Source organism: Peribacillus sp. YIM B13482 (genome assembly GCF_042787975.1).
Lineage (GTDB): Bacteria > Bacillota > Bacilli > Bacillales > DSM-1321 > Peribacillus > Peribacillus simplex_A.
Genome location: NZ_JBHZPF010000049.1, coordinates 1 through 41,967 on the forward strand (window position 1 = coordinate 1; position 41,967 = coordinate 41,967).

Consider the following 41,967-nt stretch of genomic DNA (forward strand, 5'->3'; position numbering starts at 1 on the left):
CCCTCCAATAAAAAACCTGCATAGAATAAATTCTATACAGGTTTCAAAAATCCTTTTAGATTGTCAACAGCCCCATACAGGTCCCCTTTTTACCCAGCTCATTTTTTTACCATTACCGTTCCGCAATCATATCGTGAAGTGCCTGTTTCTTCGACGTAAACGCTGCCATGATATAACCAATATAAAAGATCATACCTGATAGGATCGTCGCAAAATAACGCCCTGCAGCCCTTCCAAACCCGATTCGTTCTCCATATAAATCCGTCACTTTAATATTCTGGAGTATTTTACCGACACTCCCTTTCCATTTAGAGGAATGCAACAAACTATAATAAAGAAAGCTAAGCATGGATAAAAATAAAGGATCCATTGTCTTTTCCTCTAATTCCATCGGCTCCACTCAAAAAAATACTCATAAAAACCGATAAGATTCCAGTAGGGATTCCTATTATAATTCCATCAATGATATTCGCGCCAAAGCGTAACCAAAATCCAGCATACAGCCCGCTTTTCTCTGGACTGTCAACAGCCGAAACTTCCATTTCAACACCTAGCACTCATAAATTCGGTATTTTTCCCATCATATAACTAACAGGTCAGTTGGGTATTTTCAGCTCTTTCGTGACCTTTTCCTTGGATTGAGCCAACCTTTTTTAACAAAGAATAAAAACATCATCAAGGCAATTCCGCCCATCATTCCAAGGATGAGGAAATAGCCATAGTGCCAATTCAATTCCGGCATATACTTAAAATTCATCCCATATACGCCTACTATGAAGGTCAGCGGCATGAAAATGGTAGTGATTACAGTCAATGTCATCATCGTTGAATTCATATTATTAGAGTTCACCGACAAATAACTATCCCGGATATCGGAGGAGAAATCCCTATAGGATTCCAGCATTTCAGTTAATTTAAGAAGATGATCATACACATCATTAAAATATAGGTGCTGGTCTTTTAAGTAATTCAGGCGCTCTGATGAAATCATCCTGTACAATAAATCACGCATCGGTAATATGGTACGACGGAGCCTGGACATATCCGTACGTAAATCGAATAGCTGATCCATCAAATCGTTTATCGTTTCATTTTCAGTATTGTCCTCAATGCTACCCAACTCGCCTTCTATTTTATAGACGGGAGGGAAAAATTCATCAACAATCCTGTCAATTATCCTGTGCATCAAGAAAAAGGGACCATGCTTCAACATTTTATTGTCAGAAATCTCTTCCCAGACCTTTTCAAGTTCAAGCATTTCTTCCTTATGAAAAGTGACTATCCATTTTTCTCCAACGAACATATCCAATTCAACCGCTCTAAAGATCTTTTGCCTGAGAGCATGTATTACAAGAAATTGGTAGTCCTCATAAAAATCCATTTTGGGACGTTGGTTAAAATCATCCAGGCAGTCTTCAATTGCCAGCGGATGAAAGTGAAAATGACTGGATAAAAGTTTGATTTCATTGTTTGTGGGATTGGAAAAATCCACCCAATACCACTCGATATCCGGATTATTCATTTCTGATAGAGGTAAACCGAAACTGATTTCTTGGTTAGTAGTAATTGCACAAGTCCTTATCATATGTATCAACCCTCAAAATTTTCTTATCATTCATTATACCTTTAATTCAATAATCTCAAAAAGTATTTCTCCCCCATCCAAACTAAATGATAAAATAGAATGAATCCGTCAAACATAGTACATAATCTCATGAAGTATGAAAAGGGAGGATATTCATCATGGAACATTTAATAAACCCTTTAGTAAAAGACGTTCAAATATCAGGGATCCGTAAATTCTACAATATGGTCGCTGATATCGAAGGCACCATTTCCTTAACGATAGGACAGCCTGACTTTCCCACTCCAATGCATATAAAAGAAGCGGCAAAAAAAGCCGTCGATAATGATTATACTGTTTATACTCACAATGCCGGTTATCTGGAATTAAGGGAAGCTGCCTCTGAATATGTAAAGGATAAATACAAGCTTGATTATGATCCAGCGAATGAAGTCATCGTGACCTCAGGTGCCAGCGAGGGCATTGACATTACCTTTCGAACGATTCTCATTCCAGGGAACGAAGTCATATTACCAGGGCCGGTATATCCAGGATACGAACCTATCATCAAAATGTGCGGTGCAACACCCATTTACGCCGATACAACAAAAAATGGATTTCGTTTGACTGCAGATATAATTGAAAAGTACATAACTGATCAAACTCGTTGCATCGTTCTTCCATATCCATCGAATCCGACTGGGGTAACATTGTCTGCCGAAGAATTATTGGACATTGCCGAACTTGTAAAGGGCAAGGACATCTTCATATTGGCTGATGAGATATACAGTGAACTTGTATTCGATCAGGAACATGTATCGATTGCCACTTTCTTAAAAGAACAAACCATCGTCCTGAACGGTTTATCCAAGTCCCATTCCATGACCGGGTGGAGAATTGGCCTTCTGTTTGCGCCAGTAGCCATCTCTCAGCATATTCTGAAGGTCCATCAATACAATGTGACTTGTGCCTCCTCCATATCGCAGAGAGCTGCCTTGGCTGCATTGACGGCAGGTAAGGATGATGCCATTCCCATGAAGACCGAGTATGCACGGAGACGGGAATACGTATACAGTCGATTACAAGCGATGAAACTGGAAATAGTCAAACCAAATGGTGCCTTTTACTTCTTTATAAAGCTGCCTGAGGGCTATACCTCTTCCATTGACTTTTGCCTCAATCTTGTCAAACAGGAAAGAGTGGCGGTAGTCCCTGGTGACGCTTTCTCTCCACTTGGGGAAGGGTACTTTAGGATTTCCTATGCCTATTCCATGGAAACACTGGAAAAGGCTTTGGACCGTATAGAAGCATTTTTATCTTGAGCGACTCGGACAAAAAAAGTGGCCTTCAATGGAATGATTGAGGGCCACTTTCCTATTCTCAAAGATTTCAGGCTACTGATGGTTTTTCACCAGGCGGGACAACTAATACAATCTCCGTAAAAAACGAATTTCCCGATATCCTTCTTCTTTATTTGTCGTGGTAAGGCTCACTTCAACGATGGAACCGAGTAAGTCAGCCATCACTTCTTCAAATTCCTTTGCGGAGCGCGGCTTAGAAAGACCTAAACTTTTCAATTCGCGCATCAGGATCTGGAAACCGGCATTCGTTTCAATATGACTGAATTTCACCGGCAAGATTAGCGGACTTTCATTCATTAATTTCAGATCCCAACGAATGGGCTTTGTTTGGTGAATGGTTTTTTCGCGTTTATAACCTTCAATCCTGACAATATATCGACCATCTTCTAATTCCTGGAATTTCATGTTGATATCATCGAATTCGCCCATATCGATCGCTCCTTTTTATAAAGGCTGTCGCTATCAGCTTATTCATGAAAAAGAAATACTAGCACTTAATTATAGTGTTTATATAATGCCTGGGTACCGCTATTTTCCTCGCCAGCTTCTGCCAGCCCCTCATATAGGGATTTGCTCAGGCTTAATCCAGGGGCCTCCATTCCCATTCTTTCCGCTTCGTCAAGTGCAATCTTCATATCCTTAATAAAATGCTTGATATAAAAACCTGGTTCAAAATCCCCTTTGACCATTCGCGGCACAAGGTTGGACAGTGACCAGCTACCGGCAGAACCCGATGATATGCTTCTTAGAACCCGGTCTGGATCCAATCCCGCCTTTTTGGCATAAGAAATCGCTTCAGTTACTCCGATCATATTAGATGCAATGGCGATTTGATTGCACATTTTCGTATGCTGTCCTGACCCAGCTGGGCCTTGATGTACAACATTGCTGCCAATAATATCAAAAATGGGCCGCACCGCTTCAAATGCCTCACTATCCCCGCCCACCATGATCGTAAGCTTCGCATCACGAGCACCGATGTCTCCTCCGGAAACCGGTGCATCCAATGATTGCATTCCTCTTTTCTTGGCTTCCTCTGATATTCTCATGGCCAAGGATGGAGTGGAGGTCGTCATATCGATTAAATGGGTTCCTTTTTTCCCATTCTCGATAAGCCCATTTTCTCCAAAATAAATTTCTTCCACATCGCTAGGGTATCCTACCATGGAAATGATCACATTAGCTAACTGTGCTATTTCCTTAGGTGAAGATGCCCACTTCGCGCCCTGTGAAAGCAATTCACTTGCCTTCTCTTTCGTCCTGGTATAAACAAATACCTCAAACCCTGCCTTTAGTAGATTTACGGCCATGCTATTTCCCATAACTCCTAAACCTATGAATCCGATAACTTCGTTTGATTTCGTCACTGCAAATTCCTCCCAATCATTTTGTTTCAAAAAACCTTAAATGGACTTTATCATTCCCCCGTCAACCAAATAGGACTGGCCGGTTAAATATGTATTCGCACCTGAAACAAGGAAAGTAACGAACTTAGCAAATTCCTCGGGTTCCCCGTAACGGGCAAGAGGGATTTTATTTATGGATTGTTCAGTTACTTTCTCGGGAGTGACACCTTGTTTCTCTGCATTCATTTTATCAAGGTGCTGAATGCGGTCTGTTGCAATTCTTCCAGGACCAACTGTATTGATCAAAATCCCGTCTGGAGCTAACTCGGAAGCAAGCGTCTTTGACAATCCCACGATTGCGGTGCGGAATGTATTCGATAATATCAATCCTGGAATAGGCTCCTTAATGGATGAAGATGCAATATTAACAATTTTTCCGCCCTGTTTTTTTAGATGCGGCAAGCTCTCACGGATCGTCCTGATGAAGCTTAATAAATTAAGTTCAAAGGATTGTTGCCATTCTTCATCATTGAAATCTGAAAATGAACCACCGGGAGGACCTCCGGCGTTATTAATAAGAATGTCGATACCGCCGAACTCCTCAGCTGTTCGCTCAACCAGGCTTTTAATATCTTCAGCTTTTGTTATATCCGTTGCCATATAAGCCACTTTACCCGCCCCAAGCTGTGATAATTCCCTTTGGACGGCGGCAAGCTTTTCTCCATCACGGCTGGCTATCATGACATTTGCTCCTTCTTTAACCAGTTCAGCTGCCATCGCCTTCCCCAAACCTTGGCTTGAAGCTAAAATCAAAGCATTTTTCTTTTTCAAATGTAGTTCCATATACTATCAATCCTCCATTTTCAATAAATAAATTATAATTCCATTATATCGTCATAATCGAAAAGTGAAAAATTTGAATAATCATTCCCGTGTTTTTTTATTTCCCTTGGAAAAACTCAAAAAAACTGCCGGTTGGATTAACCAACCGGCGACAAAGGGGGAAATGAGAATGTCAGCTGCCCTAATAGAGCCAAACAACTGTGCTTGCTTCTTATTTACCCCCATTTTGTTGCAATAAACATTCTTTCTAAAAAGATTTAAGAAAAATTACAGGACAGCACCCCAACCGAAGGGGATGGGGTGCCGTTTGTCATTATTTATTGCTTCAAAGCGTTAATTACCGCTTCTTTCACATTATCATTCGTATCCAGCACTAAAACTTCTTGAGATAGTTTTTTCATCTCTTCAAGTGAAAGTTGGCTGATTAAAGAACGTGCTTTTAAAATAGAAGTGGCACTCATTGAGAATTCATCAAGGCCCATTCCGATCAAGACCGGGATGGCCACTTCATCTCCAGCCATCTCACCGCACATTCCGGCCCATTTCCCTTCTTTATGAGCTGCATCTATAACCATTTTAACCAGGCGTAAAATCGCTGGATTATATGGTTGGTATAAATAAGATACTCTCTCATTCATTCGGTCAGCGGCCATCGTATACTGAATCAAGTCATTGGTACCTATGCTGAAGAAATCGACTTCCTTAGCAAATATATCAGCCATTACTGCAGTTGAAGGGATTTCAACCATAATTCCGACTTCAATTTTTTCAGCAACTTGAACACCATTATCAAGCAATTCCTGTCTAACTTCAGCCAAGACGGCTTTTGCTTCGCGGAATTCGCCTAGTGTCGCAATCATTGGGAACATGATTTTCAAATTTCCGTAGATGCTTGCACGAAGCAGGGCACGGAGCTGTGTCCGGAAAATCTCCTGCTCATTTAAGCAGAGGCGAATCGCTCGGTATCCAAGGAAAGGATTCATTTCCTTAGGAAGCTCTAAATACGGCAACTCCTTGTCTCCGCCTATGTCAAGCGTTCTGACGACTACAGACTTTCCTGTCATTCCTTCCAGCACCGCTTTGTATGCTTCGAACTGTTCTTCTTCACTTGGAAAGTCATTTCTGCCCATATAAAGAAATTCCGTACGGTATAACCCGATGCCTTCACCGCCATTTTGATGAACGCCTTCTAGATCTTTCGGCGTACCAATATTTGCAGCCAATTCCACATGATGTCCATCTTTTGTAACCGTTTGTTCATGGACCAGTTTCGCCCACTCAGCCTTTTGCAAAGCATAGGCTTCCTGGTCCTCTTCGTAGCGTTTTACAAGTTCAGGAGTAGGGTTGATGTGCACTTCACCTTTTAACCCGTCAATAATGACCAAGTCACCATTTTCGATGGACGAGGTTACTGACTTTGTCCCAACGACTGCTGGAATTTCCAATGAACGCGCCATTATGGCTGAATGGGATGTACGTCCACCGATATCGGTCGTAAAACCTTTGACGTAAGCCGGATTCAACTGTGCTGTATCGGATGGAGTCAAATCCTCCGCAATGATGATCACTTCTTCAGCAATCATGCTTGGATTTGGAATATGAACACCTAAAAGATGTGACAATACCCGTTTGGTGACGTCTCGGATATCTGCTGCACGTTCCTTCATGTATTCATTATCCATTTGTTCAAACATCGTAATGAACATGCTTGCGGTTTCATTTAAGGAGAACTCAGCGTTGACGTTTTCTGATTGTATTTTATCCTGAATTGGAGTTATAAGTTCCGGATCAGCCAAAACAAGCAGGTGCGCGTCAAAAATAGCGGCCTTATCGGCCCCTAAGTCCTTTTCGGCTTTATCCCTGATTATCTCCAATTCAACTGTTGACTTTTGAATAGCATCCTTAAAACGGGATATTTCGGCCCCGACATCTTCTATGCTTCTTTTTTCAATCGATAGATCTGGCTCAGTCAGCCGGTAGGCTTTAGCGATGGCTATTCCGTTTGAAGCTGCTATTCCACTAATCAAAGTGGACATTATTCTGCTAATCCTTCTCTGTTCAATGTTTCAGCAAGTGTGTTCAGTGCATCATTTTCATCGCTTCCTTCAGCAGAAATCGTAATCTCTGCCCCTTTGCCAATTCCTAGTGACATTACACCCATAATGGACTTAAGGTTCACTTTTTTCTCTTTATAAGAAAGGTTTATTTCTGAATCGAATTTTCCTGCAGCTTGTACAAGCAATGTAGCCGGACGAGCATGAATTCCTGTTTCTGCAGTTACTGTAAATGTTTTTTCTACCATATAAATCAATCTCCTTTAAGATAAATTAAAAAAATTAGGTTATGTAAGGGATTTTCTCTATCCAATCAGGAAAGAAATGAAAAAACCCTTTTCCTTATCAGAATAGCATTATCATTCCCAACAAACAAACCAAAACTATCTGGTACCTAAAAAATAGTACAAAAATATAGATAGAACTGCAACTATTACTTTTCAGATTCTTCAATGATTAAATGGACAGCTGTGCATTTTTGGTGAAAAAAGCTCTGAAACTCAGCATAATGAAAAGGACAACTGTTAATGAAACACTCCCGAGAATCCCAATAAGTATGGCAATCTGGTATTCAATTGCGATGAGCGGGCTTATCCCCGACAGGATTTGCCCTGTCATCATTCCGGGAAGGAAAATAATCCCCATTCCGAGCATATTGTTCAAAGTTGGGAGTACGGCCGAATCGAATGCAGCATCCACATATTTCTTCACGGCCCTCGCCGGTGTCGCTCCAAGCATTAACATCGCTTCTACCTTTTCGCGATTACTGCTAATCCCATCATGGAGGTTTTTAAGCGCTAATGTCACTCCAGTCATCGCATTCCCCACGATCATCCCTGCTATTGGAATGAAATACCTTGGCTCATACCAAGGCGTGAAATGGATCACGACCAGATTAAAATAAAACAGGGCGGCCATGGGACCTGTCAACATACTTAGGATAACCATCCTTTTGATTTTCTCATTAAGCGTATAGGGCACTTGCTTAAAAATATTATGGATGGAGAACAGAGCCATTGCACATAGAAACCCTATAGAAAGTAAAGGGTGGGGATTTTCAAAGATATATGTCAAAACGTAACCGGCAAGAATGAGTTGGACCGTCATCCGTATCGTGGCTAGAATGATTTGCTTTTCCCTTGAAATCCCTCGCCATTTCACGATAATGAGCAGAACTACAACAAAGAAGTAGGCCGCACAAAGACGCCAGAACTCAATATCTATTATCCCATTCCCCTCCATTAATAGTCACTCCCCTTCACCTTTTTCAGGACGATCATCTTTTCAGCACAGATGTCCGCTAGTTGTTTTGAATGCGTTATCATGATGACCGTTCCTTTTTCCCGTTTTACTTCTTCTAAAAATCGGCTCATGATCCTCAGTTCGGTTTCCTCATCAAGAGCTGCTGTCGGCTCATCCAGTAAATACACTTCGGGTTTCAATAAAAGTAACCTCGCCAGTGCGAGCCTCTGTTTCTCCCCGCCAGAAAGATTCTCCGTTCCCTCGTCTAATGACTTCTGTAACTCGACGGTTTCAAGCGCCTTCACCAATTCGGATTTTTTCTTTTTTTTCCGTTCTGTCAATTCCAGGCCCAGCTGGAGATTTTCTTCAATCGTTCCGGGTAAAGTGAACGATGTCTGAGACAGCATTGTGACTTTACGCCGGAGCTCTATTGGGTTGAATTTATCCAGCAACTGATCTTGATAATAGATCGAACCGCTATCCGGGTCATCCATCCTGTTCAATAATCGGAGCAATGAGGTTTTTCCTGCTCCGCTTTCCCCAGTCAAACAAGTAACCACACAAGCGGATATTTCCAACTCATCAATATGCAGAATCCCTTTATACCTAATATTTTCAAGCCTAAACATCATTTTTCACGCCTGCCTCTCATATTCCACCCTATCATTATAAGAAACTATCATGATAGGGAGTAGCGATCCATGTAAAAATTTTTATGATTTTTCATTTTCTTTCCCTTTTTTATAGGTTAGTATTATTCCTGCCGAATATATCCATGACGGACATGGAAAACACCTTTGAAATGGAGGAACTTATCATGAACAAAAATTCCTTTTTACATTCTTATCTGTATGTTTTTTTCCTTACTGCCATTTGCCTGATCTCTTTGTCTGGCTGCCAGGCCGCATCAGATAACCTGATTAATGAATCCAAACAGGATGATTCGTTGGTAAATGAAGACATCCAATCCAAAACGGATTCTTCCAAAGAAGAAAAAGGCAAGACATTCACAGCCAAGATCGTCAGGGTTGTTGACGGAGATACAGTAAAAATCAAAATGACTAACGGAAATGAAGAAACGGTCAGGCTCCTTTTGGTAGATACCCCGGAAACCGTGCACCCTTCCAAGCCCGTTCAGCCTTTTGGACCTGAAGCAAGCAAGTTCACCAAGGATTTAATGCCTGCTGGTTCTAAAGTGGAAGTAGAAACCGGCATTGGTGAAAGAGATAAATACGGCCGGCTGCTTGCCTATTTTTATGTTGATGGAAAAATGGTGAATAAGCTCCTGCTTGAAAAAGGACTGGCCAGGGTAGCCTATGTATATGCACCGAACACTAAATATCTTGATGAATTTGAAGATATTCAGAAACAAGCCCAAAAAGACGAAATCGGTATATGGTCAATTGAAAACTATGCAACTTCAAGAGGGTTTGATGATTCGAAGCCCGGGGAAAAATCAGAGGAAAAAACCACTGTGAACTCATCTTGCAGTAACCCAAAAATTAAAGGCAATATAAATTCTAAAGGCAATAAAATATATCACATTCCTTCGGGCCAATATTACGAAATAACTAAACCAGAAGAAATGTTTTGTACCGAGCATGACGCACAGGATGCTGGATTCCGAAAATCGCAGAGTTAACAAAAATAATGGTTTTATCAATATGCCTACTTTGGAAATTGCAATAGAAATGTTCAGGGGGATACATAATGAAATACAACAGGAATGAAGCTTGTCAGCTTTTCTCCCCCACTTCCTGGTTTTTTTCAAAATAATAAAAGTGCCCAATATAGATAATGAAAGCCAAAATGGGACATGCCCGTTCTCGATATCAGCCTCCGTGGAGTAACCCAGTGTTATCCATGTGAACGGAGACTTTGAGCTATTGCTGACGTTTATACTAAATGATGCTTGCGAGGAAAAGTATCTGTAAAAGAAAAGCACATCATCTTCATATGAATATAGGTTTAACTTGAACGAAAATGAAAACGAGAAGGAGTCACCATTAAAGAACTTAAAATCTTTCGAAGAAGAATTGGCACATCCACTATCCGGATGTGTTTTTCTTTTGATCATCCCCACGCTCAAAACACTTTCAATACTCCCGAATCTCCCTTTTCCTTTCAATTTAGTTTCTGGTTCACGCCTGATAACCCACTTTTCATCCCATACATTTTTCCGTTATGCCATTTCGCAATAGCCTAACGGATCATTTATGGTAGAAGGACCCGGGAATACTGAAAGTGCGCTTTCTAAAGGTAGCTGCTTAATGGATGATTTCTCAGCTCTAAAGACTGAATTCACCCCTATGATCCATCATATTATCCGTTCACTTTCCATCTATAAAAATAAGGAAGAATATTTTCAAGTAGGATTGATTGCTTTATGGGATTCATTTAGAAGTTTCAATGAGGAATACGGACAATTCTCTAACTATGCCTACACAGTAATCAAAGGCAAAATCCTGAATGAATTGAAGCATCATCATAAATATGAAGCCCACAGCAAACCATTTGATTCCACCATACTAGAGATTAAAGATCCTTTTTCAATGCACGAAGAGGCCTTCGCCATCGAAAGCATCTTACACTATACTGAAGGCTTGACATTGAATCAGCAACGCTGGCTTTTGCAAACCTACCTGAAGAATAAAACAGTGACTGAAATTGCTGAGTTATATCAAGTCACTACAGCATCTGTAAAATCGTGGAGAAAGTCCACTTTAATTAAATTAAGGAAGCAAATGATTTTCCACTGTAAATAATAATAGGGTGGCCCAGTCATGAGCCACCCCAATATATCCGGGCATTAACTTCTCGCTTCTTCTAAATACGTATAAATTATCACACCGTTATGTTGAGCATTCCCCCGAAAATGTTTAAAGTCGTCCCTTTTTACAAGAACCTCACGAAAAGCTAAAAATTCTTCCTTTGTTATCCTGAATTCATCCATTTCCCGATTTGCCAGTTTATCGAGTACATCTTTTGCTTCTTCAGCATTCATAATATTATCCTCCTTAATTATCAAATGTTCTATCCATATTCATACAGGAGAAATTCCGTTTTCATTTTATCATAAACATGCCGCTTAATATAAATCGGAATTTTTTAAGGCCCTCTTGCTACATTATTCTTTACGAATGCTTTAAAATAGTGCAAACTGTATAGTAAAATATCATAATGTAAAATGTTTGGCATTTTTTGTACATAGGATTACATACTGGTATGCATAACTGCGCTCTCAAGATATACCAAATTATGCCACATCATTACAACTGCTCCATACAAGAATTGCACCTCCTTTAACAGTTTAGCTTACTGTACCGACAGAAGAGAATCTAATCTCTTACTTGCACTCCCCACGTCAATATCTAAACGGCAAGATGTTCGAATAATCCAATTACTCCATAGTTTGATCATTGGAAACGAAATGGGAAAGGATGATAACCATGAAGAAAGCGGAAGTTGGAAATATCATTGAATTTAGAGAAGGCTTAAAAGGAATCGTCGAGAAAGTGAACGAGAACTCAGTAATCGTGGACGTCACGTATATGGAAAATTATCGTGATTTGGAACTTGAACAGAAGACCGTCGTCAACCATAAAAATTATAAAATCATAGGATAAGTCAATGTAAACAAACGGGATGGTTTCTTAATGACCATTCCGTTTTCACTTTTTAGAAGCATGCCAATTCATTCTCCTGCTTTTTTGTAACAATATTCACTCCATACCGTCTATTTCATTAAAGGTCCTGCATTTGTGATTGCGGGGATATCTATTATATGAATTTTTATTTCTATCAGAGAGATGAGGGAAAAGAAATGACTAGTTGGGCACGTTCTATTGGCTGTGCCGCATTCGCCGCTTTGCTGACTGGCTGCGGTATGACCACAGACAAAAATGCAGGTGGGCCACAGGGAGATTCAGTAAACGAGGAGAACGAAAGCAATTCTTCTCAAGGTGGCCATGACGGAAACAACAACAAAGTAAGACTGATGGAGCAAAACCTGCAATATACAAGTAATGGGAAAGCAATAGAAAAAACAGCGTTCTTAAAAAGAAGTGATAATCAAACGTTCAGCCTCTATGTTTTGCAACAATTTAAATTAAGTGCCGAAGAACCTGGAAAGGATATTATTTTCCTGACTGAAGATGACTCCATTTATATGAGAATCGAATTGTTGACAGCGGATGTCAATTGGGATGAGGTGGAAGAAAATGTTCATACCCAGCTGAAAAGCCATTCAAAAACGATTAGGGATCCGGCACTTGATATAGAGAACGGCGCGGGATTTGAAGTCGAAAGTGGGGATGATGTGATCACTTCCATATTGCTCAAGGATGAGAAAGCACCCGTCCGCTTAACTATTTTCACGAAAAAAGATATGGATTTCCGGGATGCTTTTCTAGAAATGGCTAAGACGCTTATGAAAGGATGAACCCCCATTTCCCCTGGGACGGAGGGCAAATATCTTGCCCCCGTACTTCATTACTTCTTTCCTGCCTTGCTTTTCCAGACCAGAATTAAAAAAAGCAGGCTTATGTATCCAAAAATCGGATAAATGTATCCTAATAACCTTCCATATCCGAATTCACTAATGATCAAAGCTATAAAAAAAATCACAGCTATGATTAGCATGCTTGGCAATTTGATATAATTGCTGATTTGCCTTTGTAATCCATATATGTTTCCGATGACCGAAGTGAATATCTCCCCGTAGATCACCAAAATGAACATCCAATATAATTGACCGGCTGCCGTTCTCATAATAACTGCCGAAGGAATTTCATAACTATTCACGTCAGGAAGTGTCATAAGTGAAAAATGCCCAGATAATAAAATGATGGTTAGGAATATCCCCCCAAGGATTGCTCCATGTTTAATGACCTTCTCATCCCGGACTTCATAAGCCACCGGAACCAGCACAGCCTGTGCCAAAGCAAGATTAAAGGCTGTATAGGCAAATGGTGACAAAATCACTTTCAAGGTAATCACTTCATCGGGAACTTTAGTAAGGGTCTTGAAGAAATCCCCATTTCCCAAAGTCGAGAAAAAAAGGATCAAACTAAAACAGATCATGATTGGTACTACAAAAGAGTTTACAGTGAATACACCGCGCATACCCATCATCAAGACCAAGGATGCCAGGATGATCGTAGACCAGCTTCCTATACTTTTCGGCACGCCAAGTTGTTCCTCGAAAACGGCGCCTGAACCGGAAATCATGACAGCCGTCACCCCTAGCAGCATGATAAGGAAAAAGATATTGATGATTCCTGCTATTTTCTTTCCAAAAAGAAATTCATTGAATTCCTCATAAGAAGATGCTCTGATTCTTGCGGAAATGAGCATGATTTTCGTTCCAGTAAAAATGAAAATATAACCTGCTATTAAAATACCAATAAAGCCATAAAAGCCATAACGGGTAAAAAACTCAACAATCTCTTTTCCAGTTGCAAAACCTGCACCGACGACTGTGCCTACATATACCGCTGCAATCTGAAAAATCCCTGACCACCTTGACAGCATACTCTCCCCTCCTCCCTACATTTATATGTAAGGAAGGGACATTTAAGACAAGCCAAGCAATATTCCTTATGTCAGCTGTTTTTTACCATGACTTAAAGGCATTAAAGAAAAAGTTCTCTCCATCATTGCACCCTATTCACCTCTTATGCATTTCCCTAAGACTAAAAGCAGTTGATTTGTATGTGCCCTGCCTAACTTCCTGAATGTGATGAAAGATTAAAAACGCTTAAGGAGTAATTCTCAAGCGTTTTTTTAAAAGCATTCAATTTATTACCGTATCATATAAAATCTCATCTTTTATAATGCTTTATCATCGACAGTTGAAAGCCATTCGTCTATCACCTTTACAACGGACTGAACAGTACCTTCAACAAATGGGGATTTCAAATTCGCAGATTCAATGAGACCAAGGAAAGATTTGCTGCCTCCAAGTTGGCACAGGTTCAAATAATCCCTCCAAGCCGTTTCATCTTTTTCAGCCGACCTTTTCCAAAACTGGAAAGCGCAAATTTGAGCCAATGTATAGTCGATATAATAAAAAGGTGCCTGATAAATGTGGCTTTGCCGCTGCCAATACCCACCATTCTCCAAGAATTCATTCCCTTCATAATCACGATGCGGCAAATATTCCATCTCGATCTTACGCCAAGCCTGCTTTCTTTCAATTGGGGAGGCATCAGGATTCTCATAGACAAAATGCTGAAATTCATCAACGGCTACCCCATACGGGAGAAATGTAAGTGCACCACTTAAATGGGAAAACTTATACTTTTCCGTATCTTCCTTAAAAAATAGCTCCATCCATGGCCAGGTTAGAAATTCCATACTCATCGAATGGATTTCACACGCTTCATAGGTAGGCCAATAATACTCTGGAATGTCAAGATTACGGCTGCGATACACTTGGAATGCATGGCCTGCCTCATGTGTTAAAACATCTATGTCCCCCGAAGTCCCGTTGAAATTTGAAAAGATGAATGGAGCTTTATAGTCTTCTATAAAAGTACAGTAGCCCCCGCTTTCTTTTCCTTTCTTCGCCACAAGGTCCATCAGGTCATTATCGATCATAAAGTTGAAAAACTCATTCGTTTCAGGTGAAAGCTCTTGGTACATCTTTTTCCCATTTTCGATGATCCACTGAGCATCGCCTTTTGGAACGGCATTACCCGTTCTGAAATGAAAATTCTCATCATAATAGTTCAAATTCTCCAAGCCAAGCCGTTCACGCTGACGGCCCTTCAGTCGAGTTACAAGCGGTACCACTTCTTCTTTCACCTGCTTGCGGAAAGCAGCAGCCATTTCAGCATTATAATCAGTCCTTGTCATTCGATAATACCCAAGCTCCACGAAGTTTTCATAACCTAGCGCTATCGAAATCCCATGCCTCACCTTGACAAGTTCATCGAATATACGATCCAAATCCTCCTGCTTTTCTTCAAAGAAACCGTAATATGCTTTACTTGCATTTTTCCTTAACTCACGGTCCGCCGACTCCATAAAAGGCTGAAGCTGCGCAAGTGTTAGCTCTTTTCCATCAAAGTGAATTTTTGCAGAGGCAATTAATTGCGAATATTCACTTGACAATTTATTTTCTTTTTGCAGTTGCGGTATGATTTCGGGCGAAAATGTTTTAAGCTGTGCCTCTGCCAAGTCAAATAGTTGATTTCCCCATTTCCCCTCAAGCTCCTGACGATATTTCGAGCGGACGAGTTCTTTGTAAAATTTTGATGTTAACTCTTCCATTTCAGGGGAGAATTCATCTAAATAATCATTCTCCGCTTTATAAAATTCATCATTGGTATCAATGGAATGTCGAATATAGACCAAATTAAACATCGTACCCACATAATTTCGAATTTCACTTATTTCTTCCATGGATTTTATTTGTGCAGCAGCATTTTCAGCGTCCGTAAACTTTTCCAAGGCCTTCATGAACCGGGTTTTAATCTCATCCATTTCAGGACGTCTATACTCATACTCATTAAATTTCATATATACACTCCTTTTCACGATATAACAAGATTTTTTTTTGACTGTAAAATCCGGATTAACGTCAAGACACATTCTTCATTATCGCGGTTATCGTAATATAATTTAATTCGCCACAGTGTTAGTAAAAACCTTCATGTCCTTTGAACAAATTAAGGTTGTACCAGCATTGCACAACATCCAATTAGACATAAAAAACCAGCACCTGCAGTAAAATCGGGGTGCTGGTTCTTAAGCTAATTTTGAGCTGAATATCCAATCTTCTTAAGTAATTCTATCACGGTGGCCTTTTCATCTTGAGTAAGTACACTCATGATATCATCGATTCTTTTTTCATGCTCAGGAAATACTCCTTCAATAAAGGCCTTTCCTTTATCCGTTATTTTTGCAAAGGTTACACGGCGATCCTCTTTACATGCTATTCTCTGTAGATATTCCTTCTGTTCAAGTTTATCCACGACATAGGTAATGCTGCCGCTCGCTAGCAGGATTTTTCCGCCTATTTGCTGAAGAGGCTGATCGCCTTTATGATAAAGTAATTCCAGTACGGCAAACTCAGTTGGATTCAAACCTTCTTCGGCTATATGTTTATTCACCACATCATTAATTGATCGATGAGCTCTAGACATCACAATAAACAGTTTCAAAGACTGTTGGATGTTATTATTCTCCATAACTTCACAACCTTAAAGTTTTTAATTAAAATATCTTGAATTAAAAGTTATTATATGGCATTATGACTTTTTTGTCAATCTGCTCTGTTAGTATGCACTATTGTTTAATCACTCAGTTTGATATACTTGAAAAAAAAGTTAAAGTAGTGACGAACATGAAAACAAGGCATAAATTCACCACATATCTACTTATTGTTATTCTACCATTAATTATTCTATCCATCATTTATTGGATGTATTTAGAACGTTCCATTCAAAAAGAAAGACGGGAACAAGCTGTATGGGCGGGAACGGTTTATCAAGAATACATAGATCAAGTTATCAGTGAAACAAAGGAAAACCTTGAGCTGCTTAGCCTTAGCAGTTCTGTTCTTTATATGGATGATAAAAAAACCGAACACCTTATGAAATGGATCAAAGATACAGATTCCAGGTATGCCGGAGTATATTGGCTAAATCAGGATGGCGTTTCCATCTCGGGGACGAATAAACATTTCAATAATTACCATTTAATTGAACAGGATGATATAAAGCGTGCAGTAAAAACTCAAAAAGCCGTTGTTGTAGGAACCCAGGAGCTGTATGACCCGGATTTCAATTATTTTTCCATTTTTGCTCCCATTCTGGATCATGAGAAAAAGGCGCAAGGGTTTTTATTGGCACATATTAGGCTGGATCATATGGAAAAAATATTAAAAATGCTCAGCCCTGGTCATACCTTTAGATTGGAAACAAGCGATAAAACCCGAATTTTAGATATAAATGCCGAAGAATTTACTGAACATCCAACATGGGTGGATGTTCCTTTAACCGAAGTGGACTGGAAACTGTCCGTGAAGATACCTGACAAGATTAACACAAATAACATGAATGTCTTTTTAATGCTTGTCTTTTTCACCTTCTTCTTTACTCACATAATCTATACCGTCGTGGAGGAACTGATCGTACGCAGAAATACGAAAAACCAAAAGTTATTAAACGATAAACAAAAAATAGATTTTGTCGGCACATTGGCTGCTAGTACTGCACATGAAATAAAAAACCCACTAACGGGCATAAAGGGACTGGTACAGTTACTGGTTGAAAAACATCCTGAAGAACAAGATCAGTTTTATTACTCTGTCATCATGAAGGAAATTGAACGGATCAATAGTATCGTCAGCGAGTTTTTGATTTTAGGGAAACCCATGGTCCAGACCTTATCCTTATATGATATTCGCAGTATCATTGCCGAATTGAGACCAATAATAGAATCAGAAGCACGTCACTTCAATATTGAAGTGGAATGGAATATCGTAAAGGAACCGATCCTGGTTCATTGTACAAAGGACCAACTCAAACAGGTCATTCTTAACATTGCCAAAAACGGATTCGAGGCCATGGAAGTTGGAAAAAAGTTAAGGATACGAATCCACCATGAAAATGAACGGGCTAAAATCATAATCATCGACACCGGGCAAGGACTGAATGAACAAGATATCGGTAAAGTGTTCGAACCATTCTATACATCGAAAAAGGAAGGAACCGGATTAGGACTTTTTGTGTGTAAACGAATAATTGAATCTTTTAACGGAACCATCGAGCTTACAAGTAAACCTCTCAACGGTACAACCGTGACAATCAGCCTACCACTAATTAATGACCATCCTTAGTAATGCATTGAGGAGTTTCATTTATAAATGAAGCCAGGACTAACGATTCCGATTTTTTTAAAGGTGTCATGCATACGTACCTTATCGAATCTATTTTAATTATGGAATGGGTAAAATTCTTAATCAGGAAGAAGGAAATATACATATGGGACGCATCGCTGCCATTAAAGCAAAACCCCAAAAACAAGATATGACTCTGAAAATCATGATCATCATAGGCATATGCCATTTAATGAATGATTCTCTTCAAGCCGTTGTACCGGCCATGTTCCCAATCCTCGAGAAATCAATGTCTCTAACGTATACTCAGCTGGGGATGATTGCATTCTGCCTGAATATCGTCTCATCCCTTCTGCAACCCGCAGTTGGGTTCTATACTGATAAAAAGCCCCTTCCTTATGCATTGCCCATTGGATTGACCAGTACATTAATTGGGGTCATCATTCTTGCAATTGCCCCAAACTATACCATAATCCTTGGTGCAGTCATCTTGATGGGCTTTGGATCAGCCATTTTCCATCCGGAAGGCTCTAGGGTTGCCTACATGGCAGGCGGCCCCAAAAGAGGCCTGGCACAATCAATTTATCAGGTAGGCGGGAATAGCGGGCAGGCCCTTGCCCCACTCATCACAGCCATCGTGCTTGTTCCATTTGGTCAAAAAGGTGCACTCTGGTTTGGCCTAGTTGCCTTAACGGCCGTTATCCTATTGCTGTATATTGCCAAGTGGTATTCTCAAAAATTAGTTCATTTCCAGCCTAAAAAGGTTGCGGCAAAAGTAATCAATAAAGAGCGGTCCCATAAAGTGGCCAAAGCCTTGGTATTAATTTTATTCATTATATTTGCCCGTTCCTGGTATGTATCATGCATGACGAACTTTTATAGTTTTTATTTAATCGAGCAGCATTCATTTACGATAAAATCCGCTCAGATTTTCCTATTTGCCTTTTTAGCCGCTGGAGCTGTAGGTACGTTTTTCGGTGGCCCGCTTGCGGATAGATACGGTCGCAAAAATGTGATTCTCTTTTCGTTCGCTGCCAGTATGCCATTAACCGCACTTTTACCATTCGTACCACCTACAGCCGCTTTTATCCTATTATTGATGGCAGGCTTCATTATAATGAGCAGTTTTTCTGTCACAGTAATATACGCACAGGAATTGGTCCCGGGAAAAGTCGGAACAATGGCCGGCTTGACTGTAGGGTTAGCCTTTGGAATGGGAGCCATTGGATCCGTTTCACTGGGTGCCATTGCTGATATAATCGGGATCGAATCCATGATTAAGCTAGTGGGATTCCTGCCATTGCTGGGGATCATCAGCGTATTGCTGCCGACTGATCTAACATTGAAAAAATGGTATGCAGAAGAATGATACAGATCATTCATGCATGACTGCAAAATGGGTGTTTCCTGGAACATATTTTTTTACCATCCCATACAATGAAGTATTGTTTAAGTTGATAAATAAGTTGATATGGACCATACAAAGGAGAAATTCATGAGTGGAGTTCTATTAGGCAGCATCCTATCTGCCATGTCTACAGGGTTCGGTGCGTTACCGATCTTGTTCATTCAAGATTCAATCACACATCGATTCAGAGACACGCTTCTGGCATTTACCGCTGGTATTATGATGGCTGCTTCGTTATTGAGCCTGATCCCGGAGTCTATAGCCACCGGAGGGTATATACAGCTTGTCATTGGGGTTTTTCTCGGCGTAATGACATTGACGATCATGGAGAAAAACATTCCGCATATCGATCTCAGCCATACGAAAAGTGGTATTAAGTTTGATGAAAAGGCTTTGCTTATCATCACTGCCATTACACTGCATAATATTCCTGAGGGCCTTTCTGTTGGTGTCAGTTACGCCTCTGATTCAGCTGATACAGGTAACTTGATCGCCTTTGCCATCGGCCTGCAAAATGCTCCGGAAGGTTTACTAGTCGCTTTGTTTTTAATTAATCAAAAAATCGGTAAATTCACTGCATTCCTGATAGCAACCTTAACTGGTACCATCGAAATAATTACGGGCTTATTGGGTTATTATTTAACCTCTTACATTGGGTTCCTGGTTCCTTACGGCCTAGCTTTCGCCGCCGGAGCCATGCTTTTCATCGTTTATAAGGAGTTGATTCCTGAAAGCCATGGGGATGGTAATGAACGCACCTCAACCTATTCCTTCATTGTTGGTCTTTTGTTCATGGTAATATTATTGGAAATTTTGTGATTTCCGGACCTGACAATGGCTGGCTCCATTATTTGGGTCAGCCTTTAGTTTTTATTTATCAGTGTTATCCACTCAGTTAAGTTCGACTTCTAAACTACTCCCGATGTTAGAAAGGACACCTTCTGGTGGCCTCCCCTCAATGTATGCCTCATACCCATAGGAATTTCAAAAGAAAATGATTGTCCTTTATATGAGTCTTTCTTGACATTATTTATGAAATGTTTGTAAAGTTCATTTCCATCAGAAAACGGTCACCTGATCATTAGCCCTAAAGGTGATTATCTCCAATACCGCCAATTTAAGAAGACATGGTGCATTCTCAGTTCCATTTAAATTGTAATATCATCATTAAAGGGCTTCTGTACAATAACAACCATTTCTTCGCGCTTATTTCTCACTTCCACTGACGAATGATGTTGAAGGATCAAATACTCATTTATAAGTTTATCAAGTTGCTCGCTTTGGCGAAGGGTAAACTCATGGCCTATTCCATACATTTTTGCCAGCTCCATCATTTCCCAACGCTTCATTTGAATCTCAGAACAAATTTCCGTTACACACCTAGAATTCATAACTGCATTCACTACTCCTGCCCTTTTAAAGTTACATCATAATAAAGAAGTATTACAAAATATGCCTTATATGTAAATAGATTCGCAAAAAAAGACAAAACTTCTTAAATTGCGATAAAGCTTGACCCTCCAGCAGACAGGATATGACGGAAATATCTAACCCATATTCCTCTTATAATGATTAGGAGGATTTGATATGAAGCCAGCTCCGAACCTCGATTCGAAAGTTCTCCCCTTTGATTTTTCACTGTTCGTTTCCTCTTAAATAATTCAGCAGTTTAACTCAATATCAAACCGGACAAATTTATCAAAAATGATAGTCCCTTTAATGTGAGCCCAATATTTTTTGGACAGGTACAACCTCAGTCGTGATTCCAAGATAATAATGATGGAAAACGGAAACTAAAAAAAGGAATCCATTGAATAAGGACCCCCATATACTATTAGGATTTTCCATACTTTTCTGGTTACTGGGCAAAGGTCTAGAACATTTCCACCTCTCACTCGAATGGCAAATATATATGAAAGCTCGTCCCTATATCTACTTCGCTTTCCACTTCTATAAAGCCCTTGTGCTCTTCAATGATTTTATAGCTGACCATTAGCCCCAGCCCAGTTCCCCTATCTTTCGTCGTATAAAAAGGTTCACCTAATTTTTTTAGCTTTTCCGTTGAGATCCCCATGCCTTGATCGGTAATAGAAATACAAATATATTTCTCTGAATATCGGGTTGTTTTAATTCGTACAGATCCGCCATCCGGCATGACTTCCAATGCATTTTTGATTATGTTAATGAACACTTGCTTTAACTGGTTCGCTTCACATAAAACCTTAAACTCATCTTCTTCGAAATCTGTCTCGAATTGAATATTTTCCAACAATGCCTGAGCGGCCAGTAATTCTAGCGTCTCTCTCAAAATGGTATGGACATCCTGTTTAAAAACTTTTAGCGCCTGTGGCTTTGCCAGTACCAAAAATTCCGTGATAATGGTTTCGATTCGCTTAATTTCAGATGTAATCACATGAAAATATGTGGAGAAATCTCCCTTAACACCATCCTCAAGCAACTGGATAAACCCTTTTAAAGCAGTCATTGGATTCCTGATTTCATGGGCAATCCCTGCAGCCAATTCACCAACGACATTCAAAGTATCTGATTTCCGGATCTGTTCCTGCATTTCGAGATTTTTACTCACATCACGGAAAATACTTAGATTCAAGTTCGAATATAAATTCTTTCTCGTTAAAAATTCAATATGCTTAATTGTTCCGTCTTCGAATGTTATCGGAATGATGGATGAGTAGACCTCATGCTTGTAAACATTATCAATATGTGCGTTCAAGGCAGGAACATTTCCAGGGATTTTCTCGATGAATCCCTTTACAGATAAAGAAAGCAGTTTACGCTTCGATATTTCCAATATTTCCTGACCCGCTTCATTAATATCCGTGAACCCTTCATGGTTCCATAAAATCAAGCCGTCTAATGTCCCCTCAAAAATCTTCCTGAATTTCTTCTCACTATCCCTTAATTCCTTCTCAATCAGCCAGCGTTCACTGACATTTCGAAATATCGTTACGTTATACCCATCACCTTCATGTTTTTTGGCAGTCAATTCAAGTAATTTTATTTGGTGATTCGGCATTTTATAAATCAGTTCCCCCCTCACTTGGGTGTCCCTTTCAAACGTTTCCATTATCTGCTCAAAATGATGTTTGTTGCTGTATACGTATTTCCAGATATAACTGCCTATCAATTCCTCTCTGCTTGATTCAAATATTTTACATGCTGATTGATTGACTCGAAAAATGATTCCGTCATCATTCCAGAATATGATTGCATCCATGGACTGGTCGAATAATTCCGCAAAAATCCGTTCGCTCGTCTCTAACTTCTTTTCTATTAAATTTGATTCTGTAATTCTTCGAAGCACCGACATGTATAATTCATTTCCTACCGCTGAGCTGATAGAAAAAGCAAAATGATGCCGCTCAACCCCGATCATTATCTCCACCTCTCCTTTGAAGTTCGACTCAACAAATGCTCTTTTTATGCTCTCGTCCCAATATGCCTTATAATCAGGGGAAATGAGGTCCCTCATATTCTTGCCGACAATCTCTTTTTTCGGGATGCCCATGACATGGATAAAAGCATGGTTCACTTCCATGATTATTCCTGAACCATCGAATAGGACGATGCTTTCTACGGCCGTATCAAAAAGGTCCAAAAACATCTGCCTTGACATTCTTGTTTCCCGGGATGATGAAAGATCCAATGTCACATCCCCTAAACGATAAAATTGCTGTCCTTCGGAAGGAGCCCCTATTGGTATAAACTCTATATGCTTTAGGGCACCGGTATGGAGCTGGATCATCTGTCTTTCACTTTCACTCGGCTTTTTTGGAGTACCGGACTCTTCCTGATCATTTAAAGGGCTAACCTCGAGAAAATCAGTTATCTTCATGGACAACAGCTGATTTTTCGATGTTTCCAGCAGTGCACAAGCGGCATCATTTACATAAGTGAGCCTTAGTTCCTCATCAACCCTAATATAAGGCTCTGGCATTGAATTGAAAATGTTCAAAAACCCTTCGATCTGTTTATTCAATTTTATAATTTCCTGTTTATTTTCCGTTTCATTCCCATAACCGATATTCATATTGACACCCCTTTTCAAAACCCATACTTATCAAACTTTATTCGACACCCATCTGGATTTTCCTCGGTATTATCGAAAATCCGTGCATTCATCGAAAACCTAAATTATCCTTTATGTCAAATAATAGTATGTTGAATCACTTAAAACTTAGCGTTAAGGTTAAGTTAATATTATTTTTATAAATTTTATAAATATTGATTTAGATCAATGTATTTAGGGTATAAGAAATAACAATGCTCTCTAGCTACCTTAAAAATTTTAGGAGGCAACTATGAAACAACGTGATTTTTTCTTTGATAACGCCAAATTCATTCTCATGGCTTTTGTCGTCTTTGGACATTTGCTGAATACGTATATACATGATAGTGAAACGATTTACGCTTTATATAAAACCATTTATTCCTTTCACATGCCGGCCTTTATTCTAGTTTCAGGTTTTTTTGCTAAAGGTTTTTATCAAAAAGGGTATTTAGCCAAAATTACAAAAAAACTAATTTTACCCTACATCATTTTCCAATTGATATATACCGTTTACTATTATTTTTTATATGAACGTTCTGCAATCACTGTTGACTTGCTTGATCCCCAATGGTCGCTTTGGTTCTTGATCAGTTTATTCTGCTGGAACATCATGCTGCTTGGTTTTTCAAAGCTAAAGCCATCAGTAGGCATAGGTTTATCCATTTTAATCGCTTTATTGATTGGGTATATTGACAATGTCTCCAATTACCTTAGTCTCTCGAGGACATTCGTTTTTTTCCCGATGTTTTTGATCGGATACCATTTAAGCAAGGAACACTTAAAGAAACTGTTCACACCCAAGGTTCGTTTGGCTTCACTTAGTGTCATGTTAGTAATTTTTATCGGTTTTTATTTAAATGCCGATGTCAATTATAAATGGCTCCTCGGTTCGAAACCATATACCGAGCTTGAAGATGCGACAATCATATCCATGTTTAAACGCCTGGGATTTTATGGATTGAGCGTAATTTCAGTGTTCAGCTTCCTTTCATTCATCCCACGCGGACAATATTTCTTTACGAATTGGGGTAAACAAACCCTTTATGTATATCTGCTGCACGGATTCTTCATCCGCTTCTTCCGTGAAAGCACTATACATGACTACTTCAGCAATACAGAGAGCTTTATCATGCTTGCCGGTCTATCCTTCTTGATTACCGTGTTATTATCAAGCGAAATGATTGCCACAATGGCACAGCCGATCATCGAATTGAAGGCGACCAAAACAAAACGATTCATGACTAAAACGAAAGAATATATAAAACAAGCATTTTAAATAAAACGGATAAAGCATTTTCTGCTTTATCCGTTTTTTTCAAAAAGTAATTCCAGTTCGGCTTTAAAGCTGAAAGATTTCCGTTCATTCAATAACTCATTTTTCAAATGGAGCGCACTATGGTAAAATTACTCGTTAGTGCTTGTTGGCTTAAAAAGATATGTACACGAAAGGAGCCAGGCGTTTCTTTTACGCCCTTTAACATGAATATAATAATCAGTACTCTTAATGCAAAATATATCCATACATCGCTATCCATCCGCTATTTAAAGGCTTATGCCCAGCCAGATTATAATGTACATCTAGCAGAATATACGATAAAAGATCCGATTATGAACATAGTTGGTGACCTTCATTCCAAAAAACCAGATGTCATAGGATTCAGCTGCTATATTTGGAACATCGAGGAAACAATGAAAGTAGTAGCCATGCTGAAGAAAATCAATCCAGAATTGGTCATCATTCTCGGAGGACCTGAAGTCACATATGATGTTGGAGAATGGCTTGATCAGATTCCCGGGGCTGATTTTATCGTAATTGGCGAAGGTGAGGTCACCTTCAAGTCCCTTTTATCTGAAATTGAAGGTTCGAATGACTATAAGAAGGTCGGAGGCATTGCGTATCGACTGGATGGAAAAAAAATCATCCAGCCTCAAAACGGCAAGGTTGATTTGAAATCGCTCCCTTCTCCTTATCGTTTGGAGGAAGACCGTGGCGATTTATCTAAACGTGTCACCTATATCGAAACTAGCCGAGGATGCCCGTTCAGCTGCCAATTTTGCCTGTCATCGATTGAAGTGGGTGTCAGATATTTTGATCGTGAAAAGATTAAAGAAGATATCAGGTACCTTATGGCTAATGGTGCAAAGACCATTAAGTTCGTTGACCGAACCTTCAATATCAGCCGAAGCTATGCCATGGAAATGTTTCAATTCTTAATCGATGAGCATCTTCCCGGTGTGGTTTTCCAGTTCGAAATCACTGCGGACATCATGCGTCCGGAAGTTATCCAGTTCTTGAACGATAATGCCCCTGCAGGATTGTTCCGCTTTGAAATAGGGGTACAATCGACGAATGACCATACAAATGATCTAGTTATGAGAAGGCAGAATTTCGAAAAACTGACCAGGACCGTAACTATGGTAAAAGATGGGCAGAAAATTGATCAGCATTTAGACCTGATTGCCGGTTTACCTGAAGAAGATTATCATTCTTTCAAAAAGACTTTCAATGATGTTTTTGAGCTGAGACCCGAAGAGATGCAGCTTGGCTTCTTAAAGATGCTCCGTGGTACGGGTTTACGGATACGTGCCAATGAACACCAATATATTTACAGTGATCATGCTCCTTATGAAATCCTGGGAAATAATGTTTTAAGCTTCGATGACATTGTCCGCATTAAACAAGTTGAAGACGTCCTTGAAAAATACTGGAACGATCATAGAATGGATCACACCACGGAATACCTTGTCAAAACGGTATTTCAATCACCATTTGACTTTTTTCAGGATTTCGGTACCTTTTGGGATGAACAAGGCTGGTCACGAATCGGACACCAGCTTGAAGACTTGTTCAGACGCTTACAGCAGTTTTTGGCTTCCCGGGAATCTGCTGAACTGAATAACATTATCGGACTCATGAAATTGGATTATTTCATGAACCAAAAATACAAACCACGTAAACCTTGGTGGGAAGCTTCCCTGGATAAAAATGGACGGAAAGTGATATATGAAGATATTCTGAATAAACCTGAACAGCTTGGTTCGTCTTTCACAGCCTTGGCACTTAATGAAAAAGAAATACACAAACACACCTTGCTCGAGGCAATACCCTTTGATTTGGAAACGTATTTAGCAGAGGGTACAATCGTCGAGAAACCATCGATCATGCTTGCCTATTTTGATCCGAGTGGAAAGGGATCAAACATTTTCCCGCTCCCAAAATCTAGAAATGCCATTTTTTAAAGATTAAGGGCGGACCCAAAATGGGTCCGTCCTTATTTATTTATTTATTTATTATCACGTTTTTTATTTTCTTTTGCTAATATTTCATAAATTTTGGTTGCGTTCATATCGCCACTGAATTCGATTCCAAATTCAGTTCGTACATGTTCCCCCACCTTTTCCTGGGAGTTCCGTTTTTCTTTTTCCATTAACTTCTTCCTTTTCTGCCTTGCTTTGAATTGCGGTTGGCACCTTTTATTGGGTTTTCCTCTAATGCGAACTCATTGGAAAACTCATTTTCGGCTTGGTTTCTTTTTGGCGTTTTACTTGCTTTGACAGCACCATCTACATTAGCTTTCCGTTTCATTTTCATCCACCCTTTTTAATATAGTTTACGTTTTAGAATGGGGTAAAACTGCCGAAAATTATTCAGGGATATTATAGGGACAGACGAGAAAAAATAACCGTAAAACGGAAAGGGAGATTCTAGATGAAAAAGAAATTGGATTCACCAATTATCGATGATACACAACCCCACCAAATTAACGCACCAAGCTATAAAGGGACCGGCATAAAACCACGAGCTCCATTTGTCAATGATTATGGAGTCGTCATTGGTGACAGTAAATATGCATCTGAAAACTCACCACTCGAAAATTGGAGCGAAGATACAGACCCGGAAATCATGGCTGGAGACGACTGGATACACCCCACCAATGATATAGGCTGGAATTCAACTGAAAACCGTGAACTGTTAGAGGCTAAAAGAACGCCGCAGCCTCCTTTTATGCATCCTGATAAAGATGTTAGCATTGATACGGATTGAGTGGTTCTGGAAGGGTCAATGGTACAAGTGAAATCCTTAATAACAACCAAGGGGTGTATAGCTCATTCGGTATATACCCCTTATTCTCATTTAACTTGTAAAATCCACTTTCCTTTAGTTACACGGGCGTTCATTTCTGCATGGTCATCTGCCGCCTTTTCAATCGGATAAATGACGCCGATCGCAAGCTTAAGCTTTCCAGAAGCCCGGTAAGAAAAAAGACTTCAATGCCAGGCAACAGCATATCTGGGTGTTTAATGATCCAATTTTTCTTGGGCTATATTCAACGCGTTTTCCTGAACATCCTGAAGAATCGTTTCGTAACCTCCAAATGCAGCAAGCATCGCAATTTGATGCCCCATCTGCCCAGCCCCAATTACGGTTATTGATTGAATTTGCTTGCTGGTCATGCCCTTCTACTAATTGGTCAGTATGTAGCCTGGTCAAGCTTTAATGCCCTGTAGAATCATCCCCATAAAAATGTCTGCTACTTCCTGTTCGGTTTTTTCAACTTCAGAGTCGAACCAATGATAGCTCCAATTGGCCACACCCAAAATAGCAAAAGAGATGATGGATGCATCAAGGTTGGAACGTAGTTCTCCGCTCTCGATGCCTTCCACCAGCACCTGTTTGATTTTATTACGGAACTCATCCCGCTTAGGAAGGATTTGTGCAAGTTTTTCGTCACTTAGATTTTTCATTTCACGGAAAAAGACCGTGGCGCTTGATTTTTTTGTTTTGATGCTTTTTAAAAGCATATATACCATAACGAAAAGCTTTTCCTTACAGTTTTTCCTAGTATCCGAAATGATGATTTCCTGCTCACTAAGCAACTCGTCTATATAAGCAATATGAATATCCATAAGCAACTGCTCTTTGCTCTTAAAGTAATAATAAAATGTTCCCTTTGTCACTCCAACCGATTCGACGATATCAGAAATCGAAGTTTCACTAAAGCCCTTCTTTTCGAATAAGCGCATGCTATGTTCTGTCATTTTTTCTTTCATGTAAGCATCCTCGCAATCTGTAAAAATTCAGCTGAATTGATATCATACGCTCCGTACTATCAAAGCCTTCTTATTTCTTGGAAATTACCTCCCTTAAAGCACGCCTTAAAATCTTTCCGACATTTGTTTTTGGTAACTCCTCACGAAATTCAACGAATAGCGGAACTTTATAAGCCGATAGGTTTGCACGGCAGTACTCGATGATTTCCCGTTCACTTGCCATTTATTATTTTTAAGTACAAGCACCGCTTTTACCGACTCCCCTCGGTAAGCATCTGGAACTCCAAAGACAACCGCTTCCTGGACAGCAGGATGTTCATAGAGGACTTCCTCGACATCACGCGGGTAGATATTATACCCACTTGCAATGATCAAATCTTTTTTCCTGTCAACAATATAGAGATACCCTTCTTCATCAACTTTGGCGATATCACCCGTATAAAGCCAACCATCCCTAAGAGTCACCGCCGTTTCCTCTGGCATATTCCAGTAACCCTTCATCACTTGAGGTCCTTTGATGACCAATCCCCCCATTTCGCCTGGGGCCACTTCTAAAGTCCCGTCTCCTAGATCCATCACTTTATATTCTGTCGAAGGGATTCCGATCCCGACACTCCCATGCTTCCTTTCAGCAAATACCGGGTTGCAATGCGTAGTTGGCGAAGCTTCCGTAAGACCATAGCCTTCATGATCCTTCCTACAGTCTGGCTCATGATAAAAGTTCCGGTTACATTGACATTCATCACCTTCTGCCAGGCTTCAAGGGGCATGTCGACGGCCAGAGCCCCCAAGGATGCCCCGCTATTATTCACTAAAATGTCAATGGCACCGAATTCCCGGTAAGTCTCGTTAACCACTTCCTGTACATCTGACGGATTTGTGATATCACACTTGAAGGACTGCGCCCTGCCTCCAAGTTTTTCAATTTGCGAAGCAACTTCATCGCATGCTTCCTTTTTCCTTGAACAAAGCACGACATTCACCCCTGCTTCGACAAATCCAGTCGATCGGCGTCTTTCCAGTTAGATTGAATAGGCCGGTACCTTTCATACTTTCACCTCATGCTTTTGTTGGTATTTTCGAGGTTTTTATTTTAGCTACTTGTGAACGGCGCACTTCATCAGGACCATCAGCAAGCCTCAATGTCCGTGCATTTGCCCAATGTGCAGCAAACGGTAAATCGTTGAAATCCCTGCAACTCCAAACCCTTGAATTGCCCTGTCCAGCACTTTTAATGCCCTAGTTGGTGCCACCACTTTTTTCATGGCTATCTCCCGCCTTCTCTCCCTTGTTCCCGACAGTTTCCATCACATACAGCTTTTAAAGTAATAAGCTTTGCTTGTTCGAATTCAATCCGTGAATCGGCAACCCATTCCATGATCACACCTTGCCTCGCCAAAGGTTTACCAAACGAAACGGATTTGAATACACTTACATAATTCTTCAAGTGCTCTTTCAGCAGCACCGATCAGACTCATGCGGTGGTGTATCCTTCCAGGCCCGAGTCTTCCTTGGGCAATCGCAAACCCTTTACCTTCTCACCATAGTATATTCGTTGCCAGGACCCTCACATTTGCAAAATTGATTTCCGCATGGCCATGCAGAGCATGATTATAACCAAACAGGGGGAGCATTTCCTCGATTTTGAAAACCGGTGTGTCCAGCTGTACAAGAATCATTGACTGTTGATCATGCTTGGACGCTTCAGGATCTGTCTTACCCATAACGATGGCAATCTTGCATCGGGGCTCTCCTGCTCCTGAAGACCACCATAACCGGCCGTTTATGACATACTCATTACCTGCCTTTTCAAGACTGCACTCTATATTGGTAGCATGGAAGACACCACTTCTGATTCTGTTAGCGAGAAGCATGAGCGTATTTCCCTGGCAAGCAATGGCTGCAGCCAGCGTTCTTTATGTTCATCGGAACCGTATCTCACCAATACTTCCATATTTCCGGTGTCCGGTGCGTTACAATTGAAGATTTCAGGTCCTATCATCGTCCTTCCCATGATTTCACAAAGCGGGGCATATTCTAGATTTGTTAAACCTGCTCCATATTTGCGATAAGGTAAAAATAAATTCCACAATTTGCTTTTGCCGTTAATTCAGATAAAAACGGCGGTATATCACTCATCGGCTCTTCTGTGAATCTAGCTGCTTTTGATATGATTCATTTGGGAATACGTATTTTTCATGAATTCCGTTAACTTCTTTTCCAGATTTTGCACCTCTTGATCATGTTCAATTTGCAAATTGAATTCCTCCTTTAAAACTGACTAACCGGTTAGTATGTTATTACCGTTGGAGTACACGCAATATTCTGACTTTTATAACGATCGAATTATATATTTTCATGTCGTTCTTGTCCCGTTATCTGGACATTTTCGTTCCCGTTATAATCACTTGGTAGGACTGCGGGGAATACACAAACGATTTTCGTACCTTTTTTCAGTTCGCTTGTTATGAACACTTTTCCGCCGTGCTTTTCGATGATTCTAAAACAAACGGAAAGACCCAATCCCGTTCCTGATGTTTTTGTAGTGAAAAATGGTTCTCCTACTTTTTGAAGGGAGTTTTCCGGGATACCCTCCCCTTCATCCAAAATGCTCAAAAAAACTTCCCCATTTTTTTCGTTTACGCTCACAAAAATATTTCCGCCATTCGGCATCGATTCTATGGAATTTTTTATCATGTTTATTAATACTTGCTTGATTTGGTTTTCATCAAAGTAAATAAAAATGGGTTCTGTATCGTAATTTTTATGAATTTGAATATTGTTCAATACGGCATTTGTCTCCAACAGTGTAACGACATGGTTACAGCTTTCTTTTAAATCCTTCTCAAGAAAAACCGCCTCCGCGGGTTTCGAAAGCAGCAAAAGTTCATTCAGGACTTGCTCGATTCGATTTATTTCCGAAAAAATAATATCATAATATTCATCTTTATCAGCACCGCCATCTTTAATCAACTTTACAAACCCCATTATGGCTGTCATCGGATTCCTGACCTCATGTGCAATCCCTGCCGCAAGTTGTGCAGCCGTTGATAACTTGCTTGATGTGATTGCCAAATGTTCGTTTAGGCTAACAAGCTTTTCTTCTGCATGTTTACGTTCATTAATTTCCGATAATATGCCTACCGTCCCTATGAATTTCCCTGCGTCATCGTAAATTAGTTTAACGAATGCTTCAACCCAACTGGTACCTTTTTTCGCATTCAGTTTAATGTCCACTCGAAAATATTTATTTCCTTGATGAAAGGATTCCGCAAAGGCCTTTAATACGTCCTGATAAGAAGTCATATCCATATGTTTAGAAAAGTGAAGCCCAAGTGATTCGTTCACCGTCGCACCACTCATCGATTTCCATGCTGGGTTTAAATACAACCATTTTCCTTTATCATCCGTTTGAAAAATAACCTCATTGAAGCTATTGACCAATTCTTTGGAGTACTTGGAGAAGATGCGATAACGTCCTTCGCTATCTTGCAATATAGCTATCGTTTTCCGTTTATTATCATACATAGCACCCAAACACCAAGCAATGGATAGAATGGCGAGTAAATATATTCCTGCAAAGGCGGAAAACCTGCGTTCTTCATGGCCCAGCCATCCTAAATAGGGCAATATCAATATGAAGAATAGGGCAGGGACAATGATCCTTCCAGTATATTTGTTCATTTTTTCCACCTCCTTTACTAATGATTTAAACTTCATTCGACGGAGTTCCAGCAAGTAAGGGTTCAAATATGCATATACTGTATATTAAAACGGTAAAAAACTCACTTATAGGTAAACTTCAACATTTTACCTTTGATTCCTGCAAACAACGCAAAAAACCTTTCCTCGATGGAAAGGTCTCTTTTCAACTTAAATCATTTACCCAATGATGACGCGTTCCTTTGGATAATGATAATTTTCCGTAACTTCTTTATGGCCTATGATATAAAGCAGGGACGTTATCCCGACCCGGCCAATAAACATAATGATCATAATGACAATTTTACCGGTATTACTGAGATCAGGCGTGATTCCCATCGAAAGGCCAACTGAACCGAAAGCCGAACATACCTCAAAAATGATTTGGGTTAAAGTGAAATTCTCGGTAATCGATAAAATGAAGATGGCCAATATGCACAGGAAGGAACCCATGATCATAACTGCTGTCGCTTTTCGGATATCATCTGGATGAATCTCCCGTTTGAACACTTTGATGGATCGCCTTCCCCTCATGAAATTCCATAAGAACAGAATCATGATAGCCAGAGTGGTTGTGCGGATCCCTCCCCCGACTGAGCTTGGGGATGCCCCAATGAACATTAATATGCTCATCAATAAAAGGGTCGGTTCCGAAAAGTCACTCACATTCATTGTTGTTAACCCTCCGCTTCGCGTATTGGAGGACATGAATAACGAGTAGAAGAACGATTCATGCCAGCTCTTACCTTTAAAGAACCCATTCATTTCCAGAAGGTAAATCAGGATCGTCCCCCCAATGATAAGGGAAAAGAAAGTGACTGATGTCAGCTTCGTGAACAAAGAAAAATGAAACTTATAAGTACGGGCACTATTGGACAAAAACTCTTTCAACTCGATCAAGACCGGAAACCCAATTGCTCCAAGGGTAAGCAGGATAATCGTGATGAACTGTACGAAGTAATCCCCTTTAAAAGGAATCATCGATATACCGGTGATATCAAAACCGGCATTGGTAGTGGAACTGACTGCCAAAAATAAGCCATTTAAGAAGGCGTCTTTCCAGTTTGGATAATAATTCAAAAAATAAATACCTAAAACCAGGGCACCAATCATTTCAATAACGAGGAATATCTGAATGATTTGAATCAATAATTTAACAAGGCCCGAAAGATTCGATTGGTTTTGATCGGTCATGATCAATTGCCTTTCCTTCAAACCGATCTTCTTGCCCAATATTAGCCAGAAAAAGGTTCCGAGTGTCATGATGCCAATCCCGCCAAACTGGAGAACGAACATCAGAATGAAATAGCCAGCCTCACTTAACACATCAGGCGTACTGACTACAGTTAATCCTGTAACACTGACAGCACTGATAGCTGTAAATAAGGCATCCATGAATTCCCACTCAACACCAGGTTTTAGGGCAACCGGCAGGCTAAGCAACGCTGTCGAGATGCTGACAGCTAAAAAATAATAACCGACGATAAGCTGAGCTGGTGTTAATTTTGATAATATTTTTTTGATAGCAAACATAAAGAGTTTCCTTTCTTACTCCTTTATAGTTATGTGAATCACATAACCATTAAAAATCTAGTTTACCCTTTTTTCATTCTTTTTTCCATTCTCTTTTAAAACTGTCTTACTTACAACAATAAGGCAGGTTTACCAAAAAGTTTGATTCCGCTACTATAAGTAAAACTCCGCATTCTACTTATACTATCATTACAGCGGCAAAAGCCGTTGAAAAAGTAAAGGGGAGATTCAAATGGCTAACAGCAGTAACAACCTTCTTGTTCCTGGAATCGAACAAGCATTAGAACAAATCAAATATGAAATTGCATCAGAATTCGGTGTACAACTAGGTTCCGATACTTCAGCACGTGCCAATGGTTCAGTTGGCGGAGAAATTACGAAACGACTTGTAGCACAAGCTCAATCTCAACTTAAAGGTCAAGGTCAATAATTACTATCACAATTGAATATCCATGGCTAAGAGTCCAGCTCCGTGCTGGACTCTTTTAATTATTCCCTTGTCCGTTTCCATTATTGCCCTTACCCTTTTTCCACTTATCCCAATCTTGTTTAACCTTTATCACTATTTTATCTTGTTTATCTTTTTTACTTTTATTTTCGAGCTTTATATGATCGCCATTATTCCGTTCTCTTTCTCTTCCCTTTTCATTGACCGATGTATATCTTTTCCCATCAAGCCTTTTATCTTCCTTTTCATTTTTCTGCTTGTCCTTAAATTGATTGCTGTGATTATTTTGATTGCTGACAGGTTTTCCTTTTGATTCCATGCTTTTTTCCTTAAAGTCATTTATCTCATTCCGTTTTCCATTTTTATCTTCACTTTTGGTTTTTCCCTTATTTTGGTCTGATGGTGTTCCTAAGTTTTTCTGTTCAATTGGTTTTGCTTCATTTACTGACTTTTGCTTTAATTCATTTGTTGTATTGTTCTCTTTTTTCTTTTCCTCAACCGATTTTTTTTCTGTACTCAGCGTTTCGCTCTGCTCTTTCGGAATAACAACCTTTTCCTCTACTTTTTTATCCGTTGCTGGTGCAGACTCCCTCGTATTGACTTTTACCTTCTCTTTATCTTCATTTAACTTCTTTTCGACATACTTACCTGTGGATATGCCTTGTTCCCTTGCTTGCTTCCTATCGCTTTTTGTTGCCTGAATCACTTTCATCTTCGTATTAGAAACATTATTCTGTTCTGATATTTCTTTTATCTCTTTTTTTAAGTTCTTATCCAATTTTTTATCTTTATCCAATATCGTTGTGGAAATGACTATTTGTTTTTTTTCTTTCAGATATCCAAGTTGCATCGTCGTTTCGACGATTCGGTTTGTAACCGTTTTAATGTCCTTACCTTTCCAATCTTTCAGCTGACCAATCACAAGCTTGCCGTCTTCATTTAACCCGCTAAGTTTGAGAACTTCTAAATGATGGTCAAGCTCCAATTCAATGCTGGGATTCACATCAATTGTCATGTATGCCGATACATGCTCAGAGAAATAGGATGGAAGAAACGAAAAGAGAATCAGGAAAGTGGAGGCAATGCTTAGCACGGCCTTTTTTTTGAAAGATGAATTAAAATTGGGAAAGGCGAAAGTGACCTTTTGTTTAATAGGCGAAAAAGTGATTTCCTCACCTACTTCATATTCCCTTTCCTGCCTTTTGGTTTTTAGAAATTCACCCTCGGGGGTCAATAGGGTTACAAAACGCTTATTAACTGAAAGAATTACTCCTTTTTTCATCCATTGATAGCCCCTTTTATATAATCATTCAAGTACAAAAAATCTCCGTTTATTATGATTGCCACAGCAATGATGTACTTTCTGTTCCGTTCAATCGTTTTTCTGCTTACATCCACTTTTCCTTCAAGCTGCTTTACTGGCAGCCGCTTTTTTGCAAACAGAATTTCTTTCAGTTCGTCATCTTCCATTAACAATTTAGCAATCATAATAGCTCCCTTCCTGGCATCCGCATGTTTTGGAGAGTTTTCGACTAAATCCTCAAATGACAGACCAAAATCCTGTAGATGGCTTATATAAAGGTGAATTTCTTCTTTTCTTCTTTCCGATTCCTTTTGCTTCTCGTATTCATTCATGGAATTTTCATTATCGATATATATATGGCTTTGATCATTATCATCATTCAGAGATAAATCCAAAAGGACTTCTTTCCGTTTTGACTGGCTTCTTAAATAATCTATAACCCTTCGTTTAACGAGGGTTTCGGCAAATGCCAATAAAGAACGGCCTTTTTCCGGGGAATATTTATCGATTGCCTCATTAAAAGCAATCATTCCAATACTAAATTCATCATCTGATTCGTATATGTAACGTCTGCAGATTGATGAGACGGTTTTTGCAATAAAAGGTTTGAAAGACTCTATAGTATCATTACGAAGGCTTATATCGCCTTGTTGAATTTTCAATACGGTTTCTTCTAAAGAACGCTTTTTTTTGAATGCTGTAAACATCAATCCAAGCATTTGCTCACCTCGCTCCCGTTGAACAAAAATACGCATCAACATACTTATCTTAAGCGGAGGGAGTCTAAAAGACAGTGCCAAAAGAACTATTTTTGCGATATAAATGAAATCACATAATATATCCACATGATAAAATACTTAGTTTCTTCTCGTTTATTACAGTGCAATTACAGTAAAATATCTTTTACAGGATCATTGTACAAATCAATGGGACAATTGTCATTTTTCTAACCGGAATTTAATATTCACATCTTTTAACATATCATTCGCAAACATACCTGGTCTTGTGTGGGTCATCTCCATAAATACATTAAGAAGATAAAAAAACAGGCGTAAACTTGCACGCCTGTTTTTTTATGCTTCCTGTATTTGATTCTCTTTTTTCTCTTTTTTGCTTGAAATGATCCACGCACCTACGGCAATTCCAATCAATACGACCCAGAATATCGATTTCCAAAGAGTTGATTCAGGGAAATGATGATCGATGACAGCTAGTGAAGGGTGTGCGAGTGTATATACCGCTAACTTCACCCCAACCCAACCTACAATCAAAAATGCTGCCGTTTCAAGTGAAGGACGCTGATGAAGCAATTTCACGAATGCATTTGCTGCAAACCGCATAATGATCAATCCAATCATACCACCGAGGAACATAACGGCGAATTGCCCTCCGTCAATACTGCCGACTTTCATCCAGCCTGTTGCAGGAAGTGTAACAGCCAGTGCAACGGCAGCCAACATGGAATCGATTGCGAAAGCGATATCAGCAGCTTCAACCTTTACCACGGTCAACCAGAAGCCAGATTGCTTTTTAGGTTTTGTGACTTCCTTCTCACCTTTACCAACGTATTTTTTGTAAATGTGCTGAAAAGCAATGAAAAGTAAGTAAATGGCACCGATCGCTTGAACTTGCCACACGTCGACAAGAAAGGAAATAAGGAATAGACTTGCAAAGCGGAAAACAAAAGCTCCCATCAGACCATAAAACAAGGCTTTTCGTTGTTGTTCTTTTGGTAAATGTTTAACCATGACAGCCATGACGACTGCATTATCCGCAGCGAGTATTCCTTCTAGTCCAACCAAGATAAGAAGGACCCAACCATATTCCAATAATATTGATGCTTCCATCCATTCAACCTCCAATAGTTTGTATTTTCTCCCTATCGGCATTGGCAAAATAAAAAGACCTCTGCCGTATAGGCAAAGGTCTTGCTGAACATGAAAACATGTCAACAAAGCCGATGAATGTTCCCATTCACGTAATGACGACTTTGTTTTAGGGCGAACCCTAACGCTACTCCCCTTTGAAAGGAAAATCAGTTATTAAGTATATTAATAGTATACGCACTTATTATGAAAATAACAATCTTTTTTATATTTGGATCATCCTCTTCGTTTCCCTTTGGATAATTTAATCAACTGCAAATATTCTTTACCAAAACGGATCCAGTTCGGTTTTCCAGAAAAGTAGTTCTGAAACAACGATAAAAACCTCGGATATTTCCCATCATATGGATACCATTGGATTTCTGTATTCTTTTTACCTTTATCGATCATGATCGCTTTTTCATGACAGAAAATCTTCAATCCATGCTCGCCATGATAGCGGCCAATGCCACTTTGTTTGGCACCGCCAAATGGTAAATGATGATTAGCAACAGTAATCAGCACATCATTGATCGTCACCGCTCCTGTAACTAACTGTGACGCAATCCGACTTGCTTTTTCCCTGTCCATCGTCCATACACTCGAATTGAGTCCATATTCACTTTCATTTGCAAGGGCAATCACTTGTTCCTCCGTATCAAAAGGTACAACAGGCAACACGGGTCCGAACGTTTCTTCTTTCATGATTTTCATGGAATGGTCGACATTGGACAGAATCGTCGGCGGAATGAAGTGGGTCTGTCCCGTTCTCCACTCTTTCGGAGAGGTTCCGGTTTCAAGTATGGCCCCTTTATTCAGTGCGTCCTCCAGGTGTCCAGCCACAATATCAACTTGTGCTGGGAAAGTCATTGAACCGATATCATCGTTTAATTGAATCCCCTGCCTCATGGACTTCGCTTTTTCTTTAAGCATCGTTAGGAATTCCTTATAAACGGAACGTTCTACATAAACCCTTTCGACACTCATACACACTTGCCCGCTGTTTGTAAAAGCACCCCAAAGAGCCCCGTTCACAGCCCGTTCCAGGTTAGCATCACACAGAACAATCATCGGATCCTTCCCGCCAAGCTCAAGAGTAGTTGGGATAAGTTGTTTAGCTGCGACCTCACCAATCATTTTTCCGGTCCTTACAGATCCAGTGAAAAATATATAATCTGGTTTTTGCTCAGTTAGTGCCGCACCCAATTCTTTCCCCCCATGCGCAAACTGTATAGTTCCCTCTGGGAAACCAGCTTCATGAAACAGATTATCAATGCACAGCCCAACTAAAGGAGTTACCTCTGATGGCTTGGCGATGACTGTATTTCCTGCTGCTAGAGCATTTAGAATGGGTACCATGGAGAGCTGCAGCGGATAATTCCATGGTGAAATGACGAGAACCGTTCCACGGGGCATAAAATGGACATAGGATTTTTTCCCAATTAGCATGAGTGGAGTGGACACCCTCTGTCCGGAAAGAGCTTTTACTGCATGTTTCTCGATATGCTTGATCGCATCAATGGTGGGCATAACGTCAGCAACCAGCGCTTCAATTTTTACTTTTCCCGTATCTTTTGAAATAACTTCAGCTATTTCATCCATTTTTTCAACCATCAATAAGCGAAGCCGTTTTAAATATAGCAGCCGTTCTTTGATGGGAAGACTCGACCACGCTTGAAACGCATATCTTGATTTCTTATATATATCAGGGATCGAGGTCAGTGGTGTTGGAACGAATTCCGCAATCTTCTCACCTGTTGCCGGGGAATACACATCCCACTTGCCTTGTATTTTTTCCATAACTATTCCCCTTTCTTTACCAAATTCTTATCTGGTACTCCTTATCATTTTTATGTTTTAAATAAAAATTGACCATAGCAGGAACAACTTCCCTGAAATCAGGGCAAATGATTCCAGAAGCAACTAAATCGTTTTGGGCTGCAGTACTGTCAAAACGTCCTTTCCAAGTGAAGTAATCAAGGGGCTTCTTGTCCTAAATATGCCTTCATAGGACCCTTGATAGGAGCGTTTGGCTTAGTCCCCTTGGAATATGGCCTTTTGGTCTTTCTTATACAATTCATCAACGAAAAGTTCATAAAATTCTCTAGCCTTACTTGGGTTGGGACCAGTTAAATGATAGGTTTTCCCTGCCTTCATTATATAATGCCGGAGATAAAGTAGCCTGTATAATATAATCGATTTTAACCAGGTTCACTACCGTTTCCCTCTCCGATGAAATATATGGATCAAGAAAATTAAGGTTGAAATAGCGACCATCGAATTTAATCGTTTCCCCTGTTTGGGAATGCCCCTTAACAATCCTGGGCCTGATTATCGTAATAGGAATCTCTTTTTAAGCTCCTCGACAAGTAATTCAGCCTCAAATTTTGTCGTTCATAATGATTCTTAAAGCTTTTCGGAAAGCGCAATTCATGCTCGTAAAGAATCCCTTCCCGATTCCCTGCCACATAACGGGTGCTAAAGCACGTATACCTCTTAAGATTAGTTACCCCTTTATCAAATTCGTTTACATGGTCCTTACCTACGACATTGACAAGCCGGTCAATTTTTTCAGGGATATCTAAATCGTATATCGCGTCAAGATTAAATATGTGTGTGACTTTTTGTTGAAGTTCATCGAATAATTCCTCTCACCAATTTACCTTGAATAGTAATCTCCTAGCCATAATAGCACTACCAAAATGGAATATATAGTAAAAGTAATCATTATTAAAAGGAGAATTCCCGATAACTATCGAAGTTAATGTATAGGAAACCAAAGGGAATTGCAGCTGTCAAGTTTATCGGGTTTAGTGTTTAATATGGGGTTTGGGAGGATAAATTCATATTATCGAATAAAAATTATTATCTATATAACTGATTTTCCGTTACTATATAAGAAGGCGATTTTTTCGCGCATACATATTTGAGGTGAGCGCACAAATGAAAAGAATAATTAAAGCATACGACTTCCCTATTTTCATCGCTGTCGTATTACTCTGTTTGTTTGGTTTAGTGATGATTTACAGTTCGAGCATGATTACAGCTGTTGCTCGGTACCACCAGTCCATGGATTTCTTCTTCGAGAAACAAAAAACGGCCTTTGTCATATCATTCCTGGCAATGATCGTGACGATGATTCTTCCTTATAAGATGTACAAAAACAAAATTTTCTTGATGTCTATGATGTTTGGAATGGCCGGTATCCTTTTGCTGCTATTTATTTTCGGCCATACAGCAGGAAATGCCACAAGCTGGTTCAAGTTAGGGACAAAATCGGTCCAACCTGCGGAATTTTCCAAGTTAGCCATGATCATTTATCTGGCAGCCATTTACGGAAAAAGGCAGGATCGAATCAATAGCATTGATAAAGCCGTCATCCCCCCGATTTTCTTTCTCGTATTTATTTGTTTTTTAATCGGGATTCAACCTGACTACGGAACGGCAGCTGTCATTTTCCTAATTTCAAGTACGATGATCTTTTCATCCGGAATGTCATTTAAGAGTATTTCCAAACTCTCTTTGATTACTGCGATATTCGTTACAATATTTGCATTAGGAGTAATCGTGACAGGAAATTTTTCATCCGTTTTCTCTGAAAATAAAGTGTCTCGATTTACCGGGTTTGCAGATCCTTTTGGACAAGAGGGAGGAAATGGGTATCAGCTCGTGAATTCCTTGTATGCGATAGGATCAGGAGGCCTTACAGGCGTGGGACTTGGTGACAGTGTACAAAAATACGGGTACCTGCCCGAATCACATACGGATTTCATCATTTCCATCATTGCAGAAGAACTTGGAATATTCGGTGTAGGCTTCGTTCTATTGACACTTGGGTTTATCGTCCTTAGGGGGTTTATACTCTCAGCAAAATGTAAAGATCCATTTGGAAGCCTATTATTGATCGGGATCTCATCCATGATTGGCATTCAAGTTGGGATCAACATCGGCGGTGCGACTGGACTAATTCCCATTACTGGTATCACCCTTCCGTTCATCAGCTATGGAGGATCTTCCTTACTGCTGCTCATGCTGTCAATGGGAATATACCAAAATGTCGTAATGCGAATGAATTTACTTGAACAGAAAGAGAAAGTCGTGTCCATCCCAAAAGATGAGATCGCTTCTTCAAAATAAACGATCCAATCCTTCACCCCCTGACATTTCTGTTCATGTCAGGGGGTTTTAGTCATACCCTCTCTCCAATCTTTGGTTATGGGATATCACATAAAAAAACAGGCAGTCAAAACTAAACTGTACCCTATGTAAAGGACAATTTTAAAAAAAGGTTAGGCTATCTCTAGAAGATGATCTCTGTATTGAACAG

General features: G+C 39.8%; 40 protein-coding genes and 3 pseudogenes. 13 read left to right on the plus strand and 30 right to left on the minus strand.

Annotation, left to right across the window (positions count from 1 at the left end):
* Window positions 1-112: 112 nt before the first annotated feature.
* The 3 genes from ACFX4L_RS19610 to corA all read right to left on the minus strand — a co-directional run bounded on the left by ACFX4L_RS19610 (window position 113) and on the right by corA (window position 1,585).
* Window positions 113-370, minus strand: a complete 258-nt coding sequence (locus tag ACFX4L_RS19610) for an RDD family protein (RefSeq protein ID WP_377382635.1) — start codon at window positions 368-370, stop codon at window positions 113-115.
* The gene (locus ACFX4L_RS19615) at window positions 342-542 is read right to left on the minus strand and encodes a hypothetical protein (RefSeq protein ID WP_377405955.1); all 201 of its coding nucleotides are present in this window, start codon (window positions 540-542) and stop codon (window positions 342-344) included. Before ACFX4L_RS19615 ends, ACFX4L_RS19610 begins: the two co-directional genes overlap by 29 nt.
* 68 nt (window positions 543-610) lie before the next feature.
* Window positions 611-1,585 carry a magnesium/cobalt transporter CorA gene (gene corA, locus ACFX4L_RS19620; protein ID WP_284471357.1) on the minus strand — a complete coding sequence of 325 codons (975 nt, stop codon included), beginning with the start codon at window positions 1,583-1,585 and terminating at the stop codon, window positions 611-613.
* A 158-nt stretch (window positions 1,586-1,743) separates the two neighbouring features.
* On the opposite strand from corA, the gene ACFX4L_RS19625 reads away from it, so the two are divergent.
* Entirely contained in the window at window positions 1,744-2,886 is a 1,143-nt protein-coding gene (locus tag ACFX4L_RS19625; RefSeq protein WP_377382633.1) for an aminotransferase A, read from the plus strand.
* A gap of 102 nt (window positions 2,887-2,988) precedes the next feature.
* On the opposite strand, the gene ACFX4L_RS19630 is transcribed toward ACFX4L_RS19625, so the two are convergent.
* From ACFX4L_RS19630 to ACFX4L_RS19660, 7 genes are all read right to left on the minus strand, one after another.
* Complete coding sequence (locus ACFX4L_RS19630; RefSeq protein WP_061462238.1) at window positions 2,989-3,354, minus strand: hypothetical protein; 366 nt, start codon at window positions 3,352-3,354, stop codon at window positions 2,989-2,991.
* 65 nt (window positions 3,355-3,419) lie between these two features.
* Window positions 3,420-4,322, minus strand: a complete 903-nt coding sequence (locus tag ACFX4L_RS19635) for an NAD(P)-dependent oxidoreductase (RefSeq protein ID WP_377405957.1) — start codon at window positions 4,320-4,322, stop codon at window positions 3,420-3,422.
* Window positions 4,323-4,328: 6 nt separating this feature from the next.
* Window positions 4,329-5,114: an SDR family oxidoreductase gene (locus ACFX4L_RS19640; RefSeq protein ID WP_377405959.1), complete on the minus strand. Its 786-nt coding sequence runs from the start codon at window positions 5,112-5,114 to the stop codon at window positions 4,329-4,331.
* A gap of 317 nt (window positions 5,115-5,431) precedes the next feature.
* A complete protein-coding gene (gene ptsP, locus ACFX4L_RS19645; RefSeq protein WP_377405961.1) occupies window positions 5,432-7,150 on the minus strand; it encodes a phosphoenolpyruvate--protein phosphotransferase in 1,719 nt (572 codons plus the stop codon).
* Complete coding sequence (locus ACFX4L_RS19650) at window positions 7,150-7,416, minus strand: phosphocarrier protein HPr (protein ID WP_061462235.1); 267 nt, start codon at window positions 7,414-7,416, stop codon at window positions 7,150-7,152. Before ACFX4L_RS19650 ends, ptsP begins: the two co-directional genes overlap by 1 nt.
* A gap of 208 nt (window positions 7,417-7,624) precedes the next feature.
* Window positions 7,625-8,410 carry an ABC transporter permease gene (locus tag ACFX4L_RS19655; protein WP_377382629.1) on the minus strand — a complete coding sequence of 262 codons (786 nt, stop codon included), beginning with the start codon at window positions 8,408-8,410 and terminating at the stop codon, window positions 7,625-7,627.
* Complete coding sequence (locus ACFX4L_RS19660) at window positions 8,410-9,042, minus strand: ABC transporter ATP-binding protein (protein WP_377405963.1); 633 nt, start codon at window positions 9,040-9,042, stop codon at window positions 8,410-8,412. The genes ACFX4L_RS19655 and ACFX4L_RS19660 overlap by 1 nt, the downstream gene beginning before the upstream one ends.
* Window positions 9,043-9,227: 185 nt before the next feature.
* Between ACFX4L_RS19660 and ACFX4L_RS19665 the strand changes: the two genes are divergently transcribed.
* Both ACFX4L_RS19665 and ACFX4L_RS19670 read left to right on the plus strand, forming a co-directional pair.
* Complete coding sequence (locus tag ACFX4L_RS19665; protein WP_377382625.1) at window positions 9,228-10,052, plus strand: thermonuclease family protein; 825 nt, start codon at window positions 9,228-9,230, stop codon at window positions 10,050-10,052.
* A 628-nt stretch (window positions 10,053-10,680) separates the two neighbouring features.
* Window positions 10,681-11,175 carry a sigma-70 family RNA polymerase sigma factor gene (locus ACFX4L_RS19670; protein ID WP_176431871.1) on the plus strand — a complete coding sequence of 165 codons (495 nt, stop codon included), beginning with the start codon at window positions 10,681-10,683 and terminating at the stop codon, window positions 11,173-11,175.
* Between the two features lie 44 nt (window positions 11,176-11,219).
* On the opposite strand, the gene ACFX4L_RS19675 is transcribed toward ACFX4L_RS19670, so the two are convergent.
* Window positions 11,220-11,414 carry a hypothetical protein gene (locus ACFX4L_RS19675; RefSeq protein ID WP_061462231.1) on the minus strand — a complete coding sequence of 65 codons (195 nt, stop codon included), beginning with the start codon at window positions 11,412-11,414 and terminating at the stop codon, window positions 11,220-11,222.
* 445 nt (window positions 11,415-11,859) lie between these two features.
* On the opposite strand from ACFX4L_RS19675, the gene ACFX4L_RS19680 reads away from it, so the two are divergent.
* Together ACFX4L_RS19680 and ACFX4L_RS19685 are read left to right on the plus strand one after the other, a co-directional pair.
* Window positions 11,860-12,036 (plus strand): YkvS family protein, encoded by a 177-nt coding sequence (locus ACFX4L_RS19680; RefSeq protein ID WP_064505160.1) that lies wholly within the window; start codon window positions 11,860-11,862, stop codon window positions 12,034-12,036.
* A 197-nt stretch (window positions 12,037-12,233) separates the two neighbouring features.
* Window positions 12,234-12,851 carry a hypothetical protein gene (locus ACFX4L_RS19685; RefSeq protein WP_377405965.1) on the plus strand — a complete coding sequence of 206 codons (618 nt, stop codon included), beginning with the start codon at window positions 12,234-12,236 and terminating at the stop codon, window positions 12,849-12,851.
* A 50-nt stretch (window positions 12,852-12,901) separates the two neighbouring features.
* On the opposite strand, the gene ACFX4L_RS19690 is transcribed toward ACFX4L_RS19685, so the two are convergent.
* From ACFX4L_RS19690 to ACFX4L_RS19700, 3 genes are all read right to left on the minus strand, one after another.
* A complete protein-coding gene (locus ACFX4L_RS19690; protein ID WP_284471367.1) occupies window positions 12,902-13,942 on the minus strand; it encodes a YkvI family membrane protein in 1,041 nt (346 codons plus the stop codon).
* 297 nt (window positions 13,943-14,239) lie between these two features.
* Window positions 14,240-15,934 (minus strand): M3 family oligoendopeptidase, encoded by a 1,695-nt coding sequence (locus tag ACFX4L_RS19695; RefSeq protein WP_318684397.1) that lies wholly within the window; start codon window positions 15,932-15,934, stop codon window positions 14,240-14,242.
* Between the two features lie 233 nt (window positions 15,935-16,167).
* Window positions 16,168-16,605, minus strand: coding sequence for a MarR family winged helix-turn-helix transcriptional regulator (locus ACFX4L_RS19700; RefSeq protein ID WP_034314147.1), 438 nt, complete (start codon window positions 16,603-16,605; stop codon window positions 16,168-16,170).
* A 155-nt stretch (window positions 16,606-16,760) separates the two neighbouring features.
* Here ACFX4L_RS19700 and ACFX4L_RS19705 point away from each other — a divergent pair, with 155 nt between their 5' ends.
* The 3 genes from ACFX4L_RS19705 (at window position 16,761) to ACFX4L_RS19715 (ending at window position 20,484) form a co-directional block, all read left to right on the plus strand.
* Window positions 16,761-18,257, plus strand: a complete 1,497-nt coding sequence (locus tag ACFX4L_RS19705; protein ID WP_377382620.1) for an ATP-binding protein — start codon at window positions 16,761-16,763, stop codon at window positions 18,255-18,257.
* A 145-nt stretch (window positions 18,258-18,402) separates the two neighbouring features.
* Window positions 18,403-19,626, plus strand: a complete 1,224-nt coding sequence (locus ACFX4L_RS19710) for an MFS transporter (RefSeq protein WP_061462226.1) — start codon at window positions 18,403-18,405, stop codon at window positions 19,624-19,626.
* Between the two features lie 126 nt (window positions 19,627-19,752).
* Window positions 19,753-20,484 carry a ZIP family metal transporter gene (locus ACFX4L_RS19715; protein ID WP_377405967.1) on the plus strand — a complete coding sequence of 244 codons (732 nt, stop codon included), beginning with the start codon at window positions 19,753-19,755 and terminating at the stop codon, window positions 20,482-20,484.
* A gap of 329 nt (window positions 20,485-20,813) precedes the next feature.
* Here the strand turns inward: ACFX4L_RS19715 and ACFX4L_RS19720 are convergent, their stop codons facing one another.
* Entirely contained in the window at window positions 20,814-21,056 is a 243-nt protein-coding gene (locus ACFX4L_RS19720; RefSeq protein ID WP_318684406.1) for an aspartyl-phosphate phosphatase Spo0E family protein, read from the minus strand.
* Between the two features lie 500 nt (window positions 21,057-21,556).
* A complete protein-coding gene (locus ACFX4L_RS19725; RefSeq protein ID WP_284471370.1) occupies window positions 21,557-23,716 on the minus strand; it encodes a PAS domain-containing sensor histidine kinase in 2,160 nt (719 codons plus the stop codon).
* 271 nt (window positions 23,717-23,987) lie between these two features.
* Here ACFX4L_RS19725 and ACFX4L_RS19730 point away from each other — a divergent pair, with 271 nt between their 5' ends.
* Together ACFX4L_RS19730 and ACFX4L_RS19735 are read left to right on the plus strand one after the other, a co-directional pair.
* Window positions 23,988-25,013: an acyltransferase family protein gene (locus ACFX4L_RS19730; RefSeq protein ID WP_284471371.1), complete on the plus strand. Its 1,026-nt coding sequence runs from the start codon at window positions 23,988-23,990 to the stop codon at window positions 25,011-25,013.
* Between the two features lie 203 nt (window positions 25,014-25,216).
* Window positions 25,217-26,977 (plus strand): B12-binding domain-containing radical SAM protein, encoded by a 1,761-nt coding sequence (locus ACFX4L_RS19735; protein ID WP_377382691.1) that lies wholly within the window; start codon window positions 25,217-25,219, stop codon window positions 26,975-26,977.
* Window positions 26,978-27,021: 44 nt separating this feature from the next.
* On the opposite strand, the gene ACFX4L_RS19740 is transcribed toward ACFX4L_RS19735, so the two are convergent.
* Together ACFX4L_RS19740 and ACFX4L_RS19745 are read right to left on the minus strand one after the other, a co-directional pair.
* Window positions 27,022-27,165, minus strand: a complete 144-nt coding sequence (locus ACFX4L_RS19740) for a hypothetical protein (protein WP_167555972.1) — start codon at window positions 27,163-27,165, stop codon at window positions 27,022-27,024.
* Complete coding sequence (locus tag ACFX4L_RS19745) at window positions 27,165-27,323, minus strand: hypothetical protein (RefSeq protein WP_089362349.1); 159 nt, start codon at window positions 27,321-27,323, stop codon at window positions 27,165-27,167. The genes ACFX4L_RS19740 and ACFX4L_RS19745 overlap by 1 nt, the downstream gene beginning before the upstream one ends.
* Before the next feature lie 123 nt (window positions 27,324-27,446).
* Here ACFX4L_RS19745 and ACFX4L_RS19750 point away from each other — a divergent pair, with 123 nt between their 5' ends.
* Window positions 27,447-27,782 carry a DUF3905 domain-containing protein gene (locus ACFX4L_RS19750; protein ID WP_289337920.1) on the plus strand — a complete coding sequence of 112 codons (336 nt, stop codon included), beginning with the start codon at window positions 27,447-27,449 and terminating at the stop codon, window positions 27,780-27,782.
* Window positions 27,783-28,036: 254 nt separating this feature from the next.
* On the opposite strand, the gene ACFX4L_RS19755 is transcribed toward ACFX4L_RS19750, so the two are convergent.
* From ACFX4L_RS19755 to ACFX4L_RS19785, 7 genes and pseudogenes are all read right to left on the minus strand, one after another.
* Window positions 28,037-28,192 (minus strand): 3-hydroxyacyl-CoA dehydrogenase NAD-binding domain-containing protein, encoded by a 156-nt coding sequence (locus tag ACFX4L_RS19755; protein ID WP_309145512.1) that lies wholly within the window; start codon window positions 28,190-28,192, stop codon window positions 28,037-28,039.
* A 33-nt stretch (window positions 28,193-28,225) separates the two neighbouring features.
* Window positions 28,226-28,789 carry a TetR/AcrR family transcriptional regulator gene (locus tag ACFX4L_RS19760; protein WP_377382615.1) on the minus strand — a complete coding sequence of 188 codons (564 nt, stop codon included), beginning with the start codon at window positions 28,787-28,789 and terminating at the stop codon, window positions 28,226-28,228.
* Between the two features lie 70 nt (window positions 28,790-28,859).
* Window positions 28,860-29,476, minus strand: a pseudogene (locus ACFX4L_RS19765) (AMP-binding enzyme); the annotation flags it as partial.
* The gene (locus ACFX4L_RS19770) at window positions 29,365-29,772 is read right to left on the minus strand and encodes an SDR family NAD(P)-dependent oxidoreductase (protein ID WP_377405969.1); all 408 of its coding nucleotides are present in this window, start codon (window positions 29,770-29,772) and stop codon (window positions 29,365-29,367) included. The gene ACFX4L_RS19770 and the pseudogene ACFX4L_RS19765, both read right to left, overlap by 112 nt.
* A 76-nt stretch (window positions 29,773-29,848) precedes the next feature.
* A pseudogene (locus tag ACFX4L_RS19775) lies at window positions 29,849-31,046 on the minus strand (acyl-CoA dehydrogenase family protein).
* A gap of 89 nt (window positions 31,047-31,135) precedes the next feature.
* Window positions 31,136-32,473 (minus strand): ATP-binding protein, encoded by a 1,338-nt coding sequence (locus ACFX4L_RS19780; RefSeq protein WP_377405971.1) that lies wholly within the window; start codon window positions 32,471-32,473, stop codon window positions 31,136-31,138.
* A 198-nt stretch (window positions 32,474-32,671) separates the two neighbouring features.
* Window positions 32,672-34,024 carry a TrkH family potassium uptake protein gene (locus tag ACFX4L_RS19785; RefSeq protein ID WP_284471375.1) on the minus strand — a complete coding sequence of 451 codons (1,353 nt, stop codon included), beginning with the start codon at window positions 34,022-34,024 and terminating at the stop codon, window positions 32,672-32,674.
* 232 nt (window positions 34,025-34,256) lie between these two features.
* On the opposite strand from ACFX4L_RS19785, the gene ACFX4L_RS19790 reads away from it, so the two are divergent.
* Window positions 34,257-34,454 (plus strand): alpha/beta-type small acid-soluble spore protein, encoded by a 198-nt coding sequence (locus tag ACFX4L_RS19790; protein WP_061462216.1) that lies wholly within the window; start codon window positions 34,257-34,259, stop codon window positions 34,452-34,454.
* A 55-nt stretch (window positions 34,455-34,509) separates the two neighbouring features.
* On the opposite strand, the gene ACFX4L_RS19795 is transcribed toward ACFX4L_RS19790, so the two are convergent.
* The 5 genes and pseudogenes from ACFX4L_RS19795 to ACFX4L_RS19815 form a co-directional block, all read right to left on the minus strand.
* Window positions 34,510-35,754: an anti-sigma factor domain-containing protein gene (locus tag ACFX4L_RS19795; protein WP_377405973.1), complete on the minus strand. Its 1,245-nt coding sequence runs from the start codon at window positions 35,752-35,754 to the stop codon at window positions 34,510-34,512.
* Complete coding sequence (gene sigI, locus ACFX4L_RS19800; protein WP_061462214.1) at window positions 35,751-36,494, minus strand: RNA polymerase sigma factor SigI; 744 nt, start codon at window positions 36,492-36,494, stop codon at window positions 35,751-35,753. Before sigI ends, ACFX4L_RS19795 begins: the two co-directional genes overlap by 4 nt.
* 354 nt (window positions 36,495-36,848) lie before the next feature.
* On the minus strand, window positions 36,849-37,622 hold the full coding sequence (locus ACFX4L_RS19805; RefSeq protein WP_089364129.1) for a TerC family protein: 774 nt from the start codon (window positions 37,620-37,622) through the stop codon (window positions 36,849-36,851).
* A 255-nt stretch (window positions 37,623-37,877) separates the two neighbouring features.
* Window positions 37,878-39,440, minus strand: a complete 1,563-nt coding sequence (locus ACFX4L_RS19810) for an aldehyde dehydrogenase family protein (RefSeq protein ID WP_377405975.1) — start codon at window positions 39,438-39,440, stop codon at window positions 37,878-37,880.
* 512 nt (window positions 39,441-39,952) lie between these two features.
* Window positions 39,953-40,276: pseudogene (locus ACFX4L_RS19815) on the minus strand (SDR family oxidoreductase); the annotation flags it as partial.
* Between the two features lie 307 nt (window positions 40,277-40,583).
* On the opposite strand from ACFX4L_RS19815, the gene ACFX4L_RS19820 reads away from it, so the two are divergent.
* On the plus strand, window positions 40,584-41,777 hold the full coding sequence (locus tag ACFX4L_RS19820) for an FtsW/RodA/SpoVE family cell cycle protein (protein ID WP_061462210.1): 1,194 nt from the start codon (window positions 40,584-40,586) through the stop codon (window positions 41,775-41,777).
* Window positions 41,778-41,967: the final 190 nt, after the last annotated feature.

Excerpts from the sequence above, each read along its gene's own strand:
- ACFX4L_RS19610 (WP_377382635.1), bottom strand. The coding sequence starts at position 370 with ATGGATCCTTTATTTTTATCCATGCTTAGCTTTCTTTATTATAGTTTG.
- ACFX4L_RS19615 (WP_377405955.1), bottom strand. The coding sequence starts at position 542 with ATGGAAGTTTCGGCTGTTGACAGTCCAGAGAAAAGCGGGCTGTATGCT.
- corA (WP_284471357.1), bottom strand. The coding sequence starts at position 1,585 with ATGATAAGGACTTGTGCAATTACTACTAACCAAGAAATCAGTTTCGGT.
- ACFX4L_RS19625 (WP_377382633.1), top strand. The coding sequence starts at position 1,744 with ATGGAACATTTAATAAACCCTTTAGTAAAAGACGTTCAAATATCAGGG.
- ACFX4L_RS19630 (WP_061462238.1), bottom strand. The coding sequence starts at position 3,354 with ATGGGCGAATTCGATGATATCAACATGAAATTCCAGGAATTAGAAGAT.
- ACFX4L_RS19640 (WP_377405959.1), bottom strand. The coding sequence starts at position 5,114 with ATGGAACTACATTTGAAAAAGAAAAATGCTTTGATTTTAGCTTCAAGC.
- ptsP (WP_377405961.1), bottom strand. The coding sequence starts at position 7,150 with ATGTCCACTTTGATTAGTGGAATAGCAGCTTCAAACGGAATAGCCATC.
- ACFX4L_RS19650 (WP_061462235.1), bottom strand. The coding sequence starts at position 7,416 with ATGGTAGAAAAAACATTTACAGTAACTGCAGAAACAGGAATTCATGCT.
- ACFX4L_RS19655 (WP_377382629.1), bottom strand. The coding sequence starts at position 8,410 with ATGGAGGGGAATGGGATAATAGATATTGAGTTCTGGCGTCTTTGTGCG.
- ACFX4L_RS19660 (WP_377405963.1), bottom strand. The coding sequence starts at position 9,042 with ATGATGTTTAGGCTTGAAAATATTAGGTATAAAGGGATTCTGCATATT.
- ACFX4L_RS19665 (WP_377382625.1), top strand. The coding sequence starts at position 9,228 with ATGAACAAAAATTCCTTTTTACATTCTTATCTGTATGTTTTTTTCCTT.
- ACFX4L_RS19670 (WP_176431871.1), top strand. The coding sequence starts at position 10,681 with ATGGATGATTTCTCAGCTCTAAAGACTGAATTCACCCCTATGATCCAT.
- ACFX4L_RS19675 (WP_061462231.1), bottom strand. The coding sequence starts at position 11,414 with ATGAATGCTGAAGAAGCAAAAGATGTACTCGATAAACTGGCAAATCGG.
- ACFX4L_RS19680 (WP_064505160.1), top strand. The coding sequence starts at position 11,860 with ATGAAGAAAGCGGAAGTTGGAAATATCATTGAATTTAGAGAAGGCTTA.
- ACFX4L_RS19685 (WP_377405965.1), top strand. The coding sequence starts at position 12,234 with ATGACTAGTTGGGCACGTTCTATTGGCTGTGCCGCATTCGCCGCTTTG.
- ACFX4L_RS19690 (WP_284471367.1), bottom strand. The coding sequence starts at position 13,942 with ATGCTGTCAAGGTGGTCAGGGATTTTTCAGATTGCAGCGGTATATGTA.
- ACFX4L_RS19695 (WP_318684397.1), bottom strand. The coding sequence starts at position 15,934 with ATGAAATTTAATGAGTATGAGTATAGACGTCCTGAAATGGATGAGATT.
- ACFX4L_RS19700 (WP_034314147.1), bottom strand. The coding sequence starts at position 16,605 with ATGGAGAATAATAACATCCAACAGTCTTTGAAACTGTTTATTGTGATG.
- ACFX4L_RS19705 (WP_377382620.1), top strand. The coding sequence starts at position 16,761 with ATGAAAACAAGGCATAAATTCACCACATATCTACTTATTGTTATTCTA.
- ACFX4L_RS19710 (WP_061462226.1), top strand. The coding sequence starts at position 18,403 with ATGGGACGCATCGCTGCCATTAAAGCAAAACCCCAAAAACAAGATATG.
- ACFX4L_RS19715 (WP_377405967.1), top strand. The coding sequence starts at position 19,753 with ATGAGTGGAGTTCTATTAGGCAGCATCCTATCTGCCATGTCTACAGGG.
- ACFX4L_RS19720 (WP_318684406.1), bottom strand. The coding sequence starts at position 21,056 with ATGAATTCTAGGTGTGTAACGGAAATTTGTTCTGAGATTCAAATGAAG.
- ACFX4L_RS19725 (WP_284471370.1), bottom strand. The coding sequence starts at position 23,716 with ATGAATATCGGTTATGGGAATGAAACGGAAAATAAACAGGAAATTATA.
- ACFX4L_RS19730 (WP_284471371.1), top strand. The coding sequence starts at position 23,988 with ATGAAACAACGTGATTTTTTCTTTGATAACGCCAAATTCATTCTCATG.
- ACFX4L_RS19735 (WP_377382691.1), top strand. The coding sequence starts at position 25,217 with ATGAATATAATAATCAGTACTCTTAATGCAAAATATATCCATACATCG.
- ACFX4L_RS19740 (WP_167555972.1), bottom strand. The coding sequence starts at position 27,165 with ATGGAAAAAGAAAAACGGAACTCCCAGGAAAAGGTGGGGGAACATGTA.
- ACFX4L_RS19745 (WP_089362349.1), bottom strand. The coding sequence starts at position 27,323 with ATGAAACGGAAAGCTAATGTAGATGGTGCTGTCAAAGCAAGTAAAACG.
- ACFX4L_RS19750 (WP_289337920.1), top strand. The coding sequence starts at position 27,447 with ATGAAAAAGAAATTGGATTCACCAATTATCGATGATACACAACCCCAC.
- ACFX4L_RS19755 (WP_309145512.1), bottom strand. The coding sequence starts at position 28,192 with ATGACCAGCAAGCAAATTCAATCAATAACCGTAATTGGGGCTGGGCAG.
- ACFX4L_RS19760 (WP_377382615.1), bottom strand. The coding sequence starts at position 28,789 with ATGAAAGAAAAAATGACAGAACATAGCATGCGCTTATTCGAAAAGAAG.
- ACFX4L_RS19780 (WP_377405971.1), bottom strand. The coding sequence starts at position 32,473 with ATGAACAAATATACTGGAAGGATCATTGTCCCTGCCCTATTCTTCATA.
- ACFX4L_RS19785 (WP_284471375.1), bottom strand. The coding sequence starts at position 34,024 with ATGTTTGCTATCAAAAAAATATTATCAAAATTAACACCAGCTCAGCTT.
- ACFX4L_RS19790 (WP_061462216.1), top strand. The coding sequence starts at position 34,257 with ATGGCTAACAGCAGTAACAACCTTCTTGTTCCTGGAATCGAACAAGCA.
- ACFX4L_RS19795 (WP_377405973.1), bottom strand. The coding sequence starts at position 35,754 with ATGAAAAAAGGAGTAATTCTTTCAGTTAATAAGCGTTTTGTAACCCTA.
- sigI (WP_061462214.1), bottom strand. The coding sequence starts at position 36,494 with ATGCTTGGATTGATGTTTACAGCATTCAAAAAAAAGCGTTCTTTAGAA.
- ACFX4L_RS19805 (WP_089364129.1), bottom strand. The coding sequence starts at position 37,622 with ATGGAAGCATCAATATTATTGGAATATGGTTGGGTCCTTCTTATCTTG.
- ACFX4L_RS19810 (WP_377405975.1), bottom strand. The coding sequence starts at position 39,440 with ATGGAAAAAATACAAGGCAAGTGGGATGTGTATTCCCCGGCAACAGGT.
- ACFX4L_RS19820 (WP_061462210.1), top strand. The coding sequence starts at position 40,584 with ATGAAAAGAATAATTAAAGCATACGACTTCCCTATTTTCATCGCTGTC.